The 42528-nt window shown below is 56.3% G+C and carries 64 protein-coding genes and 1 tRNA gene; 44 read left to right on the forward strand and 21 right to left on the reverse strand.

Annotated features, from left to right (window positions below; translation table 11 throughout):
* Window positions 1-130: 130 nt before the first annotated feature.
* Both AAE029_RS34060 and AAE029_RS34065 read right to left on the reverse strand, forming a co-directional pair.
* Window positions 131-925, reverse strand: coding sequence for a tyrosine-type recombinase/integrase (locus AAE029_RS34060; RefSeq protein ID WP_371077359.1), 795 nt, complete (start codon window positions 923-925; stop codon window positions 131-133).
* A 74-nt stretch (window positions 926-999) separates the two neighbouring features.
* Window positions 1000-1374, reverse strand: a complete 375-nt coding sequence (locus AAE029_RS34065) for a hypothetical protein (protein WP_371077360.1) — start codon at window positions 1372-1374, stop codon at window positions 1000-1002.
* A 26-nt stretch (window positions 1375-1400) separates the two neighbouring features.
* On the opposite strand from AAE029_RS34065, the gene AAE029_RS34070 reads away from it, so the two are divergent.
* Complete coding sequence (locus AAE029_RS34070) at window positions 1401-1655, forward strand: DUF982 domain-containing protein (protein ID WP_371077361.1); 255 nt, start codon at window positions 1401-1403, stop codon at window positions 1653-1655.
* Window positions 1656-1830: 175 nt separating this feature from the next.
* On the opposite strand, the gene AAE029_RS34075 is transcribed toward AAE029_RS34070, so the two are convergent.
* The 17 genes from AAE029_RS34075 to AAE029_RS34155 form a co-directional block, all read right to left on the reverse strand.
* Entirely contained in the window at window positions 1831-2433 is a 603-nt protein-coding gene (locus tag AAE029_RS34075; RefSeq protein WP_371077362.1) for a hypothetical protein, read from the reverse strand.
* Window positions 2434-3033: a hypothetical protein gene (locus AAE029_RS34080; protein ID WP_371077363.1), complete on the reverse strand. Its 600-nt coding sequence runs from the start codon at window positions 3031-3033 to the stop codon at window positions 2434-2436.
* The gene (locus AAE029_RS34085; protein WP_371077364.1) at window positions 3030-3236 is read right to left on the reverse strand and encodes a hypothetical protein; all 207 of its coding nucleotides are present in this window, start codon (window positions 3234-3236) and stop codon (window positions 3030-3032) included. Before AAE029_RS34085 ends, AAE029_RS34080 begins: the two co-directional genes overlap by 4 nt.
* On the reverse strand, window positions 3229-3465 hold the full coding sequence (locus tag AAE029_RS34090) for a hypothetical protein (RefSeq protein ID WP_371077365.1): 237 nt from the start codon (window positions 3463-3465) through the stop codon (window positions 3229-3231). The genes AAE029_RS34085 and AAE029_RS34090 overlap by 8 nt, the downstream gene beginning before the upstream one ends.
* Window positions 3462-3773: a hypothetical protein gene (locus tag AAE029_RS34095; protein ID WP_371077366.1), complete on the reverse strand. Its 312-nt coding sequence runs from the start codon at window positions 3771-3773 to the stop codon at window positions 3462-3464. The genes AAE029_RS34090 and AAE029_RS34095 overlap by 4 nt, the downstream gene beginning before the upstream one ends.
* A gap of 11 nt (window positions 3774-3784) precedes the next feature.
* Window positions 3785-4012, reverse strand: coding sequence for a hypothetical protein (locus AAE029_RS34100; RefSeq protein WP_371077367.1), 228 nt, complete (start codon window positions 4010-4012; stop codon window positions 3785-3787).
* On the reverse strand, window positions 4009-4278 hold the full coding sequence (locus tag AAE029_RS34105; protein ID WP_371077368.1) for a hypothetical protein: 270 nt from the start codon (window positions 4276-4278) through the stop codon (window positions 4009-4011). Before AAE029_RS34105 ends, AAE029_RS34100 begins: the two co-directional genes overlap by 4 nt.
* A 9-nt stretch (window positions 4279-4287) precedes the next feature.
* Complete coding sequence (locus AAE029_RS34110; protein WP_371077369.1) at window positions 4288-4800, reverse strand: hypothetical protein; 513 nt, start codon at window positions 4798-4800, stop codon at window positions 4288-4290.
* Window positions 4793-5410 carry a hypothetical protein gene (locus AAE029_RS34115; protein WP_371077370.1) on the reverse strand — a complete coding sequence of 206 codons (618 nt, stop codon included), beginning with the start codon at window positions 5408-5410 and terminating at the stop codon, window positions 4793-4795. Before AAE029_RS34115 ends, AAE029_RS34110 begins: the two co-directional genes overlap by 8 nt.
* A complete protein-coding gene (locus AAE029_RS34120) occupies window positions 5407-5817 on the reverse strand; it encodes an HNH endonuclease (protein WP_371077371.1) in 411 nt (136 codons plus the stop codon). The genes AAE029_RS34115 and AAE029_RS34120 overlap by 4 nt, the downstream gene beginning before the upstream one ends.
* A gap of 178 nt (window positions 5818-5995) precedes the next feature.
* Window positions 5996-6364, reverse strand: coding sequence for an ASCH domain-containing protein (locus tag AAE029_RS34125; protein WP_371077372.1), 369 nt, complete (start codon window positions 6362-6364; stop codon window positions 5996-5998).
* Window positions 6364-6882, reverse strand: a complete 519-nt coding sequence (locus AAE029_RS34130) for a hypothetical protein (RefSeq protein WP_371077373.1) — start codon at window positions 6880-6882, stop codon at window positions 6364-6366. The genes AAE029_RS34125 and AAE029_RS34130 overlap by 1 nt, the downstream gene beginning before the upstream one ends.
* Before the next feature lie 6 nt (window positions 6883-6888).
* Entirely contained in the window at window positions 6889-7542 is a 654-nt protein-coding gene (locus AAE029_RS34135) for a lambda exonuclease family protein (protein ID WP_371077374.1), read from the reverse strand.
* On the reverse strand, window positions 7539-8324 hold the full coding sequence (locus AAE029_RS34140; RefSeq protein ID WP_371077375.1) for an ERF family protein: 786 nt from the start codon (window positions 8322-8324) through the stop codon (window positions 7539-7541). The genes AAE029_RS34135 and AAE029_RS34140 overlap by 4 nt, the downstream gene beginning before the upstream one ends.
* A 220-nt stretch (window positions 8325-8544) precedes the next feature.
* Window positions 8545-8820: a hypothetical protein gene (locus AAE029_RS34145; protein ID WP_371077376.1), complete on the reverse strand. Its 276-nt coding sequence runs from the start codon at window positions 8818-8820 to the stop codon at window positions 8545-8547.
* A gap of 10 nt (window positions 8821-8830) precedes the next feature.
* Window positions 8831-9085, reverse strand: a complete 255-nt coding sequence (locus tag AAE029_RS34150; RefSeq protein ID WP_371077377.1) for a hypothetical protein — start codon at window positions 9083-9085, stop codon at window positions 8831-8833.
* A gap of 66 nt (window positions 9086-9151) precedes the next feature.
* Window positions 9152-9403 carry a hypothetical protein gene (locus AAE029_RS34155; RefSeq protein WP_371077378.1) on the reverse strand — a complete coding sequence of 84 codons (252 nt, stop codon included), beginning with the start codon at window positions 9401-9403 and terminating at the stop codon, window positions 9152-9154.
* Window positions 9404-9764: 361 nt separating this feature from the next.
* On the opposite strand from AAE029_RS34155, the gene AAE029_RS34160 reads away from it, so the two are divergent.
* Window positions 9765-10112 (forward strand): hypothetical protein, encoded by a 348-nt coding sequence (locus AAE029_RS34160; protein WP_371077379.1) that lies wholly within the window; start codon window positions 9765-9767, stop codon window positions 10110-10112.
* Window positions 10113-10536: 424 nt separating this feature from the next.
* Here the strand turns inward: AAE029_RS34160 and AAE029_RS34165 are convergent, their stop codons facing one another.
* Window positions 10537-10869, reverse strand: coding sequence for a helix-turn-helix domain-containing protein (locus AAE029_RS34165; protein WP_371077380.1), 333 nt, complete (start codon window positions 10867-10869; stop codon window positions 10537-10539).
* Window positions 10870-10954: 85 nt separating this feature from the next.
* On the opposite strand from AAE029_RS34165, the gene AAE029_RS34170 reads away from it, so the two are divergent.
* The 27 genes from AAE029_RS34170 to AAE029_RS34300 all read left to right on the forward strand — a co-directional run bounded on the left by AAE029_RS34170 (window position 10955) and on the right by AAE029_RS34300 (window position 26036).
* A complete protein-coding gene (locus tag AAE029_RS34170) occupies window positions 10955-11176 on the forward strand; it encodes a hypothetical protein (RefSeq protein ID WP_371077381.1) in 222 nt (73 codons plus the stop codon).
* Window positions 11173-11409: a hypothetical protein gene (locus AAE029_RS34175; RefSeq protein WP_371077382.1), complete on the forward strand. Its 237-nt coding sequence runs from the start codon at window positions 11173-11175 to the stop codon at window positions 11407-11409. The genes AAE029_RS34170 and AAE029_RS34175 overlap by 4 nt, the downstream gene beginning before the upstream one ends.
* Before the next feature lie 12 nt (window positions 11410-11421).
* A complete protein-coding gene (locus AAE029_RS34180; RefSeq protein WP_371077383.1) occupies window positions 11422-11616 on the forward strand; it encodes a hypothetical protein in 195 nt (64 codons plus the stop codon).
* Window positions 11617-12033: 417 nt separating this feature from the next.
* Window positions 12034-12402: a hypothetical protein gene (locus tag AAE029_RS34185; protein ID WP_371077384.1), complete on the forward strand. Its 369-nt coding sequence runs from the start codon at window positions 12034-12036 to the stop codon at window positions 12400-12402.
* A 6-nt stretch (window positions 12403-12408) separates the two neighbouring features.
* Window positions 12409-12771, forward strand: a complete 363-nt coding sequence (locus tag AAE029_RS34190) for a hypothetical protein (protein ID WP_371077385.1) — start codon at window positions 12409-12411, stop codon at window positions 12769-12771.
* Complete coding sequence (locus tag AAE029_RS34195) at window positions 12768-12971, forward strand: hypothetical protein (RefSeq protein WP_371077386.1); 204 nt, start codon at window positions 12768-12770, stop codon at window positions 12969-12971. Before AAE029_RS34190 ends, AAE029_RS34195 begins: the two co-directional genes overlap by 4 nt.
* Window positions 12968-13165: a hypothetical protein gene (locus tag AAE029_RS34200; protein WP_371077387.1), complete on the forward strand. Its 198-nt coding sequence runs from the start codon at window positions 12968-12970 to the stop codon at window positions 13163-13165. Before AAE029_RS34195 ends, AAE029_RS34200 begins: the two co-directional genes overlap by 4 nt.
* Window positions 13162-13527: a RusA family crossover junction endodeoxyribonuclease gene (locus tag AAE029_RS34205; protein ID WP_371077388.1), complete on the forward strand. Its 366-nt coding sequence runs from the start codon at window positions 13162-13164 to the stop codon at window positions 13525-13527. The genes AAE029_RS34200 and AAE029_RS34205 overlap by 4 nt, the downstream gene beginning before the upstream one ends.
* The gene (locus AAE029_RS34210; RefSeq protein WP_371077389.1) at window positions 13524-13715 is read left to right on the forward strand and encodes a hypothetical protein; all 192 of its coding nucleotides are present in this window, start codon (window positions 13524-13526) and stop codon (window positions 13713-13715) included. The genes AAE029_RS34205 and AAE029_RS34210 overlap by 4 nt, the downstream gene beginning before the upstream one ends.
* Complete coding sequence (locus AAE029_RS34215) at window positions 13712-15148, forward strand: replicative DNA helicase (RefSeq protein WP_371077390.1); 1437 nt, start codon at window positions 13712-13714, stop codon at window positions 15146-15148. The genes AAE029_RS34210 and AAE029_RS34215 overlap by 4 nt, the downstream gene beginning before the upstream one ends.
* 77 nt (window positions 15149-15225) lie before the next feature.
* A complete protein-coding gene (locus tag AAE029_RS34220; protein WP_371077422.1) occupies window positions 15226-15531 on the forward strand; it encodes an HNH endonuclease in 306 nt (101 codons plus the stop codon).
* A complete protein-coding gene (locus tag AAE029_RS34225; protein ID WP_371077391.1) occupies window positions 15522-16256 on the forward strand; it encodes a hypothetical protein in 735 nt (244 codons plus the stop codon). The genes AAE029_RS34220 and AAE029_RS34225 overlap by 10 nt, the downstream gene beginning before the upstream one ends.
* Window positions 16253-16453 carry a LuxR C-terminal-related transcriptional regulator gene (locus tag AAE029_RS34230; RefSeq protein WP_371077392.1) on the forward strand — a complete coding sequence of 67 codons (201 nt, stop codon included), beginning with the start codon at window positions 16253-16255 and terminating at the stop codon, window positions 16451-16453. The genes AAE029_RS34225 and AAE029_RS34230 overlap by 4 nt, the downstream gene beginning before the upstream one ends.
* Window positions 16454-17002, forward strand: coding sequence for a hypothetical protein (locus AAE029_RS34235; protein WP_371077393.1), 549 nt, complete (start codon window positions 16454-16456; stop codon window positions 17000-17002).
* A 469-nt stretch (window positions 17003-17471) separates the two neighbouring features.
* Window positions 17472-17546, forward strand: a tRNA-OTHER gene (locus AAE029_RS34240).
* Window positions 17547-17731: 185 nt separating this feature from the next.
* Window positions 17732-18031, forward strand: a complete 300-nt coding sequence (locus AAE029_RS34245) for a hypothetical protein (protein WP_371077394.1) — start codon at window positions 17732-17734, stop codon at window positions 18029-18031.
* Window positions 17994-19478: a phage terminase large subunit gene (gene terL, locus AAE029_RS34250; RefSeq protein WP_371077395.1), complete on the forward strand. Its 1485-nt coding sequence runs from the start codon at window positions 17994-17996 to the stop codon at window positions 19476-19478. The genes AAE029_RS34245 and terL overlap by 38 nt, the downstream gene beginning before the upstream one ends.
* 19 nt (window positions 19479-19497) lie before the next feature.
* Window positions 19498-21816 carry a hypothetical protein gene (locus AAE029_RS34255; RefSeq protein WP_371077396.1) on the forward strand — a complete coding sequence of 773 codons (2319 nt, stop codon included), beginning with the start codon at window positions 19498-19500 and terminating at the stop codon, window positions 21814-21816.
* Window positions 21816-21965, forward strand: a complete 150-nt coding sequence (locus tag AAE029_RS34260; protein ID WP_371077397.1) for a hypothetical protein — start codon at window positions 21816-21818, stop codon at window positions 21963-21965. The genes AAE029_RS34255 and AAE029_RS34260 overlap by 1 nt, the downstream gene beginning before the upstream one ends.
* Complete coding sequence (locus AAE029_RS34265) at window positions 21962-22144, forward strand: hypothetical protein (protein ID WP_371077398.1); 183 nt, start codon at window positions 21962-21964, stop codon at window positions 22142-22144. The genes AAE029_RS34260 and AAE029_RS34265 overlap by 4 nt, the downstream gene beginning before the upstream one ends.
* Complete coding sequence (locus AAE029_RS34270) at window positions 22144-22923, forward strand: hypothetical protein (RefSeq protein WP_371077399.1); 780 nt, start codon at window positions 22144-22146, stop codon at window positions 22921-22923. The genes AAE029_RS34265 and AAE029_RS34270 overlap by 1 nt, the downstream gene beginning before the upstream one ends.
* 4 nt (window positions 22924-22927) lie before the next feature.
* On the forward strand, window positions 22928-23647 hold the full coding sequence (locus AAE029_RS34275; RefSeq protein WP_371077400.1) for a hypothetical protein: 720 nt from the start codon (window positions 22928-22930) through the stop codon (window positions 23645-23647).
* 28 nt (window positions 23648-23675) lie between these two features.
* Window positions 23676-23960 (forward strand): hypothetical protein, encoded by a 285-nt coding sequence (locus tag AAE029_RS34280; protein ID WP_371077401.1) that lies wholly within the window; start codon window positions 23676-23678, stop codon window positions 23958-23960.
* 5 nt (window positions 23961-23965) lie between these two features.
* A complete protein-coding gene (locus AAE029_RS34285) occupies window positions 23966-24304 on the forward strand; it encodes a hypothetical protein (protein ID WP_371077402.1) in 339 nt (112 codons plus the stop codon).
* On the forward strand, window positions 24301-24618 hold the full coding sequence (locus tag AAE029_RS34290; RefSeq protein WP_371077403.1) for a hypothetical protein: 318 nt from the start codon (window positions 24301-24303) through the stop codon (window positions 24616-24618). Before AAE029_RS34285 ends, AAE029_RS34290 begins: the two co-directional genes overlap by 4 nt.
* Before the next feature lie 52 nt (window positions 24619-24670).
* The gene (locus AAE029_RS34295) at window positions 24671-25801 is read left to right on the forward strand and encodes a hypothetical protein (RefSeq protein ID WP_371077404.1); all 1131 of its coding nucleotides are present in this window, start codon (window positions 24671-24673) and stop codon (window positions 25799-25801) included.
* Between the two features lie 13 nt (window positions 25802-25814).
* Window positions 25815-26036, forward strand: coding sequence for a hypothetical protein (locus AAE029_RS34300; protein ID WP_371077405.1), 222 nt, complete (start codon window positions 25815-25817; stop codon window positions 26034-26036).
* Here AAE029_RS34300 and AAE029_RS34305 read toward each other — a convergent pair.
* Window positions 26019-26633: an HNH endonuclease gene (locus tag AAE029_RS34305; RefSeq protein ID WP_371077406.1), complete on the reverse strand. Its 615-nt coding sequence runs from the start codon at window positions 26631-26633 to the stop codon at window positions 26019-26021. The two genes, AAE029_RS34300 and AAE029_RS34305, sit on opposite strands and share 18 nt — an antisense overlap.
* A gap of 229 nt (window positions 26634-26862) precedes the next feature.
* Here AAE029_RS34305 and AAE029_RS34310 point away from each other — a divergent pair, with 229 nt between their 5' ends.
* From AAE029_RS34310 to AAE029_RS34380, 15 genes are all read left to right on the forward strand, one after another.
* A complete protein-coding gene (locus AAE029_RS34310) occupies window positions 26863-27717 on the forward strand; it encodes a phage major capsid protein (protein ID WP_371077407.1) in 855 nt (284 codons plus the stop codon).
* A gap of 16 nt (window positions 27718-27733) precedes the next feature.
* The gene (locus AAE029_RS34315; protein ID WP_371077408.1) at window positions 27734-28051 is read left to right on the forward strand and encodes a hypothetical protein; all 318 of its coding nucleotides are present in this window, start codon (window positions 27734-27736) and stop codon (window positions 28049-28051) included.
* Between the two features lie 74 nt (window positions 28052-28125).
* Complete coding sequence (locus tag AAE029_RS34320) at window positions 28126-28416, forward strand: hypothetical protein (protein ID WP_371077409.1); 291 nt, start codon at window positions 28126-28128, stop codon at window positions 28414-28416.
* A 32-nt stretch (window positions 28417-28448) separates the two neighbouring features.
* On the forward strand, window positions 28449-29207 hold the full coding sequence (locus AAE029_RS34325; protein ID WP_371077410.1) for a hypothetical protein: 759 nt from the start codon (window positions 28449-28451) through the stop codon (window positions 29205-29207).
* Window positions 29207-29911, forward strand: a complete 705-nt coding sequence (locus AAE029_RS34330; RefSeq protein WP_371077411.1) for a hypothetical protein — start codon at window positions 29207-29209, stop codon at window positions 29909-29911. The genes AAE029_RS34325 and AAE029_RS34330 overlap by 1 nt, the downstream gene beginning before the upstream one ends.
* A 228-nt stretch (window positions 29912-30139) precedes the next feature.
* Window positions 30140-31738 carry a hypothetical protein gene (locus AAE029_RS34335; RefSeq protein ID WP_371077412.1) on the forward strand — a complete coding sequence of 533 codons (1599 nt, stop codon included), beginning with the start codon at window positions 30140-30142 and terminating at the stop codon, window positions 31736-31738.
* A 1167-nt stretch (window positions 31739-32905) separates the two neighbouring features.
* On the forward strand, window positions 32906-33811 hold the full coding sequence (locus AAE029_RS34340; protein ID WP_371077413.1) for a tail fiber domain-containing protein: 906 nt from the start codon (window positions 32906-32908) through the stop codon (window positions 33809-33811).
* Between the two features lie 601 nt (window positions 33812-34412).
* A complete protein-coding gene (locus AAE029_RS34345) occupies window positions 34413-36371 on the forward strand; it encodes a phage tail tip lysozyme (protein WP_371077414.1) in 1959 nt (652 codons plus the stop codon).
* Entirely contained in the window at window positions 36371-38458 is a 2088-nt protein-coding gene (locus AAE029_RS34350) for a hypothetical protein (RefSeq protein ID WP_371077415.1), read from the forward strand. The genes AAE029_RS34345 and AAE029_RS34350 overlap by 1 nt, the downstream gene beginning before the upstream one ends.
* Window positions 38459-38652: 194 nt before the next feature.
* Window positions 38653-39657, forward strand: a complete 1005-nt coding sequence (locus tag AAE029_RS34355) for a hypothetical protein (RefSeq protein ID WP_371077416.1) — start codon at window positions 38653-38655, stop codon at window positions 39655-39657.
* Window positions 39658-39741: 84 nt separating this feature from the next.
* Window positions 39742-40764, forward strand: a complete 1023-nt coding sequence (locus tag AAE029_RS34360) for a hypothetical protein (protein WP_371077417.1) — start codon at window positions 39742-39744, stop codon at window positions 40762-40764.
* A 26-nt stretch (window positions 40765-40790) separates the two neighbouring features.
* Entirely contained in the window at window positions 40791-41024 is a 234-nt protein-coding gene (locus AAE029_RS34365) for a hypothetical protein (RefSeq protein WP_371077418.1), read from the forward strand.
* Window positions 41014-41487 (forward strand): lysozyme, encoded by a 474-nt coding sequence (locus AAE029_RS34370; protein WP_371077419.1) that lies wholly within the window; start codon window positions 41014-41016, stop codon window positions 41485-41487. The genes AAE029_RS34365 and AAE029_RS34370 overlap by 11 nt, the downstream gene beginning before the upstream one ends.
* Window positions 41484-41801, forward strand: coding sequence for a hypothetical protein (locus tag AAE029_RS34375; RefSeq protein WP_371077420.1), 318 nt, complete (start codon window positions 41484-41486; stop codon window positions 41799-41801). Before AAE029_RS34370 ends, AAE029_RS34375 begins: the two co-directional genes overlap by 4 nt.
* Before the next feature lie 264 nt (window positions 41802-42065).
* Window positions 42066-42278, forward strand: coding sequence for a hypothetical protein (locus AAE029_RS34380; protein ID WP_371077421.1), 213 nt, complete (start codon window positions 42066-42068; stop codon window positions 42276-42278).
* The last annotated feature ends 250 nt before the right edge of the window (window positions 42279-42528 follow it).

Below are 42528 nucleotides of genomic sequence, written 5' to 3' on the forward strand. Positions count from 1 at the left end.
CGTTCGGGACGTGGGGGTCGAGTGTTCGAATCACTCCACTCCGACCAGAAAAGTCAATGACTTAACGAGCTTACAGAACAGTTTGAAAAGCTTTACGGACCGGTTGCGGACCGTTTGAGCAGCGGACCGATTAGAAAGCGTTCGCTGCCTGTTGCTGGAAGTCTGGGCTCGCATGCGCGTAAGTCCGTTCGAATTCCTCAGACGTCATGCCCAGAGAGGCCGCTGCCTGCTCAGTATCAACGCCAGCCTGCGCAAGCCAGGTCGCGCGGGTGTGACGCAGAACATGCGGCGTGACATCATCGCCAAATCCGGCCTCTGCCCGGATCGTCCGAAACGCTTTATGCGGCTTGATGAATTTATCACCCTGATAATGAACCGCATAACGCAATGTGACGGCTCTCCCTCCCTCGTCAATCGTCGTATCTGCTGCGTGCCAATATCGAAGGAACCGGAGGAGGCGCGGCGGTATCTTCACTGGCGTCTTGCGCTTATTGTGCATTGAGCGCTCGCCTTGTGCCTTGCGATAGATGACGCCTCGATCAAGATCGATATGGCCTCCGGTTGTGTTCGGAATCCATTGCAGGTTCAGAACGGCGGAAAGGCGCGTTCCTGTATAGAGCCCGACCATGATCAGGCGAACGAGATGACCGCACTGTTTCTTTTTCCTTGCCGCGCGCAGCAGCTTCGCGACTTCCTGCCTCGTCAGCCATGATTGCCGCGGCTCACCCTTATCCGGAAGCGTGACCTTCGGGACCATATCAAGCGTTTCTTCGGCATGATAATGGTTGATGGCTGCTCGAAGAACTTCGAGGTCACGCCTGGCGCCTCCCTCGTTGCCGCGATCGTCGGCATAATCCCGGCAAGTCTTGCCTTTGATCTCGGTTAACGTCATCTCCCCGAAGAACTCGTTCAAGCGCCCAATCATCGCTTCCGTTTCCTTCGGTCGAGCGGTCTTCGGGCATTTGTCCTGCAGATAGACAACGAGAACATCGCCAACTGTTATTTCAGCGGAACGACTTCCGCGCTGCGGCCGGTAGTTTTTTGCGATGTGTTCTGCGAGTTTTGCTTGCGCGCCTGCAACATCGTCCTCAGCGCATTCTGTGCTGATGCGCTGCCCTCCATCCTTGATGAACCACGTTCGAGTGTCTGGCCTAAGCCAGAGCCTTGCTGGTCGCTTTTTCTGCGGCATTTTTCCACCATTCTATTGATCCCGTTTCGCGTGACGAAATCCTTGTTGGCAATGCGGATCACCTCCAGATTACCTTTTGCCGCTTCAGTGCGGAGGGCGGATTTCGTCAGGCGACCATGAAAGAATATCCTGGCCGCTTCAGCAAGCGGAATTGGATCGTCGTCGCCGAGATCAAGTGTGCTCATTGTGACACCGTGCTACTATCCCCACCATGGAAGACCGTAAGCCCTTCGACCCTCTGACCTTCGAGACCGGACGAAAACCCGGAGAATGGCGGGACATCGGCAACACCGCTGACGTTGCGCTGTGGCTCATGCAAGAGTGGCGAGGCGACCCCGACGGCGAGGCGTACCAGACCGCGCTGAAAGTCTGCCTTTGGGTTCTCGACGGACAATTGCCGGCCGATGATGCGCGAGAGGCGTTCAAAGCAGCATTGAAAGAGGCCGGTCTGTTTTTTCGGGAGTGAGGTCATTGCTGCTCCTTCTCCTTGAAGGAAGCCTTCACCTCGGCTATGCGACGTTTAAGAAGCTGATCGGCTTCAAGAAGTCGGATATATGGCGACGGTTCGCCATCAGGCATTGCCAAGCATGCGAGCTGAGTGAAGAGGCGAGAAAGCGCCAATCTGCTGTAACGGAAGTTGCTCATTGGGCCGCCCCTCCATTGCGGTAAGAGGCGAGGGCGGCGACAATGATCATGTCATGAGCAAACTGCGCTTGATCCAACGTCGAGAATTGCAGCTTAAGATACGGCTTCCCGTCGCCCGCTACGCATGTCATGAACGATGGGGCCAAGGCGGCGCGAACGGCATCGATAGTTGCGACATCCCTTTTGGCATCCTCCAGCGCCTTCTCCAGCCCGTCGCGTTCAGCCTCGGCTTTGTACCGCGCGTTCTGGTGCTCGACGCGCTCGGCCTCGGTCTCGCGATACATGACATCGGCCATTTCCAAAGCTAGATCATACAGCCGCAGGTCATCGGCTGGCCCGCTTTCGGATTGCGGCAATTCAAGGTGGCCGCAAACGCAACGTAGGATCTCATCGTACGTGCCGACCTTCGCCGTCAGTCTCTCGACTTCCGCCTTGAGCTTGGTGATCTCTGCGGATTGTTCGGTGAGGCGTTGGGCGCCGTCTCGGCAAACTGCTGCGGCAAGCCTCTCGTCGCGCTTCTCGAATGTCCCTTGGATCGTCCTAAGCTCTCCGGCGATCTGAGACGTTGGAATGATATAGTCTTCCGGAATATCGCTCATCTACGCCTCGCTTGTCTGGGGTGGGGTGGTCTCGTCCTCGCGGGTGAGTGATGCGATGGCTGCGAGAATGGCGGCCTCTATCCTGCGGCGTGCATGTGGCGATACGTGCTCATGCGTCATGCCAGCGATGCATTCGCCAACGTGAACCCAGATCGCATTCCGTAGCCGCTCGACATCACCGCCATCATCTCCTTTGCTGGCCCGCGGGTTGATATCCTTGACCGCGAACGAGCGCTCGGCGTCCTTCTCGATGTCCCAGGCAATGAGGAGCCATTGCGGCTCGGGGTGCCAGTCTGTCGCGCCATATTCAAGGCGGATCGGGCGAACTGTTCGGGTTGCGATCTCGCCGCGCCAATTGCGATAGACGAATGTTAGAGGGGGCTCATCTCCTTTGCTGGCGGTGGAAAGAGGGGTGTGGAGGGCGGTGTAGCGGTCGGCAACGTAGGTCCACGCCACCGGCTCCTTTGCGCAGATGACGCCGCCGGTCTTTTCCAGCGCAATCGTGATATTGTGCCGAGCAATCTTCCATTCCGGATTGTCACGGTTCTTGCCGAAGAGCATATCTGTCAGCGCGTCAATCGGGTCGTGCTTGCCGGTCATCGTGAGGGTTCCTTCGGCTCAAAGCCTGATTTGGTGACGAAAAAGCCGCCGCCATCGACATCGAGCCCGATCATGGTGTTGTCGGATACCTTGGCTATTGCGGAATCTTGGGCGAGATACGCGACCTCTTGGGCACTGAGCCGAACGCCGACGCCCTTGTCAGCCGCAAGCATGATGCGGATGTACGGGTTGAATTTACCCACGGCCACCCTCCTTTGCCTCTGAGGGGCGGAGGGAGGCGCGGCCGTTCTCGTCTAGGGCTTTCAAAACGCTTTCGAGGATGTCGACGCACACCCGCTTTCGCGGCTCTGAAAGGCCGTCCCAGAAGTCCATGGAGCCGCCGAGCTGCGCTGCGTATTCGGCGCCCCAAAGAGCCATCGCCAATCGTGCTTCTGCATGTGGATGCAGGTTTCGCTTCACATTATCGCTCATGGCTGCTCTACCTCTACAAGCTTGAGAGCGGCTACGACCTTGTTGTAGACGACCACGCTATCGGCGGCTGGTACTTGGGGACCGAGGTAAGCTTCGACGGCCTTCAATGCCTCAATAAGCGCTTCGTGGCTGTTACAGGCTTTGACGATGAAGGCGGCGTTGGCGATCCACTCTTCCTGAGCATCAATTGGCAGTTCGGCATTAGCCACTTCACATATATGTTTATCAGCACCATAGACGCGAGGCGTCTCGCCAAATCGGATGTCGTCATCCATGCGCCAAGGCGTCGGCGTGTGTTTCGTTTCCATCCGTCCCTCCATTATTCCGGCTGGCGGGCGGCGCGGTTCAGCGCGACGGTCCGGCAAACGAGATCATAGGACTCGGCCAGTCTTGCCGATGGGCAGTTGTCCAGGCTCTTCCAAGGCGCATTTTCATGAATGCTCTGGAAGAAACCCTTCTGCTTCTCGGTGCACTCGGCCAAAAGATCAGCTATTGCCGCTCGGAGCGCATCGTCTTGAACTTGTCTTGCACTCGGGAATTCGCTCATCGCGCACTCTCCATCTCTGCGCCGGTATCGGGGTGGGTGTCTGCAGCCTTGAATAGCTCGACGACCGCGACTTCACGGGCATTGATCCGATAGCGCAGATCATCACCGGCATAGACGAAGAACCAATGGATGCCGTAGGTACCGAGGTTTTCCGTTTCCTCTTCAATCCTTGTGATACCGCCGTTACCGACAATATGGCCCATAGGGTATTCACCCTCTGCGCTAAGCCCTTCACCGATAATCGCTCGAATCTTCTGTCTGCTCATATCTCGCTCCTACTCTGCTTGCGCGCCGGTATCGGAAGGGGTGGTGAGGGCGCGAACCTCGGCAAGAAGATCACGTGGGAAGATGCTTTCCACGGCCTTGCATGTGTCGCCGGGAATATCCGCCCGTGCACCACAGAGAGGGCACGGAACGGATTCGTCATCCGCTGGGCAGCGGCGTGATGCCCACCATTCAATCTTCTTGAGAAGTTCCCGGAGGCGCTTGTTCATGCTTTCGACGCTGGCAAGCTGAGCGGCAATTGAGACAAGCGAAAACTCTTCGCCGTCCGTAGTCTCAGCAAGCCTCTCTTCCTCGTCCGATAGGCGCTTGATGCCCGCTTTAAGCCGACCTATTTCGCAAACGGCTTCATCGCGCTCTTTGGTGACTTCCGCAAGCGCCGGGGCCACTTCGCCGCAATACTGGCAGCTCCCCTGAGGCCAATATTTGTGCGGATGGCCGGTCCTGGAGCATGTGTCGTCAACCCCCACCACATGTGCTTGCTTGATCCAGTCGTGTTCAGACATCGGTCTTCTCCGTATCGCCGGTTACGACCAGTTCTGCTGGCACATACTTGATGCCGTGCTCTGGTGCGCCACCGTCATCTGCGTGGATGAAGTTGGTAGCCGGATCGAAGACGAAGGGCTCATTGGCGAGGAGCGCGTTGATAATCTCGCTCTCTGGCCCGGTATCGCCGGTATCGGCCGCTTCAGGGGTGATGGGGGAGAGGGAGGCGAGGGCGATGTAGAAGTCCACCCACTCGGGCGTGTCCTTCAAGCGCATCCCGTTGCTGTCTCGCCATGTGCCGTGGTTCATTGTCCCGTCGATTTCTTCGACAATCCTCTTCAAGCCTTTGGAGGCATCGATTAGGCGGTTTCCCGCCACCTCATCCCCGATCCTGTCCGTCTCCTTGGAGATGGGGGAGAGGCGGTAGCCGAGATCACTGGCGAGCGTCTGGAAGGCCTTGTCGAACGCCTTGGTAGATATCCGGTTCCACCGCTCGAATGCCTTCTTCTCATCTTCGTTTCGGAGATCTATCGCGCAGTTCGCGGCCATATTGAAACCGCCGAGCTGTTCCGCACTGCTCAGAAGGTCACGGATAAGGTGAATGGACTTGACGCGGGGGTCATTCATCATGGCTGCTGTTCCTGATACAGGCGGCGCGGGGGAAGGCTCGGCTTCGCCTGGCGCTTGATTGATTTCTCTGTTGGGGGGAAGCCGGCGGATCGGATAGGCTTGCTCGGGACTGGCTTGATGCCGAGGTGCTTCTTTCGGACGGCGGCTACACGGGACTTTTCCGCGACATCAAGAGCCGTCTTTTCTGTATGGCACTTGCGATGCGCTGGCTTTAGGTTCGTTTCCCGGTTTTCCCCGCCGTTGATGAGCGCTACGACATGGTCGAGATCCCACTTTTCGCCCGGCTGGATTTCTCTGCTGCAGAGATGGCAGCAGCGGTTATCCCGCTTCATGATACGATCACGCACCTTGCCAGAGGCGCGGTGGTCGTCTGTCTTGCCGATCCACTCTTCGACAGACCGGCTCATGACGCCACCTTCCGTGCGATCTGCTGGATCCACCAAAAAAGAGAAACCTTCCGCTTCTGCTCTTCCTGCAGCCTCCTCGTCATGATCTGCCGTTTAATCTTCGGAACTGCGAAACGAAGGCGCCTGTTAGGGTAGGCGGCGCACATTCTTTCTAGGAGGTCGATGATTTGGGATTCGGTCATTTGCCATCCTCCCAATCCCAGCGATGCAGATAGCCGACGAATGTAGGCGAGCCGTATCGCTGCTCAAACCACATCCGCATGTCTTCGTAGTCTTTGAAGCCGTCGAGGCGCGCGAACTCGTCTCTGTCACGGGGATGCTTGTTGACATCGCCAACGGTCAGATAGTCGGGACGGATCGCGATATAATCGACGCAGACAAGAACCGGATCTTCTTCAACAAGCTTGATGCAGTTCGGTGTTCTCTGCCCCGTGTACAGTTGCACATGATCGCCCACTTTCCCCCGCCTTGTTTGCCGGATTGTCTGTTTTTTAATGCGGTTCGCCACATCGGCCGCGAATTGAAATTGAAAATTGAAGGCGACCATTATGCTGCCCTCCCTTGCGCTGCGAGCGTCCCGCGCTCCGTTCCGATGAGATCGTCAAGGAACTCGAGAACGTCCGATTTGCTCTGCTGGAAGTCCTTCGCACCCATGGCCTTGAGGGATTGGCTCTTGGCCGTGTATCGCGTCACCGTGCATTCCCGGACATCGACAACAGAGAAATCGCCGATCGGGCGGACGTAGGCGGCAATCCGAAGTGCTTCCGCCTTCGAAGAGGCGACGATGGTATGAGTGTCGCACCATCCGGTTTTGATGAGAGCATAGGCCCGCAAATGCTCGGGAGATTCCGCGAACGGTAGGCCGGAATAGTCTTCCGGCAAATTCTTCCAAGCTTCATTGACCGAAGCGAAAAAATGTCTGTGACTGCTCATCGACCGGTCATGATGCTCTACCAGGGTGTAATGTTCCCCGACCGTGAAAGCCTGATCGCACTTGCGGGCGATGAAACGGGAGGAGGGTTCGAATGCCTCGCCATTCCAAACAAAATCGAGTGGTGCCGCCATGTTCGTTCACCCCGCCATCAAAGGATGCATGCGCAATGCATCGGTTTCGTGCTGAGACGGCGCGGTGCCGTACCGGCGGATGCGCTCGACCAGTTCGGCCAGCTCGTCATTGAACCGGTCGATCTCGTCGGCCATTTCCTTGATGTATTTTTCGTCCCGATAGACGCGGACGGTCAGCATCGGCAGGCGCGGCCAGTAAGAAACGAAATCCCACCATTCGCGTTCGGCCAGCCAGATATTGCCGTGAACTTGCGCCTTATGCTCGGGCGGCAGTCGGTCACGTTCGAGGCGGTCAATCTGGATGTGAGGGAGCGCAGTCTTGATCTCCAAGCCGCCGTTTTTGCCGACCAAGCTATCCGGGCTCGCGCCCTTGTCGCCGTTGCGGATGAAGCCGACGCGCTTAATTTCCGCCATCTCGACAAAGGCGTATGTCTCGCGGGCGTCGTCTTCCATGACCTTGCCGCGTTCCATATGGACGTTGGTGAAGGTCTCGGCCGGTTCGCCCGTCAGGATCTCGCCAGCAAGACGGCGCATATATTCGCTGCGCGTCTTACCTTCGCCCTTTGCCATCACGGTTGCGAACTTGCTCGCAGTCGGGATACCAAGACGCGCTTGAAACCAATCTGACTCACCCTGTTCGATGTCGAAGACCTGCATCATTGTGCGGCCCTCTGAGCCATCTTGGCTTTGCGCTCGTTCAGCATGCGAACAGCGCTATCAAACTGCCTTGCCAGCATATCCGGGACAGCCTCTATCTTGCCCAGTCGGCAAAACTGCTCGACGTCAGAGTCCGTCTCTTCAAGAAGGGAGAGAATGGTCTTCACCTGCTCTTTCGAGATGGTTTCAGGCGCGACCGGCTCCTTTACGCGGTTGCCGTCGTTGTCGTCGCCAGTGCTGATGTTGAACAGCATGCAAAGCAGGTACCGCCGGCCGTAAGTGGCCGTGCTCCCGAAAGCCTGCGTCCCGGTCTTGTTGACCTTGCCTTGCGCTCCGGCACCGTCGACGGGGATTTCACCGACGCCGTTGCGGACATGGCCTTCGGAGTGGGAGATTTCCCAGAGGATGCGCAATTCGCCGCGGTCGTTGTAGCCGTCTGGCTGGAAAGAAACCGCAAAGCCGTGCCTGTGAATGATCGGCATAGCCTGATCCTCGATCGCAGCTAGATCCGCATAGTTCGAATTGGTGTGAGAGTTGCGGCTCTTCTTGACGACGACAGGCAATTCAGCTTGGCAGGCAGACATTGCCGCGAAGTATGCCTTGCGTTCCTGGCGCTCCTGATCTTCGCGGGCTCGGTCTTCCATGCGTTCCTTCATGGCAAGCATCTTTTCGAGCCGGTCAATCGGAATATTCGGATCCAGCACAATGCGCTCGATCATGGCGACCATCGGCGCGTCACCGGCCGGGATGAGCTTGCTGTCTTCCTGTATGGCTATCGCACCCATGGGCGGTTCTCCTGTTCATCAAGAAACTTGTCGTGGAAATATTGATCTGCATTAGGGAGAGAGACGAACCAGACAAATCCGGCGATGACCCCGAAGACGACGCAGACCGAAAGCTGCGTAACGAGCGAAGGAAGAATGACCGGAGCCCTCTCCGCTGGCGGAGCCGCTACGCACTCACCAGGGAGGCAGGAACATTCGGTACCGCGAAGAGAGCAGGGGATCATGATCGGCCCTCAGCTTTGGCGATTGCTGCGTTGATGCCCTGCATGTCAAACCGCCCATCCACGTCCAGCCACAGTTGAGCGACCTTGAGCATGGAAAGAAGATCCGGAGCGGCGGCAGCCAGTCTGGCGCGCTCTTCCTTTCGAGGGCCAAAGACATGAATGCATTGAGCATCGATATCTCGAACCTCATTTTCCGGCCCGACGCGGTAGAAGTCCCGGCCGCGTTCAATGTCGCGCTTTGTGCCGAGATGGACTGCGACCCACTTGCTCATGAAGTGCTCCTCACTCAGCCGCGATCTGCGCGCCGAAGACGACGGGGAATAGAAGGGTTTCCGCACGGCTGGCGAAGCGGGAGAACTGGAAGACATCGCCGCCGTACTTTTTTGCGTCCAGCTCGGCCTCAAACTCGTCGTCGTATTCAAACGCCTCGTCCGCATCGGTAGACCATTCGAAAATGCCGTCGCCGAAATAGGCGAGGTAAAGAGCTGTGCCGGTGCTGCTGACGGCCTCAACATTCCATCTAGTGACCATTGCCATGTGATCGCCTCCTTGTGCGGGATCAACTTCGAAATCCGTCCAGTGAAGGGCGGATGCCGAAGGCGATCAGCCATTCCGGCGCCAGTTTGGGCCGAAGGCAGCGGTCATCATGATGTCGTTATGCAGATCGGCCTGAGCGCGCTGGATAATTATCGGGGAGTAGGTACCCGGCAGAACCTTGCCATCGATGTCATAGGCCACCTTCCCGAGGCGAACGCTCGTCAGGCCCTTCGACTTGAAGAAGTCCAGACGCTCAGCGCCTCGATGCGTGTTCCCAACCCAAATTTCGTTGGCTGCGCATTCGTTGTGGTGGTTCATCTTCCATCCTCTCTGTTGTGCCGGTTGCTCGGCTGATGAGCCTTTTCCGTTCTTGCTCAGGAACAAAATCCAAAACGTCTGTTTCTCTGGTGCCCTTGAACCTGATGCCTCGGTCGGGCGGTTCCCGAAGCTCTTCTCGTCCTGCTCGCCCCGAGCTGCGGCCTACATGGCAACCTCCTGGTCCGAGTTTTGGAAAGATCAGCCCAACTGGCTTCTTCGTTTCCGCTGCTTACAACATTCTTGTATCGCATGACGTGACAGATTGCAATAGGCATGTCACGCCCTACGATACAAAAAAATTGACATGAGAATCGCGGCCTGTATCATCTGATGTAACAAGTCAGAAGGAGATCAGGCTTAGATGGCTGAAAATGAAGGGAATGGGAGCCGAAACGGGCTGCCGGAATCGGTAAAGTGGTACAGGAACCGTGACGATTGGATGAAACTCGTGCTCCAGCACCCGGATTTGACTGCCGATCAGAAGGTTATCGGCATTTTTTTGGCAATGAGTACCAGCAGAAAACATCCACAGGCGAGCCCTCAGCAGACGACAATTGCAGAGGCCATCGGCGTTCGCGTGCTGACTGTAAAAAGAGCGGTGAAAAAGTTAGTCGATCTAGAATTGATCAAAAAGGAACAAGTGGAACGGGGCAAGCGTTCCCGATCAGTTAACCGTTACAGACTGATTCTTCCTTCGGAATCCTTCTAGGTATCACCAGAGATACTTAGACCCGATACCCCTAATAACTTAGGGCCTAATAACACATACTTTTCCCTATCAGGTTTGTAGCCTTATGGCGTAGAAGTTATTTGGGACAGGAAAACGCGCGAATTTTTTAAAAAGGTAACCACATCGTGAAAAACCGTAGTTGCGAAAACCCTAAAAGGGCCTCAAAACTGTAAATTGCAGGAGGCAAAGCGGCAAAAATGAAAACTAGGCGTGACGTGTTCAAAACAGTAGCAGGAGCCAGTATGGCGGCGGCGTTCTCGGCGCCGGCTGGATCTGAAGAAGAGGATGACTGTTTGAGCCGGGCAACTTTGTTGGCCAGCTCGATGGCGGAAAAGCATGGGGGTGAATGGATCGTTAAATTCGATCAGAAAACTGAATTCGTTCTGATATTTAGAAAACCGGCCTAGTCGGTGCCCGTTAGGGCTTTCAAAATTCTGATCGCCTGGTCGCGGTTCTTTTCATCGATCAGACGAACCAAATCAACGACTTCCCCTTCCTTTGTCGGATCGACAGTCAATAGGTCAGAGGGGGAGCACTCAAGGGCTTCTGCTAAGCCTTCGAGGATTTCCTGGGTGTAGGGCTGCTCAAAATTTTCGATGCGCCCAATGTTGGCATGAGATGTCAACGGAACCCCAGGTTCAATTTCCATACGATCGGCAAGCTTGCGCAATGAGAGACCGCGATAGGCTCTCCATTGCTTGATGTAATGTTTGCCGAGATTTCTTTTCATGTCCATGAGTTTAGCATCTTTTTTGTAAAAATGGTCACGCCACACGTGACAGCCATTGACAAGCTATGTCACGCCATGCGATACAAAGCGTATGAGCAAGACAACGCACCCCCTCATGGATCACCTACGCCAGAAAGGCGAGACGCTTTCCGGGTTCTCCCGGCGCGTAGAGCTCAGCCGCATGCAGTTGTACCGGATCATGGCCGGCGAAGGCACGACCCGGTCAACGATTGAAAAGATCATCGCAGCCACGGACGGCGGCGTCCCGGCCTCAGCGTTCATCAAAGAGCATGCGCGGGAGAACGCGGCATGAGCGCCCGTTTCTGGATGGTATATGGCCTTCATCAGCGGTCCCCGACTTTCCGGCACAAGACGGAAATGAGCGCCGTCGCAGAAGCGAAGCGCTTGGCCCGTCAAAACCCAGACGTTGAATTCTTCGTTCTCGAAACCACGCATCACGTCGTCAAGCGCGACGTGGACGTGACCGAGATCCGTCGCGAAGTTCGCCGCCCTTGTGATGATCCAGAAGACGACATTCCCTTTTAGGAGGACGCAAGCATGATCTTTTTCGGAGTCCTGTTCATCATCCTGATTATTGGCTGCTTCTTCATCTGCTTCGTGTCCGCCCTCGATGAATACCTTTTCCCCGCAACGGAGAAAGACGCGGACGAAGAGGAAGAGGGCGTCGATATTCACCCGTTCCTCTTAATCCGCGCCATGGAAGACAAGCTCAACCGCGGCCCTCTCGTTTGAATTCGAATGAGCGCGCGCCCCACAGCTCCACGCGCGCTCACCGTCGGTCCCGGCTATCTCCTCCCAGGCCGGGGCCGACAACCTTCAATCGGATCCGCTTATTCTGCAGCTTCATAACGACAGCCTGAACAGCGTTTCCGAGGGTCTGGAATTGGGCAGTCGGTTCTAACGCAGAACTCGAACCGACTGCAGCAGGAGACCGATGTAAGGCGGCAACGTCTCGGTCCTGCATCTGAATTGTAAGGCTCGCCGGATGCGGCGGACGAGGTGAGGCGGATAACTTCTCTTCCGCATGATGAGAGCGGTTCGCCTCACCTCCATTGGTTTCTTCCCTGTGCATCTCGTCTCTCCGTGAACAAGAGGACACTGGCACAGGAGATTTCGGAAATGTCAGAAAATGCTTTGGAGAAATCCGAAATGAGTACGCTCGAATTTTCATCGAGAGCTTTGAAGCAAAAAATCGCGCCGGCTGCCATCGCGGCAAGCGTCAGCGCTCGCATTCGCTATGCGGCGAACAAACTCGGCTGGTCCTACAATCGCACGAAAGACATCTGGTACGCGGATGAACGTTCGAGCGTGAGCGGCGACGAGCTGGTCGACATCGAGGAATATACGGGGCTCCGCTATGCAAGAAAATCCCTCCGGGAAAATGAAAAACTCATCGAGACCGCAAACGCTCTCTTGGATGGCGGCGATACGGGTAGCGTTCGCGCTTCGATCTCTGTCCTTCGCAAATTCATTCGCATTGTGGCTCGCACCAGAGCTGCGGCGCCAAAGCGAGGATAACGAGTGATGGCCGAGCACCTTTTATTCAGTGAGCACATGACCTCAAACGAGGTGCATCGGCCGATCGCCGAAACCTTCCTAGGTCAAGCCCATATTGCCGGTACCGGCCCTGAGGGCAAGACCTGCCGCGAATGCGTATTCTGGCATTGCTGGAAGTTTCGTAAGGTACCAGGGGGGGGCATCGAAGAAATTCCGGTAGAACCAGGATATTTCGGCAAGCGCCACGCTTCGAAGCCGCTGGAGCTGAAAAAGGCTCACTGCAACCGGCCAATCCTGAACAAGGCGTCTCGGCTCGTCCCGCACCACGCCAAGGCGTGCCGGTTGTTCGAGAAGGACGAAAATCCTTTGCCAGCTCGGAGGCCTGAATGATGTTCAGCCTCCACGAAAAACTCGAAGAAGTCGAGAAGATCATAACCAACACTCGCGGATGGATCTCCAGCCATGGCCCTGGCAGCAAAAATCCGTGGCCTCAGCATGAGTGCGACGTGAAACAGCGTCGCCTCGATGTCCTCAAGGCAGTTCGCGACGACTACGCCAATGCGATTGATCGCAAGCGGGGTGCGGCATGACCGGGCCAATAGCGTTCAATCTCTTCCGCGACGGTCACGATACGAAGACCATCAGCATCATGCTCGGAATACCTTCGGAAGCCTTCATCTACAACGCAATTCAGCGCGAGCGGGAGCGCCGCCGGAAGATCTCCGAATCCTCCAAAGCCTACTGGCGCAAGCGCCGGGACGAAAACTGGAGGCTTCGCGGATGACAGCGCGCCTCGAACTTCCTTTTCCGCTTCCTGTCTCCGCCTGCTTCGAAAACATCCCGAAGATAGGGCGCAGAGCAACACAGCGCTACCGCGAGTGGACGAATGAAGCCCTATGGATGCTGAAGGCTCAGAAGGCCCCACGGTTCACCGGCGAGGTATCTATATCGATCGGCCTCGTTGCGCCAGACAAGCGCGCCAGGGACTGCGACAACACGCTTAAATGCATCATGGACGCACTCGTTAAGGCGTCGGTGATCAAGGACGATTCCAACAAATACGTTCGGCGCGTGACGGTCCAGTGGGTTCCATCTGGGGCGCCTTGCACTGTGCTGATCTCAGAATTCGAGGATGTCGCGGCATGAGCAACGTCATTTCTCTCTATGATCGTCAGACAAAGGCTTGGGAAGAATATGTCGCGGCTCAGCGCCATGCGCAGCTTTCCGGCCGCATCGAGGATGGTATTGCCGCCGGGAAGGCATGGCGCCGGTGGCTCGATCTATTCATGACGCCAGACCAGCGCGCGGCGATCGGGACGAAGGCTTCCGCATGAACGCGCCTGTCTTCTCATCGACCGCCTATATCGCTGAAATAGAACAGAATGTTCTTGGCTCGCTCATGTTTGGCGGTGATGCCCGCGATACTCTCGCGATGCTGGACGAGCGGCATTTTATCGAACCATTCCACCAAGTGCTTTATCGCGCCATCAAGGCTGCTCGGGAGCAATACGGGATCGGAAATCCGGCCGTTGTCGCCAAGCTAATATCTGATGCCGACAAGGAAGCTTTCAAGAAATCATCCGGCCAGGATATCGGCCCTTATCTCGCCAGGTTGCTTGGATCTGCCACCGTCGGCGCCGCGGCGTCTTCAACGGAGAACGCGAAGAAAATCATTGAACAGTGGGCTCGCTTATCTCTGGCTGATGAAGCGGGGCGCATATATGCCGCGGCGAACGATCCGCAGTCCGATGTGAAAATCATTGCCCATGAAGCGGCTAAGGCTATTGACGACATCATGGCGGAGGTCCGCGCCGGCCGCGTGAAGCGAACAAGGGTGTCTGTCGGAAATGCCACACAGCGGGCCATCGATGCAGCTCTGGAAGCCAAGCAGAACGGTTCCGGCCTTACTGGTATCTCATGGGGCTTGACTGATCTCAACAGGATGACCGGCGGCATTCAGCGACGTGATTTGACACTGATTGGCGCCAGGCCGTCCATGGGTAAATCGACCGTCGCCTTTTCCGTCGCGCTCAAGGCTGCCAAGAACGGCCATTGCTGCGGGATTATCTCCCTGGAGATGGACGCCGAGAAGGTTGCAGCCCGCGCTCTGTCGGATTTCCTGTACGACTGGCGGGCCAAAATCCCCTATGTCGATGTCATCCGCGGCGATATCTCCCAGAGCCAACTGGACCTCATCTGCGAAGCCCAGATCAAGCTTGATCAGCTTCCCTTGATCATCGATGAGCAGTCAGGCCAGACGATGACGGATATCCGTGTTCGCGCCGAACGGATGATGGAAGAGAGTATCGCCGCGGGGAATCCGCTTTCCGTGCTCTTCATCGACCATTTGGGCCTCATCCGCCCATCGTCGCGCTACAGCGGCAATCGCACCAACGAAATAGCCGAAATTACATCAGGCGCCAAATCGCTCGCCAGAGAGCTTAATATAGCAGTTGTGCTTTTGTCGCAGCTTAATCGAGCGCTGGAATCTCGTGAAGAGAAAAGGCCTCAGCTTTCCGACCTTCGCGATTCCGGCGCGATCGAGCAAGACGCCGACATGATCGCCTTCCTGTTCCGTGAGGCATATTACCTCGAACGCGAGCAGGGCGGCTCCATGGAAGAAGTGGCAGAACGTGCCGATCGCATCGCTGGTGTCCAGCATCGTTTAGAATTCATCATCGCAAAGCAACGCAACGGCCCGCTCGGGACAGTCAACCTGTTTGCCGACATGCCTTTCTGTGCTGTTCGTAATGGAGAGCGGCAATGACGATTAGTGCAAATACTCTACGCCTTCTCATGCAGGCAGGCATTGACGGGGAAGCGCTCCTTCAGATCGTGGAATCAATGGAGCGCGATATTCCCGCGGAAAAGCCTAGGTCTTCTGCCGCCATTCGACAGCAGCGTTACCGCGAGCGCCTTTCGTTATCTGCTTCTGAATGGGATGACCTCCGAGACTTCATAAAAAAGAGAGACAATTATACGTGCGGGTACTGCGGCTCTCGCCTTGCCCCTCTCCACGTAGATCACATCATCCCCTTGATTCAAGGCGGATCCAACGACCCAGAAAACCTGATTACAGCTTGCTTAATATGCAACACGGGAAAATCTGGTCGTACCCCAGAACAGTGGAGGGACTGCACATGGCAGTGATAGCATTGGCTGTAAAACACATGCTTGCGGCCGGTATGGACCACGCAGCCATTATTGCCGCCGTTGAAGAAATGGAAGCGCACGGAGCGCCGCAGCGGTCTGCTCGGCAAGAGCGGAATAGGCGTTATTATGAGGGTAAAAAGGCGTCTGAAAAGCGTCTTAAAACGTCTGAAACGTCTTACTCAGACGCAAAAGGTACCCTTGATAAAGAAGGGTTTCCCCATACCCCTTCCGAAGAAATTAATCCCCCAAAAGAAAAGACCCCTAAAGGGGTCCAAAAGAAATCCCCGCGGGCTTTTCTCGAAGCAGTTCTGTCGCCAACACAGGCCGGCGCCGTTCTGGAGCACAGGCAGCGTATTCGAAAGCCTTTGACCGAGCGAGCGGCGGAGCTTCTGTCGGCAAGGTTTGCTAGAGCCCCAGAGGTTGGATTCACGCCAGATCAGGCCGCCGATCTGATGATTTCCCGCGGCTGGCAAAGTTTCGAACTTGATTGGGCGAAAAATGCTGCCCCGCCTGTCGTCAAGGCGCTCTCAACCGCAGGAACGGACGAGGCTTGGATGCGACGGCTGAAATTCGCACGCCTTCAGCGCGTCTGGAGCGTCGAAGAATTCGGCCCAATGCCAGGGGCGCAAGGTTGCCGTGTGCCGGCGCATCTCCTCGAACCGTCAGACGGCCAAGGCTGGCGAGAACAATCATTCCAACAGCCGAAAAGGAGCGTGGCATGATTGAATGCCCTCTCACAGAGCGTCAGCTTCGAGTCGTCTCCAAACTGGCTACCGGAGCCCCTGCAAAGACTGTAGCAGGTGATCTGAACATGACCTTGGCCTCCGTTCACAACGATATCCAGCGGGCGCTTCAGAAAATCCCCGCCGGCAATTCGGTTGGACTTGTCGCATTTGCAATTCGAAAGGGCTGGATCTGAATGAAGCAAGCCAAGAAGACAAAACCCAAGCCGCTCACGTGGAAACCCAAAGTCGAGACCAAGACCGTCGTCATCGACAACCCGTATTACTCCCGAGCTCATGACGCAGACGGCGGGAATCGGCTAAAGATCGAAGCGCATATGAACCTCCGGGAAAGCCCCGTAGCCATGATGGCGGCCCGCGGTCATATCGAGCCGCACCAGTTGCAAGCGGCATTCCATTTTCGTCTCCTCTGGGAAGCCCTCGGCGGAGCTGGAGCGGGCGCGATCGACTACACCAAGGAACCGGTAGACGGAGGCGGATCTCGCGATCCCATCAGCCTTAAGCAGCTCGACGCCGGAAGGAAGCTCAATGATTGCCGGGAAGTTATCGGCCCCAGGCATTACGATATCGTCAGAAAGGTGGCTGGAGAAGGGCAGGCCATCGCCTCTATCGTCTCTACGCAGCGCGAGCGGAATACCATGGCTGATTACCTCAGAGACGGCTTGGAAGATTTGGCCGCGTTCTGGGGTTACAAAACCGCGAAAAACACTAGGAAAACCGCTTGACATGGCGTTGCCAACCTTAAGGTCGCTTGGTATATAGATGATATGCGGGTGATTTGCGCATAAACGCAGTCGAATCATTCAGAGTTTGGAACGCAGGCTTAGAAGGTTGCTTTGACCGAGCGGGAAGGCCATTCAAACCGGAGCTTACCGGTAGACACCGCCGCGAGATAACCGATGGCACTGTCCTGCGTTCCAAAGCCAATTAGGCGACGGCCGCCGAAGATAGCCGTAGTCGGAGAAAAGTGGCTGGCAATCGTCGTGAGGGCCTACTCCTGGCAACAGGACCGACTAGCGTAACAATTCGAGGCAATCGCTTCAACGATATCGGGAAGGCGGCCCAGTCATCCGGCTGCTGATGTGGGGAATGATGACCTCCTCGCCACATCCCTTCCCGACCACCTCAGCCCCGCCATAGAGCGGGGTTCTCTGTTCCCGGACGGAAAAGATAGACAGTTTTTCCGATGGAATGCTGGAATTAGCTCAGCGGTTTAGAGCAACGTGCGCAAGCATATGGGTGTCATCGGTTCGAATCCGATATTCTGGCTTCCTTGCCGGGGAACAAATTTCTAATTCTTAAAGCGAAAATGTTCCTGCGTCACCGGCTGGAATCGACAGTTTCGGAATAACATTCCATCACCGACCAATCACAGCCGCTCAGACCCGGCATAGGTGAGATAATGCTCAAGCCATTCGAAGCCGGCGACTTGAAAACAATCAAGATTATTCAAGATGACCCACGGCGGTAAAAGACAGGGCGCTGGCCGTCCTGCTGGCGCGGTCACGCAGAAGACGAGAGAGGTTGCGGAAGCGGCGTCGGCCGCCGGTCTATTGCCGCTAGACTATATGCTGAAGATCCTGCGTGATGAAACTGCGGACAGCAAGGACCGTATGTGGGCAGCAGAGAAGGCCGCGCCTTACGTCCACGCCAAGCTCAACAGCGTAGAGCACAAGGGTGGCCTTGAAGTGACGACGCAGACCAAAGAGCAACGTGATGCCGCAGTCGCAGCAGCTGTCCGCGCCGACAGCTGAAGACTTCGCATTCTCGCGCCTGATATCCTACGCAGCCTATCAATGGCCTGGGTATCGTGACGCGCATCATCACAGGCTCATAGCCAGACATCTTGAGGCAGTCGAGCGTGGCGACATCAAGCGCCTGATGATCACAATGCCTCCGAGACATGGCAAGAGCATGCTTGCGAGCGAGTTCTTCCCGGCATGGTATATCGGTCGCAACCCAGATCATTACGTTGTCACGGCCACATATGCGCAGGAGCTTGCTGATGACTTCGGACGCAAGGTCAAGAATCAGATTGAGGATGCGGCTTACCAAGCCATCTTCCCTGGAGTTAGCTTGGCGGATGACAGTAAGTCTGCAAAGCGCTTTCATATTGACGGCAGTTTTGGGGGCTACGAGCATTCTACCGGCCAACGTGGCGCTTTCTATGCTGTGGGTGTCGGGGGGCCTCTCACTGGTCGCGGTGCCCATCTGCTTCTTATTGATGATCCTGTCAAAAACCGTGAAGACGCGGAATCCGAGATAATCCGCAAGAAGACGAAGGATTGGTACACCTCGACGGCCTATACGCGCCTTATGCCGGGTGGGCGCATCGTCATCATTCAAACGCGCTGGCATGAAGACGATCTAGCCGGCTGGCTGCAGACTGAACATGCACACGAGGGATGGGTTGTTCTCAACCTCCCAGCCATCAACGCAGCCGGTGAGGCGCTATGGCCAGAGCAATACGACATCGATGCGTTAGAGCAGATAAAGCGAGCGCTCCCGCCGCGTGATTGGTCAGCACTCTATCAGCAATCGCCAAGCCCTGAGACGGGCGACTATTTCAAGAGAGAGTGGATCTTCGAAGTCGATCAGCTTCCGCCGCTTGAGACGATGCGCGTCTATGGCGCGTCTGACTATGCGGTCACATCGAACGGCGGCGACTACACAGTGCATGCTGTTATTGGCCTCGACCCTAATGGCGATCCTTGGTTGCTGGATCTCTGGCGAGCGCAGGCCAGCTCTGACAAGTGGGTCGAAGCCTTCTGCGACCTCGTGAAGAAATGGAAGCCGATTGGCTGGGGCGAAGAAACCGGCCAGATCAAATCAGGCGTTGGCCCATTCCTAGTGAAGCGCATGCTAGAAACCGGCGCGTATGTTGGCCGTGAGCAGTTCCCGACACGTGGAGACAAGGCTGTCAGGGCGCAATCCATCCGTGGCCGCATTGCCATGCGTGGGCTTCGGATACTGAGAGACGCACCGTGGAAGACTGATCTAATCAATGAAATGATGAGCTTCCCCGTTGGCGTTCATGATGACCAGGTGGACGCGCTTGGCCTCATTGGTCAATTGCTCGACCGTATGGCGAGCGGAACGCCCATTGTCGAAGAGAAAGACGATACACCACCTCCCGGCTACTTCAGGGCGCCTCCGATCGCTGTCCCTAAGCAGGGACGGATCAAGCTTTCTGCGCGTTAACAGATAAGGCTTTACCCATTTGGCTGAAGAAACTGAAGACGCTCGCAACGAAGAGCTAGACGATCCGAATTACGACCCGGAAAGAGGCAAAAGCCGCGTCTGGCTGAACATGCTCGAAGAGAGCGAGCGCGTCTATAAGGACTATAACGATTACTGCGACGGGATCGAGCGGCTCTATGCCGATCTCTCGCGCCTTGCGTCTTCCGTCCGTGACCGCGAATACCAAATCTTCTGGGCCAATATCCAGGTCATCAATCCTTCGATCTATGCGCGCCCGCCTGTCCCGGTCGTCGTGCCTCGCTTCAAGGATCGCCGGCCGCTCTATCGCGTCTCCTCAGAGCTTCTGGAGCGCGCTACCGTCACCAGCTTCGACATCTACGACATCGATAGCGTACTGACTGGCGTTCGTGACAATCTCAGCATCATCGGCCGCGGCATCCCGTGGGTTCGCTACGAATCCGGCAAGAACAAGGGCTCATATTCAGAGCGTGTGTGCTGCGACTGGGTGAACCGCCGCGATTTCCTCCAGCAGCCATCGAGGAATTGGGCCGAAACCGGCTGGGTTGCCCGCCGCGCATGGATGACAATGGAGGAGATGAAGGCCCGCTTTGAGAAGACAAGCGGCGATGCCTATGCGTCTGCCACTCTTCAGGTGATGCGCAAGGACGCCAACGACGGTGGCGCGACTAAGCAGGAAAAGGTGCCCGTCTGGGAAATCTGGTCTAAAGACGAAAACAAGGTTGTCTGGGTCACTGAAGGCGTTGACGTTACGCTGGATGAGGACAAGCCGCATCTCGACCTTGAAGGCTTCTATCCGTGCCCGAAGCCGGCTGTAACGACGCTGCAGCCGAACAGCATGATTCCAGTCCCGGACATGCTGTTCTACAAGGACCAGTTGGAAGAGGTGAATATCCTCACCAACCGCATTCATGCGCTTTCGCAGTCGATCAAGATCAAGGGCTTCTATCCGTCCGGTGGCGAAGTCGGGGATGCGATCGAAACGGCGCTGAAGACGCAGAACGATGAGCAGATCCTCGTGCCGATCGCCGGCTGGGCTGCTTTCGGCGGCACAGGGCAGAAGATCGAATGGCTTCCGATCGAGCAGATCGCCAACACGATCACGGGCCTTGTGCAGCTGCGTAACGAGGTCATCAACAATATTTATCAGATCGTCGGCATCTCCGACATCATGCGCGGCTCGACGGACCCGAACGAAACCAAGGGCGCGCAGGAGCTAAAGCTTCAGAGCGGTTCCGTCCGCATTCGCGACAAGCAAAAGGAAATGGTCCGCGTTGCCCGCGATCTAGTGCGCATCTCCGCTGAAATCATGGCAGAGCATTTCAGCATGGACACGATGCTCGCCATGTCGCAGATGGAAATCCCGACGAATGCCGATATAGCCAAGCAGAAGAAGGCGATCGAGGACCAGGCCAAGCAACAGATCAATACCCTCGAAAAGCAGATCAAGCAGGCGACCACCGATCCGCAATTGATGCAGCAGGCGCAGGCCAACCCTGAGCAAGCGCAACAGGCTCTCCAGCAGGCACAGCAGCAAATCCAGCAGATCGGCCAGCAGGCAGCGGAACAAGTCGCCAAGCTTGATGCAACGCCCACGGTTGAGCAGGTCCAGAAGTTCCTCCGTGACAACAAGCTGCGTCCGTTCGTGCTTGATATCGAGACGGATTCGACCATCCAGGCAGATGAGCAGGCCGAGAAGCAAGCGCGCACCGAGTTCCTGACGGCCTTGGGCGGCACACTGCAGCAGTTCGGGCCGGTCATCCAGCAGATGCCGCAGCTTGCACCGGTCTTCGGCGATATCCTGAAGTTTGCCATCGCACCATTCCGTGCCGGCCGTGAGTTGGAAGGCAAGATTGACGAAGCCGTCGATAGCATGAGCCAGCAGGTTCAGCAGCAAGGCCCGTCTCCTGAAGAACAGAAGGTGCAGGCCGAAATGCAGGTCAAGCAGCAAGAGCTTCAGCTTAAGCAGCAGGACGATGCCCGCAAGCAGGAAATGCATCAGGCGGATATCCAGGCCAAGCAGGCGATCACACAGACCGAGATCGAGCAGAAGCAGCTCACCGGAGACTACGAGCGGCAATTGCTGGCGAACAAGTACACGACCGAGATCAACGCGATCATGGTCAAGAGCCGCCAGGAAGAGATCAAGCACCAGCAGGATATCCGCAATCAGGCTCTGAAGAACGAAGGCCAGCAGATCAAGAATGCCGGCGACGTGCAGTCCGCCATCATCAAACGCGACGAAGCGGAGCAGAAGGCTCAGTTGAACGAGCGTGCCGCGGCTGTGAAGGAAAGCGGTCTCACGAAGGGGAATAGCTGATGGCATTAGACATCCGCATCGCCTATCCCGGCAGGCTTGGCATTCCCCAGCCGTTGCTCGTGTCCTATCGTGGTGATTTCTGCGTCCTTTACAATGGGCTGTACGTCATATTCCGAGGCCCATCAGCGGAGCAGGTGACCGTTCCATGATAAGAGCAAGACTGGCATTAAGCAGGTTGTTTGTATTGATAGGCTGGAATCTTATCGTCGGTAAAGGTGAACCTGTGCTTGACGATATGTTTGAGGGTTTAAATGACGCCCTCAAAGGTCGCCAGAACTATGAAAAATGGCGCGATACGCTGCCTGAAGATTTCCTAAGGAAAGATTGATGGCAATCGACACCTCGCAGACCATCGATTTCACACCGGCCATGCGTGGCACGATGCAGACCACGACGGACGCGGACGGTATTCGGGCGACGACTGCCGAGGCCGTGGCTGGAACAGATGACATCAAGTACATGACTGCGTTCAAGGTCAGGGAAGCGGTCACGGCATTCAACACCCTTCCGGCAACCAATGTCACAGTAACGCCATCGGGAGGCATTAGTGCCACCAATGCGCAAGCGGCACTAGAACAGCTTGATACGCTAAAGGCTCCAAAGGCTGCACCAACATTTACCGGCACGGCGACGTTTCAAGGCCCGGTCAATCTCTCCAGCACGTTTTCTGTGCAGACGACATCGCTCTTTATCGGTGGCGTGACATTCTCCGACACAGCCACCTTCAACGGCGCTGTAACGTTCACCAATCCGCAGACGTTTTCGAACGTTCGCATCAACCCGCGCATTACGACTGTCGTTTCATCGTCTTCGATCGTTCCGAATGTAGACACGACTGATATTTACGCCGTCTCGGCTCTGGCAATCAATATTACCGTCCAAGCGCCGGCCGGCACGCCTGTAGACGGGCAGCAACTGAAGCTCCGCATTCGGGACAATGGCACGGCTCGCACGATCACGTGGAATGCCATCTATTCCCCGATTTCATCGGAGCTTTGGGCATCCACAATTCCAAACAAGTCGATGATCTGGGTTTTTGTCTGGAATGCTTCCACGTCCAAGTGGGAAGTTCAGTCTAGCAACCCGATGCCTGGAACATGGGGATAAAATAATGGCAAAAGGTGGCCTTCCCGTCGTTCTGGTAGACAATGGCGTTCCCGCCATGATTGCCAAGATCGGCTTGCCTATCACCATCGTGGGCAGCTCTGGCGGCTCGACCGCCGTTGTTTCCGATGGCGCGACGGTTCCGCTCAAAGGCCCTGACCAGACGCAGACCTTCGGGAATGTGACGGCCAAGGTTTCCAACGGAGCGGTTACGGGCGTGACGCTCCCGACCGGTTCGGCCATCGTCACCAATCAGGCCGGCGGCGTTCTGGTGAATGACGCGGATGGAACGTCCGTCAACTGCACGGCAACGATTGTCCCGGCAACAGGGCAGCTTTCCTATGTGGGCGTACCGGGCACGGCTGCACTCGTCACCAACGGCATGTCCGTCAAGATGGCGAACAACGGTGGCGCAGGCCCTGTCGATGGCACCGTGGCAATAACCGGCGGCTTCATCACTTCGGTCAATCTGGCGCTCGCCACCAATACGATCGTCGCGAACAGCTTCACGACCAGCATCAGCGGGTTCGCGGTCAGCGGTTCGACAGACTTCGCGACCATGAACATTTCGGCCGGCGCCTTGCAGAGCGTTGGCGTTTCGCTCGCCCCGACGAAGACCGTCGTCACGAATGGGCAAGCCCTCACTGTCCCCGTCACCGGCACGTACACCACGACCGCAACCCTCACGGTCTCAGGTGGGGCTGTAACCGCAATCGTTCTGAGTTGATCATCTTCCAACCACGGAGATTACCGCAATGCCACTTTCCCCCGCAGCACAGCTTAACCAGCAGGGCATTCCCAACCAGGCAGCAGGCAAGATCGCTTCCATAGCCGCCAATGCAACGGCAAACAAGGCAGCGGTAGCAGCTGTGACGGCTTTAACTGTGACGGCCACCACTGGAACTCTTCCAACACCTAATGGCTCTGTAACGATTGCCAATGCAGCCACGCCCACGGTCGTTGAGCTCCAAGAATTTTGCGTGGAAATTAATGCAAAGCTGAACGAGCTTCGCGCCGCTCTTCAGTTACAGGTTTCCTAAGCCCAATGCGCGAGCGCCTATGTCGCCAGTGCGGTTGCTGGCATCAGACCGATAACTGGCCTTCTGCCTGCTCCGTCATTCCAGAACGGGCGGCATCCGATACGCTGCCCGTTCCGTACTTCATCAGCGATAGCATCGAGCCGCTCCAGTCAATGGCAGATGGCCGCTATTACTCATCGAAAGCCGCCCTGCGCGCCACGTATCGCCCTTCCGGCAATCCTGACGGCGTCAGCTATGTCGAGGTCGGCAACGAACCAATCCGCACGCCGAAGAAAGACACGGCATCGCACGCCAAGAGCGTTCGTGAATCGCTGCAGATGGCAAAGGAAAGAATAGGGATATGACACTAAGCGAGTTTAAAGCATGGTTTGAGGGCTTCTCCGAGATCATGGAAGGGCCGCCTGATGAAAAGCAGTGGGAACGCATCAAGGCGCGTGTAGCTGAGATCAATGGCGCCTCTACTCCATACCCGATCTTCGTTGATAGGTATATCGAGCCGTATCGAAGGTATTGGCCGAATGTTCCGTATTGGACTAGCGGCAGCGCCCTTCTTGGTTGCAATACGCCATCTTCCGCCGCGTCTTCAACATTCGAAAGCCATTCTGCGATGTTCGATCTTGGCAGGGCAGAATACAAATCGGCCTTGAGCGCGGCATGAAAGCACGTGCAGGCCTTTAAGCAACACGAAACCTTTTCAGACAAGGTGATGCATGGAACAGCAGCAGATCCCCGTACCGCAGCAGACGCCGACGCAGACCGAACCGCTTTCGCCGCAGGTACATGCGCCCGAGGTAAAGCCGGAAGCGCCCAAGCCAGCGGAAAGCGCCCGCGCCGCCGTCGAGGCCGCTGCCAAGCGCGCCGCCGAAGCGCAGGCATCGAAAGACCAGCCGAAGACCGAACCGAAGCAGGAAGCCAAGCCAGAGGCGAAGGAGGCGCCGAAGGTCGAGGCCCGCGAACGATCGGAAGACGGCAAGTTCAAATCAACACAGGTTGCCGAGACTCCGGTCAAGGCTTCTGACGCGACGGAGAACAAGGCTGGAGGCGTCCAGTCTGAGGGGCGCGCAACACGCTATGAAGCTCCGTCGCGCTTCAATGACCAGGGCAAGGGCGAATGGGAAGGGACGCCGGAAAGCGTCAAGGCCGAAGTTCACCGCGCCCTGAAGGAAAACGAAGACGGCATAAAGAAATACAAGGAAGCCTCCGAGCGTTACGAGAGGATCCGCGAATATGACGAGCTGGCCCGCAAGAATGGCCGCGAAGGCATTCATGAAAGCCTGAAGCAAATCCAGGAGATCGAGAACACCTTCGCACGCAATCCGATCGAGGGTCTGAAGAAGGTCGCAGATCATTTCAACCTGAACCTCCAGGCGGTTGCTTCGCATATTCTTGGGCAGAACCCAAATCAGCAGGTAGCTGAAGCACATCAGACGATCAATGAGCTTCGTGCTGAAATCAAGCGCATGAAAGACGAGCAGGCAGCGCCTCAGATCGTCAATGATTTCTTCACGCAGAACGAAGAAGCGGGCAAATACACGCAGTCTATCGCGACTGCTCTAAAGCTAGGCATCGTCCAGAATCTTGAAGATGCTTGGGAATATGCTAAAATGTTTGGTAAGCCGGATGACGAATCCGGTAGCACGGCCTCAGAAGCCACCGGTCGACAGGCGATCACACCGCCGCAAAGTGCAGACGCTCAAACCGTTGCACCGTCAGCGCCCAATCCGGCAGGGCAGAAATCCGTAACTGGCGCTCCGACTTCCACGTCTGAAACACAGCGGAAAAGCGAGCCGTCCAAATCTCCCCTTGATGCGGTGCGCAAAGCCGCCGCTCGACTTGGCTAATTGAGGTTTAACCATGCCGATTCAGACTAATGTCAACTACCAGCAGGTGCTGTCCATGGCACTTGAGGACCGTTCGCGGACGTGGCAGGATATCATTTCCAACGCCATTCCGCTGTTCGATGTGCTGCGCCGAAAGGGCCTCTGGCAGGCTTATTCTGGCCCGACCATCCGCCAGACGCTGCGTTTCGCACTTCCGCAGATACAATGGTATTCCGGGTTAAATCTGGCCCCCTGAGGTTGTTTTAATAACGTGACAAAGATGGCGATCCACATTCCACATCTTCCAAAGATTGCAAGGCTGGCAAAGCGTCTGTGCGTTAACGCGCAGGTTCATGCCTCCAGCGGCAATGGGAAGAATGTGATCGAGAACAAGGTTCTCAGTGGATTTGCACCAAGCGCATTCATTATCCTTCCATTCAAGACGCTGAAGCGCCGTGAATTGAAGTCGATGCCTGCGCTCTTGCGGTTCCTTCTTCCAATGGTGTTCTTCACCACGGGGAAGGGCGGCAATCATGGTATCCCTGTTATCGGCCCATCGCTTACGCATTTGGGCGGATCGCATCTCTCTATGTTCGGCGCCTGCCGGTTTCTTCTTGATGCCGCGCAGACGTTCGCCTCCAAGAGCGACAAGGGAATTGCTCATCTTTGCGCGGCTTTCAGCCGAATGACTCTTGTTCCAAAAATGGTTGTTCTCGCCGCTAAAAAGAGCGGTCTTGCACTCCATTTTACCGCACGTTCTGCTCTTGTTATGTTCAATGTGGTATTTCTTACGGTAGTAAGTGACGCCACAGTAAGGGCAGATGGCGTCGGAACCGGTCTTTCGGTTTGGCATTAACAACCTCTTGAATAATCGGGTGAATTCAGGGAACAACTCCAAGATACCAGTTCGAGAATCTTGAAGTCAATCCTGAGCCAAGCCGCATATGTAGTTGCCCACAAGGCAATGAGGGATGCGGAAGGTGCAACGACTAGGCGGTGACGAAAGAATAATCCGCCCACGAGCGCCCGACACCGATGTTAACGGTGATGATATAGTCTGAACTGCATGGCGACATGCAGATGTGAGGTTTAAACGGCCTTACGATAACAAAATTGACGATTTTCTCTCGAACCCGCCGCTTGAAATGTTCAACGATGCCTACTTCACCCCGAAGATGGCCGCTGTTCCTCTTTCTCTGACGCTTCAGGAAATCCTGAACAACTCCGGTCAGGCGCAGATCTTCGACGTCATGGGTGAATACATCCAGGGCGCGGAAGACGGCCTCTCGCAGGGCATGGAAGTCGCTTTGTTCGGTGACGGGACGCTCGGCGGCGGCAAGGCCATCGGCGGCCTCGGTCTGGCTGTTCCGATCGTTGCCAATACCGGCACCTATGGCGGCATCTCCCGCACCAACTTCCCGATCTGGCGCACCAACTCTTACGATGCGCAGACGGCCTTCCCGACCATCGGAACGCAGATCGACTCGACAACCATTCGTCCGATCCTCAATACCATCTACAACACGGTCACCCGCGGCAATCGTCGCCCTGACATGCTGCTGATGTCCTCGGAGCATTGGAATGCCTATGATGCGTCTCTCGTGGCTCATCAGCGCATTACCAATGACAACGGCGTAGGGCGCCTCGGCTTCACCACACTGCAGTACATCGGTCCCGGCTCCGGCAAGGGTATCGAAGTCGTGTTCGGCGGCGGCAAGGGCTCGCAGATGCCGTCCAACACGACATTCGGCCTCGAAACCGATTCGCTGCGCATGCGCTACAACCCGGATCGCAACTTCGACACGCTGTTCCAGGGCGACGGCGCCAAGCCGATCAACCAGGACGCCATTGCGCAGTTCGTGGGCTGGATGGGGGAATTGACCATGGTCAACCCGCTGTTCAACTTCCGACTTTTCGACTCCAACCCGAACTCCTAATAGAAAGGGAAGCAACATGGTTTTCCGCATCACCCCATCTCTTGGACCCGATGTCGAACAGCAGGGCGCACCGTTCTACTGGGATGTCAACGTGCTCAGCCCCTCCGGCACGCAGCTCACCTCATATCAGGACGGCTCTGAAGTCCTCGCCTCCGATGGCTTCCACTACATCAAGGTGAAGTCGGGCGGCGCCAACATCGCCGCTGCCACTCAGGTGACGATCGACGCAAATTTCGTCGCCACCGCAGGCTCCGGCGGCTTCTACACTGTCGCGGCCGTGCCGGCGAATACATGGTTCCTTGCTCGCAAGGGCAACACCCTGGCAACTGGCTAATTAAATCAATGGGGAGGCGCTTTAATTAGCGCCTCCCTTATTTAAACATCCTTACTCAGACAAGGAATGTGGGCATGAAGAAGATCACGGAGACTGTCTATCTCGACGCCGAAAAAGCAGATGGTATGACCATTGAACAGTTCTGCGAATATATCAGGTCGTTCGAAAATGCGGGGGAAAACGTTCGCATTCATGCAATCTCTGACTATGAAGGGTCTGAATTTGGCTTCCAGTTCGAGCGCGATGAAACGGAAGAAGAAGAGCAGATGCGCGAAGCATATGAGAATAGAAAGGCAGAGCGAGCTAGGCGATACAAAGAATTCTGCGATGCCGGTTTTGCTTATGAATTGAAACGGAATTCTTAAAAACTCCCTCCTCAGACGCAAGGAAATATCAGATGACCAATTACGACCTGTATGGCCGCAATCAGCCGACTTCCCGCGAGAAGGACGATAACTCTATCGTCATTTTCCGCAATCCGACCGAAGAAGAAATGGATGGCTTTCTCGATGAGCGTCGTACCCGCGAGAACGGGCGCCCGACCTACAAGGAAAACATTCTTCTCTGCGAAATCCGCTGGCCGGCCGATCAGCGGCGCGTTGGCGTCTTCCCGGCCCATGCCGTCAAGACCGTCGTCAACGGCCAGGATATCACCTATGCCATGTGGTATAAGCCGGAATATGAAACATGGGTGCAGAAGCGCGCCCCGACCGTCACCGGCACGCCGCTTGAACAGCTTCCATTCCTCAGCCAGTCGCGCCGCTATGAGCTGAAGGCGCAGAACGTCTTGAGCGTCGAAGTGCTTGCCAAGCTCGACGGCCCGCAGCTTGCATCGCTCGGCATGGGCGCCCGCGATCTTCAGCAGCAGGCCGCCGCATGGCTGGAGAATGCCAAGGGCTCTGCCGACGTGGTGAAGATGGCGGCGGAAATCGCGGATCTTCGCCGGATGCTGGAAGACGAGCGCGCCGCCAATCGCGGACAGGTGATCTCGCCGGCAGCGCCGAACGATAACCCGTTCCTGTCCATGACCGATGAGGATATCAAGGCGTGGATCAAGGATAAGGTCGGCACCGCACCGCGCGGCAATCCATCCCGCGATACGCTGATCCGTATGGCGCAGGATGTTGCCGACCACGCGCAGGAGAACGCAGCCTAATGACCTTTCTCTCCGCGGCACAAAAGGCAAGCCTACGCCTGATATCCAAGCGTCCGCAAACGTTCTTCGGCTCGACCAATACGTTTGAGCAGGAAATCTGCGACCTTGGCAATCAGGTGTGCCTTGACCTTGTGAAGCGCAGGGACTGGCGAAAACTGACCATCCTTCAAGAACTGGTGGGAGATGGGGTCACACGAGGATTCGATCTCCCGTCAGATTGGGACCATATGCCGAAAGGCATGATGATCCACCAGAAAGACTTCTGGGCATGGAACTATATCCAGGTCACGGATCTGAACACATGGCTGACGCTGGTAAACAGCGCCGTGCAGGTGACGCCAGGAACATGGATTGTGCTGGATAACCAGACGCAGTTCATCCCTCCGGTATCAGCCGGCAACGTCGCGCAATATTACTACATCTCGCGGAACATCGTTCTCGATGCCGATGGCACCACCGTCAAGCCTGAATTTACGCAGGACAGCGACTCCCTCCGCTATGACGAGAACCTGCTGACGCTTGGCCTGATCTGGATGTGGAAAGCGCAAAAGGGCATGGCCTATCAGCAGGATTTCGACAATTACGAGCAGCGCGTTGACGAGGTATCCGGCCTTGAGAAAGGCTCTCAGGTGCAGGTTGTCACCGATGGCCGCTGGCGTGGCAATTATCCCTTCAAGGGCGGCTTTGGCTGGAGCAGCTGGTAAATGAGAAGGCCAGCGCCGCAATCCCAGCAGCGAGTCAATCAGTTCGCCACCTTCCCGGCGGCAAATTACGGGTGGGTTTCCAACCAATCGCTTGCGGCTCCGAACAAGTCGGTCAACGGCGCGTTTCTGCTGCGCAACTGGTTTCCGACCGCGACAAGCTTGATCCTTCGGCGCGGCTCCGAGAAATATGCCACGCTTGGGGCTGGCAATCTCCCGGTCAAGACGCTGATGGGCTATTCCAGCGGCGGCAATGAGCAACTATTCGGGGCGATCGATACCGGGATTTATTCGCTCACGACCGTTGTTGACCCGGATGTCTCGCCGGCGCCTGTCGTCAGCGGAACGACGAACGGCTATTGGAACTTCACCCAATTCGGCACGACGGGCGATGATTTTCTGATTGCCGTCAACGGCTCTGATCCGATGCAGATATTTGACGGTGATGCATGGTATCAAATCACTAATCAGGATGTAAACCGCATCAACTTCGACGCCAAGACCAGCAACTTTACCGTTGGCGCTACCGTCACGGGCGGAACATCAGGCGCCACAGCGGTTATTACTTCCATCGTTGATAATGGCTCGACTGGATGGCTGATTGTCGGAAATATAATCGGTACGTTCCAGGATAACGAAATCATCTCGGGCGGCGGGGGCTCTGCCACTGTCAATGGCACGGCTATTCAGTTGTTCGTGGGCATCACATTCCCCGGCGGTCTGACGACTTCGGATATGATCTATGTCTGGAGCTACAAGGGACGGCTTTATTTCATCCGCAAGAACTCGCTTGAGGTCTATTACCTTCCCCCGGATGCCGTGGGCGGCACAGCAACCCTATTGTCCTTGACCGGAAACTTCCCGCTTGGTGGTTTCCTGATGTTCGGTTCCACATGGTCTCTGGATAATTCGGGCGATGGCGGCCTGTCGGAACAGATTGTCTTCGTCACCAATGAAGGCGAAGTCTGCGCATTTCAGGGTGTGGATCCAGCAAGCGCCTCGACATGGCAGAAGGTCGGCCTGTACCGCATCGGCAAGCCGCTTGGCTCCAAGGCGTTCATGCGGGCCGGCGGCGATTTGGTCATTGCCACGACAATTGGCTTTGTCCCGCTCTCCCAAGCCCTCCAGAAGGACGTTGCGGCACTATCGCCAGGCGCTGTGTCATACCCGATCGAAACGAGCTGGAATGACCTTGTTTCAGCTCGTATATCCCAGCCGTGGAGTGTCAAAATCTGGCCGGAAAATCAGATGGTTTCCATTTCCGTTCCGACGACAAGCGGGCAGGAGCCGATCATGCTGATCACCAATGCTCGTACAGGAGCTTGGTCCATGTACACCGGATGGGACGGGAATTGCCTGGAAACCTTCCAGGGAAGGTTGTTTTTCGGTTCACAGAACGGCAAGGTTATCGAGGCAAATGTGGGCGGAAATGACCAGGGAAGCAACTACACGGCCACCTACGTTCCCCTCTTCGATGATTTAGGCACTCCCGCTAGCCTGAAGTCACCAAAGACGATCCGCATCTTTTCCCGCGGGCCTCGGGACGTACAGGCTCAAGGGAATGTCCAGGTCGATTATGTCTACACGCCGACAACTCCGCCGCAAGCTCCTATAATCCAAAGCACGTCGGAATGGGGCAGCGCAATTTGGGGACAATCGACGTGGGGCGGCGCAACAAATCTGCAGAACAACGTTCAATGGTGCTCCACAGGCGGCCTTGGCTATGCATTGGCACCGGAAATTCAGATTACGAGCGGATCGATTCAGCCGCTTGACGTAGAGATTATTAGAACTGAAATCCTCTATTTAACAGGGCAGATTATTTCGTGACTTATCGTCTTGAATCTGCTATTAAATTCGGGCCTCAAACGATGTTTGCACCATCGCGAGGCCCTAACCAAGCCAACCTTATAGGAGGTAGAAATGGCTAATTCACGTATATGCTCCGTTGAAGGATGCGGCAAGCCTCAGAAAGCAAGAGGTTTCTGTGGCCCACATTACAGAAGATTTATGAGACACGGCGATCCTCTAGGCGGCAGAACGCCGGACGGCGACCTTCAGAGATTTTATGATGATGTTGTCCTAAAGCATGAAGGTGATGATTGCCTGATTTGGCCATACGGCAAATCCAAATATGGCTATGCCCAGATGAGCAGAGACGGCAAGATGGAATATATCCATCGTCTCGTTTGCGAAGCCGTAAACGGTCCGCCTCCAACGCCGAAGCACGAAGCTGCGCACGCTTGCGGAAAAGGGCATCTTGGGTGTGTGGCAAAATCTCACCTTTCGTGGAAGACAAGGTCAGGGAACCAAGCCGACAGGGTCGCGCACGGCACGCATCGTCGAGGCGAGAGAAGCCATCTCGCGAGGCTTACAGAAGCACAGGCGCGCGAGATTCTTGCTCTGAAAGGCAAGGAAACACAACATTCGCTAGCGAATAGATTTGGTATATCGCAGACAACGGTGCACCATATCCATGTCGGGAACAGTTGGGCATGGATTTCAAAATAGTCACAGATGAGCGGGTAGCCGCGTTTGTGTCAGTTCACTGCAATGTTAGTTTCTGTCCGCCGTATAGTCTTATGGGTCTGGAGCGTGACGGAGAAATAGTCTCTGCAGCCCTATTCAACCATTGGGAAGGCGCGGACATCCACATCACTCTAGCTGGGGCAGAATGGCCACGATCATTCCTTCGGGAGATCGGACGATATGTCTTTGAGCAACTCGGATGCGCCCGAATGACCGGCATTACCAAATCCGCGCACGTTGTCCGCCTGGTAGAAAGATCTGGCGGAGCCGTGGAAGGATTGCTTCGAAAGCATTTCCCCGACGGGAGCGATGCTTTCGTAACTGGCGTTCTTCAGGAAGAGTACAAATTCCGCTAATCTCCTGAAAAGGATCGAACAATTGGTTTCTACTCCAAAGCCACCTGATCCGGTTAAGACAGCATCCGCGCAGGCTGAATATAATCAGCAGACGGCAGCAACGAACCAGGCCATGAACATGATTGACCAGTATACCCCTGGCGGTAGCTTGGTCTACAACCAAACTGGAACGCAAACCGTTGTTGGTGCGGATGGCAAATCTATTCAGGTTCCCAAGTATAGAGCGACACAAACGCTTTCCCCGGAGCAACAGGCGATCCTTGACAAGACGAACAAGGCATCTCTGAACCTTGCCGATATCGCCGGCCAGCAATCCGACTTCCTCAAGGGCTATCTGGCAAAGCCGTTCGAGTTCAACGATTCCGACGCTTCGAATTGGGCTTACGATCTCGCCTCGCAGCGCATTCTTCCGCAGCAACAGAAGAACCAGGAAGCATTGCGGGCTCAATTGGTGGCGTCCGGTATTCGTCCAGGCACGGCGGCCTATAACAGCGAAATGGAACGTCTGACGCAGGCCAATTCCGACCAGCTTAACCAGTTGGCCTTGAACAGCCGGCAGCAGGCATATCAGGAAGCGCTGACGAACCGTAATCAGCCGATCAACGAGATCTCCTCTCTCATGAGCGGGTCGCAGATCCAGAACCCGAATTTCGTCAACACTCCGCAAACTCAGGTTGGCGGCGTCGACTATACGGGCTTGGTCAACAACAATTATCAGGCTCAGGTGCAGCAGGCCAACTCAGCCCGAGGCGGATTGTTCGGCCTCCTGTCAGCGCCGTTCGGGATGTTTTCGTTCGGCTCTTCCGACCGTCGCTTGAAGCGCAATATCAAGGATACGGGTCGGAAGATTGGCAATCTCACCGTCTACACCTTCAATTACCTCTGGGATGCCGATCACGTCGCGGCGCATACCGGCTTCATGAGCGACGAGGTGCGGGCGCATCATCCTGAGTATGTCACGGTCGATAGCGATAACTTTGACGTTGTTGACTACCGTGTTGTAGCGGAGGCCGCATGAGCGAGTTGACGCAACGTATATGCTCTATTGAGGGATGCGGAAAGGTCCACAAGAGTAAGGGATACTGCGACCCGCATTACAAAAGACTTCGTGCCCACGGAGACCCTTTAGGTGGCGGGACACCAGAAGGCGAACCTCAGAGGTTCTACGAAGCGGTTGTTCTCACACATGAAGGCGATGATTGCCTAATCTGGCCTTACAGTCGGAACACGAGTGGCTATGGCCTGATGCACAAGGATGGCAGAATGGTGCGCGTCTCGCGGATCGCTTGTGAGGATACCAATGGTCTCGCTCCAACGCCGAAGCATCAGGCGGCGCATTCGTGTGGGAATGGGCATTTTGGCTGCGTGAATAAGCGGCATTTGTCTTGGAAGACACCGAAAGAGAATGAGGCAGACAAGCTGGTCCACGGGACGCACAATCGCGGCGAACGCAATAGCCACGCGAAGATTACAGAATGCATAGTGCAGGAAATTATCGCGATGCATGGCAAAGAAAGCCAGCGATCAATAGCAGCCAGCTTTGGTATCAGTCCGCAGCAAGTGTCCAAAATACAACGGGGAAAACGATGGGCATGCCTCTCAGAAAGGTCACCTGAATAATGGCACTTGATATCTCTCTTCCGTTCGTTTGGGGAAAAGGTGGTTCAAGGCTCACGCCGGAAGAGCTGGCGCGGCAGCGGGCATATGAGGCGCAAATCCTCGCGCGTGGCGTCGATACGTCGCCGGCAGCGAGCAACATGGAAGGCTTGGCGCGTGTCGCAAATGCGCTTGTCGGTTCATTCCGACGCGGTGCGCTCGATCGTGCAGAACAGCAGAACAGAGATGAAGACGCCGCACTAGCCGCACCATTGGCGCATGCGCTCTCGGCATCCTATGGCCTGCCGTCGTCTACTGTGCCGATGCCTGGCGCTGCGGGTGAAGCCGCCGCGACATCTCCAAGAGCGGCGACCATTCCGCAAACGGCTGACGCCGAATATATCAGGAACGGCCTTATCAAGCGCGGGTTCTCCCCGCAGGTATCGGATGCCTTCTTAGCAAACTTCCAGGACGAAAGCGGTCTCAACCCCGGCATCAACGAAGCGAATCCGATCGTTCCGGGTTCTCGGGGAGGGTTTGGCCTTTATCAGCTTACCGGCCCACGCAGGACGGCTTATGAGGCTTTCGCAAATGAACGTGGCGTTCCGTTGAATGACGTAGACGCTCAGTTGGACTTTCTGAAGTATGAAACCGAGGGTCCAGAAGCGAAGGCGGCATCCACATTCCTGAATGCTCCAGATACCGCGACGGCTGCGCAAGCAATCGTCAACAATTTCCTCCGCCCAGCTCAGGAACATAGAACAGCTCGGGCGGCAGCTTATGCCGGATTGCCGACCGTCCAGACGGCACCTGTTACCCCGGTGGAAGTGGCTTCCCTCAATGCTCCGCAGACAGCAACGGACGCCATCGAGGCCCAAGCCCCACTGGCCTACGCCGCGCCACCGCCGCCCATGACGGCTGCACGTAACCAGCCACAGGCAGCGCCACCGCTTCCCCCGCCGACCACGGTTGCCGATGCGCCAGCAGTTGCCGCCGTGCCGCAGCAGGTCGCACAAGCACAGTTGCCGCAAGCGCCACAGCTTCCATCCGTGCCGCCGCAGGTTCTCGCCCAGGCTATTCAGGCTGCGCAAAGCCCGTATGCCAGCGAACGGACCAAGAGTATCGCCAACGCGCTGATCAAGCGGCAACAGGATTTCCAGCAGGCGCAGCAGCAGCAACAGCAATTCCTGTTTGAACAGCAGTACAAGGCTGCACAGGAAGCGGCCGATCCGATGCGACAGGCGCAGCTTCAGAAGCTAAATCAGGAAATCGCCGCGGGCGCAGATAGAACGCCGGAAAGCGTTCGGGCCTTGCAGGAACGCGCTCGCCTATCTGGCCTTCAGGAAGGCACGCCGGAATACAATGCTTTCATCCAGACGGGCGGATCTAGAACACCTCAGACGCTCGCGCCGCCGCCGACTGGATACCAGTACAATTACGACGGGAATGGGAATGTGGTTTCCGTGTCGCCAATTCCGGGTTCTCCTGCCGCTCTCGAAATGGAGCAGGCACTGCGAACGAAAGAAACGCAAGGCGGCCGTCGTGAGACTGCAACCGATGTCATTACGAATGCCGCGAGCGAGGCTCGAAACCTTATCAGGAACGGCACCTTTACGACAGGGACTCTTGGACGACTTGCCGCCAACCTATCCGAATCGGACGCCGCAGAGTTACGCCGCCAAATCGATGTCCTCACCTCCAACGCGACGATTGAGAACCTAACGGCCATGCGACAGGCAAGCCCGACAGGGGGTGCGCTTGGCAGCGTGACCGAGAGGGAAGGCGCGATGCTTGCTGCAGCTGCCGGCGCCATCGATCCTAACTCTGGCAAGGAGCGCCTTGAAAAACAGCTAGACAATTATGAACACACTCTTCTTCGCGTCATTCATGGGCCGAAGGTTGGCGATGCCATCTTTGAGCAGACACGGCAGACGCAGCCGGCAGTTATCGACGGATACCAAATCGAAGAGGTCACAGAATAATGCCGACCTTTCAGATTACCTCACCCGATGGCAAGAAGTATCGCGTCACAGGGGAAAGCGCAGAAGGGGCCTACAAGGCGCTCCAACAGCATCTCGGAGGCTCACCCCCGAAGTCGGAAGAGGCCAAGCAACTTGATGATTATTATTCATCCGGCATCTATGGCGGCGCTTACAACCCGCTCGGGCCGATTGCCCGTTCCATTGACGCGGCTAGCAGCGCGGCACAGGCAGCGCCGACATTCGGCTTTGGTGACGAAGCAGCGGCAGCAATCGCGTCTCCGGGCGTTTCCTATGACGAAGCCTTGGCCGGAATGCGTGGACGTGAGGAAGCGCGACGGGATAACAACCCGATTGCGTCGACGGTTGGCGATATCGCCGGAACCACGGCAACGCTCGCGCCTCTCGCGCCTATTCTACCTTCAGCGCAGGCCGCAACACTAACGGGCCGCGTTGGTGCTGGCATCGCAGAGGGTCTAGGATTCGGTGGTTTGTATGGATACGGCACGGGTGAAGGCGGCGCGGGCAATCGCGCTATCAATGCTGCTGTTAATGGCATTGTCGGCGGCATAGTCGGTGGCGCTATTCCTGCAGTTGCTACGGGCGCGCGGAATGTCTATGAAGCCTTGACCAACCGCATGGCAGCCAACCGTGCGGCAGAGGCGGCAGGGACGACGCGACCGGCTATCAATCTCCTACAGACCGTGATGAATGCCGATGACACGCTCGGCCCCGCTGGACAAGCAAACATGGCGCGGGCCGGACAGGAGGCCATGCTTGCTGATGCTGGCCCCACGGCACGTTCTCTGCTCGACACGTCTATCCAGGCGAGTGGCCCCGGCGCTCGCATTGCTACACAAGCCGTAGAAGGCCGCGCTAACCGTGGTGCTCAGGACCTCGTCAACGTCCTAGATCAGACGCTTGGAACTCCTGAAGGCGTCACATCGGCACAGACCAGCATTCGAGACGCCGCACGCCCAACGCTGAATGATGTTTATAACGGCCCAAATGGAGCTTATTCCAGACCAATCGATTATTCGTCACAGGTTGGACAGGAACTAGAAAACATCATCAATACCCGCGTTCCTGCAAGTGCGATCAATGATGCAAATCGCCTCATGCGCTTGAATGGTGAGCAGTCTCAGCAGATCCTTGCCCGTATTGCTGATGACGGAACGGTATCTTTTGAGACGCTTCCCGATGTTAGGCAGATTGACTATATCACCCGCGCGTTGCGGCAGGCCGCGGAGAGCGGTGAAGGGCAGGGCGCTCTAGGAGGCCAAACGCAGCTTGGCAGCGCCTACCAGAACCTTGCACGTGATATCCGTAGCCGTCTTCGTCAGGCCGTTCCTGAATATGGCGTGGCTCTCGATACGGCTGCAGACCCAATCAGCCAAGTGCAGGCGGTCAAGCTTGGATCTCGGCTTCTCTCACCATCGCAGACGATGGATGACGTAGCTACGGCAGTTGAAGGCATGGGGGCGGCAGAACGGCGCGCCGTGGCACAGGGGATCCGCTCCGACATCGAAAACCGCATGGCGAACGTCACGCGGGCGATGACGGACGGGAACATGGACGCGCGGGAGGCGATCAAGGCGGTTCGCGATCTCTCATCCAGAGCCAACCGCACGAAGGTTGCTGCGGCAATCGGTGAGGATCAGGCCAACCAGTTGTTTGATGAAATCGACCGTATCGCCACGTCATTCGATCTTCGCGCTTCTGTAGCACAGAACAGCCGCACCTTTGGACGGCAGGCAACTGATGCCATGGTCGAGGAACAACTAGCTCCCGGTATTGTTGGATCGTTGGTTGACATTGAACCAAAGCAGGCGGCGAAGAACCTAGCGGCTGCAGTAACCGGCAGGACGCCACAAGCATTGTCCGCGCGCAAGCAGGAGATTTATGCAGAACTGGCACGACTGCTCACCGCGCCACGCGATCAGGCCATGACGACATTCAGCGCCGCGATGAACTACGGTAATCAGTCTTTGGCAAATCAATTACGCGGTGCCCGTATTGCGGAGCTGATTTCCGCTTCTTCGCCTCTCGCTTATCCAGCCGCCATGCAATTAACAGGCAAGAGCCCATGATAAGCGGGCCTAGCCATAGGAGCGTTCCTAAGCTCTGCTGTCTGAGAAACACTGTCATCGAAACGGCAACCACCGTTGTGACGATGAATACAAACGCCTGCATCTATTATTGCTCTCCATAGAGCCGCCCAATCCCAACCTACACGACATTCACTCGCCTCGCAATGACGGGGCTATTCCCGCAGGAGAATACCATGGCCTATGATTCAAACGGTGTGTGGACAAATCTGCCGTCCTACCACGTCAATACCGGCGATACACTGCTCCCATCTTCGCAAAACCCCGTCTGGGAAGATGCCGCCACCAATGGGTTTAGCGCCGTTCTCGTCAAGGATGGCCGCGCCCCCATGACCGGCAATCTGAACATGGGGACAACCAATAAGATCACCAATCTTGCAGCCGGTACGTCTCCAACCGATGCGGTCAACAAGACGCAGCTTGATCCCATAGCCATACTATCGAGAGGCCAAATTTTTGGGCTCAAACTTTCAAACAATACGACAGACGCAACAAACGACATCGATATTGCGATAGGGGACGCAGCGAGCGACGACGCCATCCCTTCTCTGCTATCACTCGCGTCGGCTCTAACAAAACGCATGGATGCGGCGTGGGCTGCGGGAAATAATCAGGGCGGTTGGCTGGACGGTGCCTCAATGCCAAACGGTACGGGCCACGTCTTCATCATGTCTGGAGCAAGCGGTGTTGATGTTGGGGTTTCCGCTTCTCTTAGCCCGATATTACCGGCTGGATACAACACGGCAAAACGGCGCATCGGCTCCATTCTTCGCGAGGGCGGCGCTATCGTGGCGTTCACGCAGGACGGAGATATTTTCCGCCGAGCCGCCAAGGTAGACAGGAACAGCACCGCCGCCCTAGCCTCGTCTCTCCTGACTCTATCTATTCCGACCGGGATTCGGGTGCAACCCATCCTGCAAAGTGAATTGACTGTTACCGCCGCCAATTCTGCGGTTCAGAATGCGGTGGGAAGTGCGTCGGAAGGAAGCGCCACAATCACCTTCCAGGCGGTTCTTCTTCCGGGTACGGCCGGCGCAACGACTGATCGGTCAGTATTCCCGGCCGTCTTCACCTCCAACACGGCGGCGCAAGTTTACTACGCAGTGACCATTAGCGCGGGCTCGATCAATTCCAACACCCTGTCCACCATCGGATGGATTGATGGGCGTGGACGATCTTAGATCCATCTCTTATAAGTGCCAGACATGAAAAACATGTTGGCACTCCTCCTTTTCTCCTCAATAGCGTGGATGGCGCCTGTCAACATGTCAGCACAAGGTCTCGGTGAAGAAGTGCCGATCGATGCCCTCGATAACCATGTTCTTTTTTCAGAATGGGAAGATCGATTCCGGCCCGCATTTGAACAGAGAATGGCCGACGCCCAGCCGGGGGCGATCACATCGTTTCAGATCATCTCAACGCAGCAGAAGACCGGCTACAAGCTCTATACCGTCTCGGCCTTGCATGCGTCTGGCTACAATATGGGCGGCCAGACGGACGGGGGCGTTTTGGCCGTTCCCGATGTCGTAGATCCTTCAAAGCCGATAGCCGTCGCGATCCACGGTCACGAAGAAAGCCCGTGGGGGACTTATCCGACTTTCTTGTTCAATGGCGAGTGGGCGCTCGATCTCGTTAACGCCGGTTTCATTACGTGGGCGCCGGTCAGCATGATCCACAAACCGTTTTCCGATTTCACCTACGCCAAGGGCGGTATCGGAAACGGGAAAGGCGACGTTTACGGCTACATACCGATCTGGGCGCGGATGATCTCCGATGGGATGGACAAGCTGGATACGCTCGGGCTCAACCTTCAATTCGACGGGTTTGCCTCTCTCGGCGTCTCTGGCGGGGCTCAAGTGGCATTTACGCTGATGGCCTATCGGCCCGATGTTCGTGTCGGTGTCTTCGCAGGCGCGCAGCAGCCGCTTGACTTCTATCGACGTGAATATGCGATGATGCAGCACGAACGCTGCTGGGATTTCCCCGGCCTGACGTCCTTCACGCAGATCAAGGCCCTAATCGCTCCTCGGCCAATTGAATTCCAGCTCGGGCGCCAAGATCCATGGTGGCCCGATCAGACTCCCTTCCCGGCGCAAAACCCGTGGTTCGGCGGCACGTCGCGTGATGTACTTGTTGACGAGATTGCCGGTCAATTGCTTCTCCTGAAGCAGATATGGGCAACGGCCGGCGGTGGCGTCGTAAAGCAGTATCTGCATGAGGGAGCACATGAAATGGTGCCCTCAGAAGCTATCGCGTTCATCAACGCCAATACGCAGCCGGTAAACTAACCCCTTCCGAACAATCTGGTGAAACCATGAAGCTCGCCTCCGACTGGAAGCGGGTGCTTCGCTACGCCTATTCGGTTCGGCTATGGGCGCTCGCTTCGCTGATCATTCTACTGGAGCCGTTTATCGGTCTCCTCGTCGATCTATCCGACGATTGGAACCTCTACCTCCGCTTCGCCCTGCGATCTCTCTCCGGGATCTTCGGCCTTCTCGGCATATGGGCGCGCGTCACCAAGCAGAAGGAATTTGAAGATGGCCGGTAGGCTCAAGAAGGGCAGCGCTATTGCCGCCGCTGCTGTCGCGCTCGTAGGCGGCTTCGAAGGACTGCGCACCGTCGCTTATCGCGATCCTGTCGGCATTCCCACGGTCTGTTTTGGCGAAACCCGAGGCGTGAAGATGGGCGACAAATACACAGTCCAGCAATGCAAGGACATGCTTGGGGCTCGCCTTATCGAGTTCGAGACTGACATGCGCTCATGCCTGAGCCAGCCGGACAAGATCCCCGACAAGCCTTATATTGCCTTCCTGTCCTTCACCTACAATCTTGGCAAAGCCAATTTCTGTGGATCCACGATGGTCCGCAAGATCAATGCCGGCGATCTCAAGGGCGCCTGCAATGAGCTGCCGAAGTGGAACAAGGCCACATTGGCCGGCGTCCGGATCGTGCTCCCCGGCCTGACCAAGCGTCGCGCCGAAGAGCAGCGCATCTGCCTGGAGGGCGCATGATCCTCGCGCTTATCCCCGACGCAATCAAGCTCCCGGCCGCTGCGGTCATAGGCGCGGGCCTGATGTTCTTCCCGGCGAAATGGGTAGGCCAGTCGGAAGGCAAGCAGATAATCCTTGCGTCTCTCAAGGATGACAAAATCACCATTCTCGAAGAAGGAAAGAAGATCGATGCGGAAGCTATTGCTGCTGACGATGATGGTCTTTGTGTCTTGCTCGGTGGCTGCCTGCAAGACGACAGCGTTGACGAACCCGTGCGACGTTCTGGTGAGGATAGACCCAAAGCCAGCGACGAACAGCTTTCTTGTGAAAAATGATAGGGACGCCGCAGTTGCCATTGCGCGCCATCGCGGCCGATACACAGAGTTCAAATGCTCAAACTAAGCGGCCCGACGCACTGCAGGAACAGTGCGCCGAGCCTAGCCAGACGACGATTACCAGCATCGCCACCGGCTCCCGCTAGAATAGCGCCCAGTGGTTTTCATATCTTTAAACAGCAAGGCAGGGGCGGCACCTTGGCACCACAACAGAGCGAAACCGACATGGATCTCCGCGGTCGCATCGTAAATTTGGAACATCGGATGAGCGAACTGGGGACTCGTCTCCTGTCTCTGGAAGGCTGGAAAAGCTCAAAAGAAGTATCCGACGCCAGAAGTGACGAGCAGATGAAGGCGTTGACCGAAGACGTAAAAAGCATCAAGTCTGGCATCAGCCGGTTATTCTGGATCATTGTAACAGCTATTGCGGCTGGCGTCGTCACCTTCATGATCAAGGGCGGGTTCAATATTCCCTGATCCTTTCCCAAGCCTCTATCCCTATCACCACAATAGCCATTGCCAGACCTATGTATAGTTGGGGAGTGAAACGGCGGAACATTGCAGATCTCCCCTTATGAACGGACCGATTGCGGACCGTTTCATTGGACAAAGTTAGAACAGGCGAGAACATTTTAGAACCGCCTGCCACGGAAATCCTGGGTTTTCGCGAAGCGTTCTCCGTTCGGGACGTGGGGGTCGAGTGTTCGAATCACTCCACTCCGACCAG

Source organism: Sinorhizobium sp. CB7, from assembly GCF_041357635.1.
In the GTDB taxonomy this organism is placed as follows: Bacteria; Pseudomonadota; Alphaproteobacteria; order Rhizobiales; family Rhizobiaceae; genus Rhizobium.

Excerpts from the sequence above, each read along its gene's own strand:
- terL (WP_371077395.1), top strand. The coding sequence starts at position 17,994 with ATGCCGCAGTCGCAGCAGCTGTCCGCGCCGACAGCTGAAGACTTCGCA.
- AAE029_RS34130 (WP_371077373.1), bottom strand. The coding sequence starts at position 6,882 with ATGGCGGCACCACTCGATTTTGTTTGGAATGGCGAGGCATTCGAACCC.
- AAE029_RS34100 (WP_371077367.1), bottom strand. The coding sequence starts at position 4,012 with ATGAGCGAATTCCCGAGTGCAAGACAAGTTCAAGACGATGCGCTCCGA.
- AAE029_RS34350 (WP_371077415.1), top strand. The coding sequence starts at position 36,371 with ATGCCGACCTTTCAGATTACCTCACCCGATGGCAAGAAGTATCGCGTC.
- AAE029_RS34175 (WP_371077382.1), top strand. The coding sequence starts at position 11,173 with ATGAGCGCCCGTTTCTGGATGGTATATGGCCTTCATCAGCGGTCCCCG.
- AAE029_RS34060 (WP_371077359.1), bottom strand. The coding sequence starts at position 925 with ATGATTGGGCGCTTGAACGAGTTCTTCGGGGAGATGACGTTAACCGAG.
- AAE029_RS34285 (WP_371077402.1), top strand. The coding sequence starts at position 23,966 with ATGCGCGAGCGCCTATGTCGCCAGTGCGGTTGCTGGCATCAGACCGAT.
- AAE029_RS34280 (WP_371077401.1), top strand. The coding sequence starts at position 23,676 with ATGCCACTTTCCCCCGCAGCACAGCTTAACCAGCAGGGCATTCCCAAC.
- AAE029_RS34320 (WP_371077409.1), top strand. The coding sequence starts at position 28,126 with ATGAAGAAGATCACGGAGACTGTCTATCTCGACGCCGAAAAAGCAGAT.
- AAE029_RS34065 (WP_371077360.1), bottom strand. The coding sequence starts at position 1,374 with ATGAGCACACTTGATCTCGGCGACGACGATCCAATTCCGCTTGCTGAA.
- AAE029_RS34235 (WP_371077393.1), top strand. The coding sequence starts at position 16,454 with ATGAAGCAAGCCAAGAAGACAAAACCCAAGCCGCTCACGTGGAAACCC.
- AAE029_RS34265 (WP_371077398.1), top strand. The coding sequence starts at position 21,962 with ATGATAAGAGCAAGACTGGCATTAAGCAGGTTGTTTGTATTGATAGGC.
- AAE029_RS34275 (WP_371077400.1), top strand. The coding sequence starts at position 22,928 with ATGGCAAAAGGTGGCCTTCCCGTCGTTCTGGTAGACAATGGCGTTCCC.
- AAE029_RS34150 (WP_371077377.1), bottom strand. The coding sequence starts at position 9,085 with ATGGCAATGGTCACTAGATGGAATGTTGAGGCCGTCAGCAGCACCGGC.
- AAE029_RS34295 (WP_371077404.1), top strand. The coding sequence starts at position 24,671 with ATGGAACAGCAGCAGATCCCCGTACCGCAGCAGACGCCGACGCAGACC.
- AAE029_RS34230 (WP_371077392.1), top strand. The coding sequence starts at position 16,253 with ATGATTGAATGCCCTCTCACAGAGCGTCAGCTTCGAGTCGTCTCCAAA.
- AAE029_RS34140 (WP_371077375.1), bottom strand. The coding sequence starts at position 8,324 with ATGGGTGCGATAGCCATACAGGAAGACAGCAAGCTCATCCCGGCCGGT.
- AAE029_RS34260 (WP_371077397.1), top strand. The coding sequence starts at position 21,816 with ATGGCATTAGACATCCGCATCGCCTATCCCGGCAGGCTTGGCATTCCC.
- AAE029_RS34365 (WP_371077418.1), top strand. The coding sequence starts at position 40,791 with ATGAAGCTCGCCTCCGACTGGAAGCGGGTGCTTCGCTACGCCTATTCG.
- AAE029_RS34245 (WP_371077394.1), top strand. The coding sequence starts at position 17,732 with ATGACCCACGGCGGTAAAAGACAGGGCGCTGGCCGTCCTGCTGGCGCG.
- AAE029_RS34145 (WP_371077376.1), bottom strand. The coding sequence starts at position 8,820 with ATGAGCAAGTGGGTCGCAGTCCATCTCGGCACAAAGCGCGACATTGAA.
- AAE029_RS34110 (WP_371077369.1), bottom strand. The coding sequence starts at position 4,800 with ATGTCTGAACACGACTGGATCAAGCAAGCACATGTGGTGGGGGTTGAC.
- AAE029_RS34165 (WP_371077380.1), bottom strand. The coding sequence starts at position 10,869 with ATGGACATGAAAAGAAATCTCGGCAAACATTACATCAAGCAATGGAGA.
- AAE029_RS34340 (WP_371077413.1), top strand. The coding sequence starts at position 32,906 with ATGAACATGATTGACCAGTATACCCCTGGCGGTAGCTTGGTCTACAAC.
- AAE029_RS34335 (WP_371077412.1), top strand. The coding sequence starts at position 30,140 with ATGGGCTATTCCAGCGGCGGCAATGAGCAACTATTCGGGGCGATCGAT.
- AAE029_RS34120 (WP_371077371.1), bottom strand. The coding sequence starts at position 5,817 with ATGAGCCGGTCTGTCGAAGAGTGGATCGGCAAGACAGACGACCACCGC.
- AAE029_RS34160 (WP_371077379.1), top strand. The coding sequence starts at position 9,765 with ATGGCTGAAAATGAAGGGAATGGGAGCCGAAACGGGCTGCCGGAATCG.
- AAE029_RS34080 (WP_371077363.1), bottom strand. The coding sequence starts at position 3,033 with ATGACCGGCAAGCACGACCCGATTGACGCGCTGACAGATATGCTCTTC.
- AAE029_RS34380 (WP_371077421.1), top strand. The coding sequence starts at position 42,066 with ATGAGCGAACTGGGGACTCGTCTCCTGTCTCTGGAAGGCTGGAAAAGC.
- AAE029_RS34125 (WP_371077372.1), bottom strand. The coding sequence starts at position 6,364 with ATGGTCGCCTTCAATTTTCAATTTCAATTCGCGGCCGATGTGGCGAAC.
- AAE029_RS34115 (WP_371077370.1), bottom strand. The coding sequence starts at position 5,410 with ATGATGAATGACCCCCGCGTCAAGTCCATTCACCTTATCCGTGACCTT.
- AAE029_RS34300 (WP_371077405.1), top strand. The coding sequence starts at position 25,815 with ATGCCGATTCAGACTAATGTCAACTACCAGCAGGTGCTGTCCATGGCA.
- AAE029_RS34095 (WP_371077366.1), bottom strand. The coding sequence starts at position 3,773 with ATGGAAACGAAACACACGCCGACGCCTTGGCGCATGGATGACGACATC.
- AAE029_RS34075 (WP_371077362.1), bottom strand. The coding sequence starts at position 2,433 with ATGAGCGATATTCCGGAAGACTATATCATTCCAACGTCTCAGATCGCC.
- AAE029_RS34105 (WP_371077368.1), bottom strand. The coding sequence starts at position 4,278 with ATGAGCAGACAGAAGATTCGAGCGATTATCGGTGAAGGGCTTAGCGCA.
- AAE029_RS34325 (WP_371077410.1), top strand. The coding sequence starts at position 28,449 with ATGACCAATTACGACCTGTATGGCCGCAATCAGCCGACTTCCCGCGAG.
- AAE029_RS34270 (WP_371077399.1), top strand. The coding sequence starts at position 22,144 with ATGGCAATCGACACCTCGCAGACCATCGATTTCACACCGGCCATGCGT.
- AAE029_RS34345 (WP_371077414.1), top strand. The coding sequence starts at position 34,413 with ATGGCACTTGATATCTCTCTTCCGTTCGTTTGGGGAAAAGGTGGTTCA.
- AAE029_RS34200 (WP_371077387.1), top strand. The coding sequence starts at position 12,968 with ATGACCGGGCCAATAGCGTTCAATCTCTTCCGCGACGGTCACGATACG.
- AAE029_RS34220 (WP_371077422.1), top strand. The coding sequence starts at position 15,226 with ATGGAGCGCGATATTCCCGCGGAAAAGCCTAGGTCTTCTGCCGCCATT.
- AAE029_RS34225 (WP_371077391.1), top strand. The coding sequence starts at position 15,522 with ATGGCAGTGATAGCATTGGCTGTAAAACACATGCTTGCGGCCGGTATG.
- AAE029_RS34090 (WP_371077365.1), bottom strand. The coding sequence starts at position 3,465 with ATGAGCGATAATGTGAAGCGAAACCTGCATCCACATGCAGAAGCACGA.
- AAE029_RS34195 (WP_371077386.1), top strand. The coding sequence starts at position 12,768 with ATGATGTTCAGCCTCCACGAAAAACTCGAAGAAGTCGAGAAGATCATA.
- AAE029_RS34135 (WP_371077374.1), bottom strand. The coding sequence starts at position 7,542 with ATGATGCAGGTCTTCGACATCGAACAGGGTGAGTCAGATTGGTTTCAA.
- AAE029_RS34185 (WP_371077384.1), top strand. The coding sequence starts at position 12,034 with ATGAGTACGCTCGAATTTTCATCGAGAGCTTTGAAGCAAAAAATCGCG.
- AAE029_RS34305 (WP_371077406.1), bottom strand. The coding sequence starts at position 26,633 with ATGCCAAACCGAAAGACCGGTTCCGACGCCATCTGCCCTTACTGTGGC.
- AAE029_RS34215 (WP_371077390.1), top strand. The coding sequence starts at position 13,712 with ATGAACGCGCCTGTCTTCTCATCGACCGCCTATATCGCTGAAATAGAA.
- AAE029_RS34205 (WP_371077388.1), top strand. The coding sequence starts at position 13,162 with ATGACAGCGCGCCTCGAACTTCCTTTTCCGCTTCCTGTCTCCGCCTGC.
- AAE029_RS34070 (WP_371077361.1), top strand. The coding sequence starts at position 1,401 with ATGGAAGACCGTAAGCCCTTCGACCCTCTGACCTTCGAGACCGGACGA.
- AAE029_RS34190 (WP_371077385.1), top strand. The coding sequence starts at position 12,409 with ATGGCCGAGCACCTTTTATTCAGTGAGCACATGACCTCAAACGAGGTG.
- AAE029_RS34315 (WP_371077408.1), top strand. The coding sequence starts at position 27,734 with ATGGTTTTCCGCATCACCCCATCTCTTGGACCCGATGTCGAACAGCAG.
- AAE029_RS34180 (WP_371077383.1), top strand. The coding sequence starts at position 11,422 with ATGATCTTTTTCGGAGTCCTGTTCATCATCCTGATTATTGGCTGCTTC.
- AAE029_RS34370 (WP_371077419.1), top strand. The coding sequence starts at position 41,014 with ATGGCCGGTAGGCTCAAGAAGGGCAGCGCTATTGCCGCCGCTGCTGTC.
- AAE029_RS34355 (WP_371077416.1), top strand. The coding sequence starts at position 38,653 with ATGGCCTATGATTCAAACGGTGTGTGGACAAATCTGCCGTCCTACCAC.
- AAE029_RS34155 (WP_371077378.1), bottom strand. The coding sequence starts at position 9,403 with ATGAACCACCACAACGAATGCGCAGCCAACGAAATTTGGGTTGGGAAC.
- AAE029_RS34375 (WP_371077420.1), top strand. The coding sequence starts at position 41,484 with ATGATCCTCGCGCTTATCCCCGACGCAATCAAGCTCCCGGCCGCTGCG.
- AAE029_RS34330 (WP_371077411.1), top strand. The coding sequence starts at position 29,207 with ATGACCTTTCTCTCCGCGGCACAAAAGGCAAGCCTACGCCTGATATCC.
- AAE029_RS34210 (WP_371077389.1), top strand. The coding sequence starts at position 13,524 with ATGAGCAACGTCATTTCTCTCTATGATCGTCAGACAAAGGCTTGGGAA.
- AAE029_RS34170 (WP_371077381.1), top strand. The coding sequence starts at position 10,955 with ATGAGCAAGACAACGCACCCCCTCATGGATCACCTACGCCAGAAAGGC.
- AAE029_RS34290 (WP_371077403.1), top strand. The coding sequence starts at position 24,301 with ATGACACTAAGCGAGTTTAAAGCATGGTTTGAGGGCTTCTCCGAGATC.
- AAE029_RS34360 (WP_371077417.1), top strand. The coding sequence starts at position 39,742 with ATGTCAGCACAAGGTCTCGGTGAAGAAGTGCCGATCGATGCCCTCGAT.